Origin of the sequence: Microbacterium sp. 77mftsu3.1, assembly GCF_900100525.1 — a bacterium.
GTDB lineage: Bacteria > Actinomycetota > Actinomycetes > Actinomycetales > Microbacteriaceae > Microbacterium > Microbacterium aquilitoris.
The window spans coordinates 1-55,557 of the sequence record NZ_FNCR01000005.1 but is presented as its reverse complement, the minus strand read 5'-3'; the positions used below and the strand labels follow the sequence as shown (position 1 = coordinate 55,557).

Here is a 55,557-nt window from a genome sequence, read left to right as displayed (position 1 = left end):
GGAGGTCAGCAGCAGCGCGTCGCGATCGCCCGTGCCGTCGTCGGCGGGCGCCGGCTGATCCTCGCCGACGAACCGACGGGCGCGCTCGACTCGGTGACCGGTGAAGCGGTGATGAAGATGATTCGCCACCGCGTCGACCAGGGGGCCGCCGGCATCCTCGTCACGCATGAGCCGCGCCACGCGGCGTGGGCCGACCGCATCGTGTTCCTCCGTGACGGCCGCATCATCGACGAGACCCAGCGTCACGGCGCCGACGCGCTGTTGTCGGACGCGCGATGACGACCTTGCGGGACCGGCCCCGCGCGGATGCCGGGGCGCGGCGTCGAGCCGAGCGGCCGAAGCCCTCGCGCACGGCACGGATGCGGGTGTCCGCGCGCATCGCGCGTCGCCAGGTGCGCCGCGCGTGGGTGTCGTCGCTGCTGATCATGTCGCTCATCGCCCTGCCGATCGCCGGGATGGCGGGGGTGGCAGTGTTCGTGAACAGTTCGATGTCGACGGCCGCCGAGCGTGTGTCGGTCGACCTCGGTCGGATGGAGGCGTGGGTCGCGCCCCTCGGCGCTGCGGATGCCGGGTTCTGGCAGGTCCCGACCGACCCGTACTCGTCCGGATACGGCAGCGGGTGGCCGACCGGGGAGGAACAGATCACCGACGTCGAGCCGCCCTCGTCGCTGCCCGCCGGCACGGAGATCGTGAAAGTCTCGGAAGGGCGCGAACGCGTCACGACGGTCACGGGGCTCGCCGCCGTGCCCGCATGGGCGGGCGACATCGGCGACCCTCGGTTCGCCGGGCGCTTCGAGGTGACCTCCGGCAGGGCGCCGACGACGGCGGACGAGGTCATGGTCACCCCCGCGACACTCGAGCGGGTTGGGGTGTCGCTGGGCGGTCGACTCGAACTCGTCGACTCGGCGACGTCGTTCACCATCGTCGGAACGTTCGACGACGCGACGCGCCCCGACGCCGACAGTGCGGTGGCGTTCGCCGACGCCGACCGTTACGACGAAGCGAAGTGGTATCTCCCCGAGACCCCGATCTCGTGGTCGCAGATCCAGGCGCTCAACACGGACGGTCTGGGCGTCTACTCGCGCGAGGTCGTGCTCGATCCGCCGAGCTTCACCTATCCCGACGGCAGCGAGCCGTGGACCGCTGAGACCAGCGAGACGCAAGGGCTCCTCGCGCTCGCCAGTGCGCTCGCTGCGGGCGGCCTCGCGGCGGGATACATGGTCGTGATGCTGGCGGGCGCGGCATTCGCGGTGAGCGCGCGGCGTCAGCAGCGTGCGCTTGCGATCGCCGCGAGCGTCGGGGCGGAGCCGCGTGATCTGCGCAGCGTCGTCCTGCTCCAAGGCACGGTCCTCGGGCTGGTCGGCGGGCTCGTCGGCATGTTCGCCGGCATCGGACTCGCCGCCGTGGTCATGCGGATCGCCGACAACGGTTCCGCCACGCAGTTCTGGGGGTTCCATGTTCCCTGGGTCCTGCTGGTCGGCATCCTCGTCTTCGCGATGCTGGTCGGCACCGCGTCCGCCTTCGTCCCGGCGCGCTCGGTGGGCCGGTCCGACACGATCAGCGCGCTCCGCGGAGCGCGGCGCCCGCAGCGGGTGGGCGCGTCTCGTCCCCTCTGGGGTTCGCTCCTCATCCTCATCGGCGCGGCCGTCACAGTGCTCTGCGGCCTGGCTGCCGCAGCGGTCGCTACCGACATCAGTCTGGCCTGGGACTCGCCGTTGCGCTGGCTGCCCACGATCGGGATCATCGCAGGCCCCGTGCTCGCGCAGGTCGGCATCCTCATCTCGGGCCGGTGGCTGCTCTGGCTCGCCTCGCGTCTGCTGTCGCGTCTCGGGATCGCGGCGCGCCTCGCCGCGAGGGACGCGGTGGCCAACGGCGCGCGGACCGTGCCGGCCTTCGCGGCGATCGGTGCGACGGTCTTCGTCGGGGTCTTCGCCGTCGGCCTTGGAATGATGGCGGCGGGTCAATCGGAGCGGACCTACTCCTACACCGCCCCGCTCGGGACGGCCTACGCCGACATCTCCTCCTCGACCGAAACGCCGCTCACCCCGGATGAGGTGGCGTCCGCAACCGACGAGATCGAGAGCGCGCTCCGCACATCGGGTGCGACCGAGACCGCCCTGGTCCAACGACAGACGGCGGTGTGGGCGGAGAACGAGAACGACATCCCCGCGGACGCCGAGCGAGCCGTTGCCGTCACGCCGAACTCTTTCCTCATCGGGCAGAACGACCTGCAGGGCGGCTGGACTCACTTCGGCGACCCGAGCAACAACCTTCAGATCATCGCCCCGGATGACCTCCCGATCGTGATGGGGATCAGTCTGTCCGCATCCGATCGGGCGGCGTACCTCGACGGCGCCGCTCTCGTCGCCGACGAACGGCTCATCGTCGACGGTGCGATTGAGGTCGCATCCTGGCCGGAGCGGGCCTGGCAGTCCGGTCGCGCCCCGGACAATGCTTATGTACCGGCCTCGGGGCAGGACCTGGACGAGCCGTCGTGGCGACGGCAGGTCCCCGCGATCGGCGTCGACGCACGTGAGCAGGGAGTCGCCGTCGCGATCGCGCCGGCCACCGCCGGGGAGTTGGGGCTGCGCGTCGCCGTCTCCGGCGTCTACGCCGCGTTCCCCGGTGACGTCGACGTCGCGACCAGCGACCGACTCAACGCGCTCTCGGAGTCGATGAGCACTGAGACGTACAGCGTCTGGATCTATCGCGAGACCGGTCCCGCCGACCCGTCCATCTGGCTCGTCCCCCTCCTAGCCGCCGTCGCCGTCCTCGTCCTCGGCGCGAGCGCCGTCGCCCTCGGACTCGCTCGTTTCGAGCGGCGGCCCGACGACGCGACGCTCGCCGCGGTCGGCGGCACGCCCGGCCTCCGGCGCCGCATCGGACTCTGGCAGGGTCTCGTGATCGCGGGGTTCGGGACCTTCGCGGGCGCCACGGCCGGCATCCTGCCGCCCACCGGCTTCTGGCTGCAGTCGCAGACGTCTCATGAGCCGATGAGCCTCGCCGACATTCCGTGGTGGCTGCTCGCCGTGCTCGCTGTGGCTCTGCCGGTCGGCATCGCCGCCGTGAACTGGCTCGTCCCGCCGCGGGAGCCCGAGCTCACGCGGCGCAACGTCATCGCCTGAGCCGGGGCGACCCGCTCAGCGCATCGTGTTCAGGATGCCGACGAGGTCCTCGAACGTCGTGCGGGGGTTCAGGATCGCGAAACGGGCGTTGGTGCGGCCGGCGTGGCTCGACGGCGTGACGAAGGCGTGCTGGTCGTCGAGCAGACGGTTCGACCAGGCGGTGTAGTCGTCCTTGGTCCACCCGCGCCGCTCGAAGACGACGACGCTCAGCTGCGGATGCCGCACGAGCTCGAACTCGTCGCGCGACTCGATCTCGGCGGCGATCCGTTCGGCCAGCGTGATCGATGACGTGATCGCCTCGCGGTAGACCTCGGCGCCATAGGTCGCGAGCGAGAACCACAGCGGCAGGCCGCGTGCTCGGCGCGTGAGGTGCGCGGCGAAGTCCGACGGGCTCCAGTCGCTCGTCTCGGTGAGGGTGTCGAGGTACTCGGCGTGCTGCGTGTGCGCGCGACGGCCGAGTTCGGGGTCGCGGTAGAGCAGGGCGCACGCGTCGAACGGTGCGAACAGCCACTTGTGCGGGTCGACGATGAGCGAGTCGGCGTGCTCCAAACCGGCGAAGTAATGCCGCGCCTCGGGCGACAGCGCGGCAGCGAGACCGTAGGCGCCGTCGACGTGCAGCCACACGCCGAACTCGCGGGTGACCTCGGCGACCGAGGCGATGTCGTCGACGATGCCGAAGTTCGTGGACCCCGCCGTGGCGACGACCGCGAACACGCTGTCGCCGTGCTCCTCGAGCGCGGCGCGCACCGCATCTCCGCGCAGCACACCCCCGGCATCCGGAGCGACGGGGACGACCTCGACATCCATGACGCGGGCCGCCGACGCGATCGAGGAGTGCGCCTCGGCCGAGCAGACCACGCGCCAGCGGTCGGGACGGATGCCGCGTTCCCGGGCGGTCTCCCGTGCGGCCACGAGCGCCGACAGGTTGCCGAGCGTCCCGCCCTGCACGAACACACCGCCGGCGGTCGCGGGCAGGCCGAACTCGTTCGCGAGCCAGCGGAGCACCTCGTTCTCGGCGTGGACGGCGCCCGCGCCTTCGAGCCAGGACCCGCCGTAGAGCGCGCTCGCCGAGACGACGAGGTCGAACGCCGCGGCTGCCTTCGACGGCGCACTGGGGATGAACGACAGATACCGCGGGTCGTCGGTCGTGATGCAGGCCGGCGCCAGGACATGCTCGAAGACGCCCAGCGCCTTGCGCGCGCCGATGCCCTGCTCGCTGATCGTCACACCCGCGAGGCGGGCGAGCTCGGCCGGGGGCAGCGGCTTGTCGAGCGGGTTGTCGTCGGTGAGCAGCCGCTGCCGGGAGTAGTCGAGGACGAGGTCGACGATCTGACGGGTCTCGTCGGTCACATCGTGCATGCGTGCGGGCTGGGTCATCGGGTCTCCGAGGTGGTGCGGGGGAGCGCGGGTGTGCGCGGCGGCGGCGTCCGGCGGGTACCCAGACGTTCGAAGGCTACGCCGAGGCGGAGCAGGGTGGAATCGTCGTAGGCGCGCCCGGCGAAGGTGAGGCCCACCGGCATCCGGATATCGGTCATCGTGCCCATCGGGACGGTGACGGTGGGGATGCCGAGGTGTCGGATCGCGAGGTTGCCGTTGGCGATCCACACACCGTTGCGCCACCCGAGGTCGGCCGAGGCGGCATTCACGTCCATGTCGGCGGGGCCGACGTCGGCGACGGCGGGGAAGATGACGGCGTCGAGGCCGTCGGCATCCATCCATTCCTCCAGGTCGGTGCGGCGGACATCTTCGAGTGCGCGGAGGCCGTCAGCCAGCTCGGGCATGTCATCGAGCGTCGCGCCGGGGTGCGATCGCACCCAGTTGGGGTACTCGCCGATGTCGTCGTCGAAGCCGGTGTAGCGGTCGGGGAGGGCGCCGGGCGGATGCGGGAAGATCGTCGCGCCGTCGACGTCTGCGAGTGACGAGAGTGCGGGATCGCCGTTCGCGTCGAGGAAGTCCTCCCACGCCCACGCCGACAGGTCGACGATCTCGCGGTCCAGGTATCCCGCCGGGAGGCGGTCCTCGATCGTCCTGGCGCCCACGCGGTCTCCCTCGTAGTCGCTCACGACGGGGAAGTCGACCTCGACGACGGTCGCTCCCGCAGCCTCGAGGTCGGCACGGGCCGCGCGCCACAGCTCGAGCACCGACTCCCGCGGCTCGATCCGCTGACCGGTCGGGCCGCCGATGCCCGTGCCGGTCCCGGCATCCGGGTCCTCACCGATGTACATGCGCGGGATGCCGAGGCGCACCCCGTCGAGCGAGGCGCCCTGCGCGAGCGCCGGGTATGACGAGGGCCGCACGCTCGACGCGGCGGGGAGCTCGACCCAAGGCTGGACGCGCCAGAAGTCGCCTCGCGCCTCGGGATCGTCGGCGACGACGACGTCGAGCACCTCGAGCAGGTCGGCCATCGTGCGCGTGTGCGGCACGACGACATCCATCGTCGGGACGAGCGGCCAGTTGCCGCGCACCGAGATGACCCCGCGCGACGGGGTGTAGGCGCAGAGCGCGTTGTTCGACGCGGGGCCGCGACCCGACGACCAGGTCTCCTCGCCTAGGCCGAACGCGGCGAAGCTCGCGGCCGTCGCGGTGCCCGAGCCGTTCGACGAGCCGCTCGCGAACGGAGCGGTGAGCCAGTCCGCGTTGTAGGGGCTCTCGGCGCGGCCGTAGACCCCACGCTGCATACCGCCGTTCGCCATCGGGGGCATGTTCGTGAGGCCGAGGCAGATCGCCCCGCCGGCGCGGAGCCGTTCGATCGTGAACGCGTCGCGCTGAGCGACGAGCTCCGCGAACGCGGGGGAGCCGGCCGCAGCGGTGAGACCGCGCACGAGGTAGCTGTCCTTCGCGGTGTACGGGATGCCGTCGAGCGGGCCGAGCGTCTCGCCGCGGGCGCGACGGGCATCGGATGCCGCGGCCTCGGCGCGCGCGTCGGGATTGCGGACGACGACGGCGTTCAGCGCCGTCTCGGTGTCGGGTCCGTCGTACGCGTCGATCCGTGCGAGGTAGGCGTCGACGAGCCCGACCGCTGTGGTCTCGCCGGATTCCAGCGCCGCGCGCAGGTCGGCGATCGAGGCTTCGACGACGTCGATCATCGGGTCACCTTCGGCTGCTGCTGCGTGATGCAGTGGATGCCGCCGCCGCGGGCGAACAGGCCGCGGGCATCGACCGTGACGACCCTGCGGCCCGGGTACGCCATCGCGAGGATCTCCCTCGCCTCGGCATCCGCCCGCTCCTCGCCGAACCCGCACGCGATGACGCCGCCGTTCACGACGAGGTGGTTGACGTAGCTCCAGTCGACGGGGCCGTGCGCGTCGGTGAGGGTCTCGGGTGCGGGGAGCGACACGATCTCGAAGCGGCGACCGGCGGCATCCGTCTGCGCCTCCAGTTCTCGGCGCAGCGTTGCGGTCACGGCGTGATCGGGGTGCGCGGGATCGCGCTGATCGTGGAGCAGGATGCGGCCCGGCGAGGGGATCGTCGCGACGATGTCGACGTGCCCGTTGGTGCCGAGGTCGTCGTAGTCGCGGGTGAGCCCCTGAGTCAACCACACGGCGTGGGTCGCGCCGAGGGTGCGTGCCATCTCGGCTTCGATGCGCGCGCGGTCGGCAGTGGGGTTGCGTCGCGGGTCGAGCTGCACGGTCTGCGTGAGCAGGACGGTGCCCTCGCCGTCGACGTGGATGCCGCCACCCTCGTTGACGATGTCGGAGGGGATCAGCTCGGCACCGACCTCGCCGGCGATCCTCCGGGCGTGGGCCGCCGACTTCTGCCACTCCGCCCAGTCGGGGGCGCCCCACCCGTTGAAGATCCAGTCGACGGCGCCGAGGGCGCCGGGCCGCTCGTCGTCGACGACGAAGGTGGGGCCGTGGTCCCGCATCCAGAACTCGTCCACGGGGGCCTCGACGATCGTCACCTCGCCCGGCAGCATGCGCCGCGCGCGGGCCGTCTCGGTCGGATCGACGACCATGGTCACCGGCTCGAAGCCCGCCACCGCGGCGGCGACGGCCGTCCAGGTCGCGTAGCCCTCTTCGCGCTCGGAATCGGTGTCGCCGAGGGTGAAGCCCTCACGCGGGAAGGCCATCCAGGTGCGCTCGTGCGCGGCGGTCTCGCTCGGCATGCGCCAGGCCATGGCGGGCTCCTCGATCCTCGGGTACCTTATTGATCGTTTGATCAACAAGGGGAGGCTACCGAGTCGATGTCTCAGGCGTCAACTGCCCGCCGGGCCCGGAAGAGCCCCGCCGAGCGTCGCGAAGAGATCGCCCTCGCCGCTCGAGAGATCGCGCTCGCGGACGGTCTCGACGCCGTCACCCTGCGCGCGGTCGCCGCCCGGGTCGGCGTCGCGCCCGGCCTCGTCGCGCACCACGCCGACGGGATGGACGCGCTGGTGGCTGAGGCTTTCGGCGCTGTCGTCGCCGAGGAGCTCGCCGCGGTGCTGGCCGCGATGCGGGTGACGGATGCCGCGACGACGCGCCTCGGCATCCTGCTCGACACCGTCTTCGGAGACGAGCCGAACGACGTCACCCTCATCTGGGTACAGGGGTGGGCGCTGGGCACCCGCAACGAGGAGCTCGCCGTGCGGGTGCGCGCCGAGATGGACGCGTGGCAGCGCGCGCTCGCCGCCGAGATCGACCGCGGCCGCGAGCGCGGCGAGTTCGGTGCGATCGACGCCGACGCGATCGCCTGGCACCTGCTCGCGATCATCGACGGCCTCGGCGCGCAGGGTCTCGTGCGCTGGCGCGCCGACCCCGCGCGCACCGACCTCACCCGCCGCGCGCTCGCCGCGCTGCTCGGCGTCGCGCCCGACGCATTGCGCGGCTGAGCCGTCGCCGAGGCGTCGCAGATGGTCGTCCCGCCGCCTTCACCGCGACCATCTGCGACTCCTCGACCGGCCGGTCACTCCTCGGGGCGGGAGACGTCGATGGTGACGAAGGTGGTTCCGGGCACGGGCCGGACCTCCCACGTCGCGCCGTCCAGCGCGCCGGGCGTGAGGCCGAACCGGTCCTCGATGCCGGCCTGATTCAGTCCGCGCAGGTCTGCCGCCTCGCCGCTGGGAGCGAGGAACTCCATGTCACCGCGGCTCTTCTTGCCGTACGCGTCGGGGTTGTCCTGCCCGATGGCATCCTCGTACAGCTCCTCGACGACCTGCCCCGGGATCTTCTTCGGCGTGCCGAGCACGTCGTCCAGCACCTCGCGCGGGGTCTCGCGCACAGCCTTGCCGACCGAGGTTCCGAGGTCGTTCGCGACGTTGTAGTCCGGCGCGGCGTGGCGCCCGGTGCGGCCGAGCTGGTCGACTCCGCGACTGACATCCGTGAGCATGTCGTACTTCGCGGCGTGGGTGGCGACGGGTGCGTCGCGCCGGTGCTGCCCGGCGTCGGCGCTGTTGCGTCGGTCTGTGCCCCGGATGCGTGCGGCGTCCGCGCGGTGCTTGCCGCCGCGCTTGCGGAACGCGCCCCCGAACCCCTTCTTGAACTCGCGACCCGCGCCGTCGACGGCGTCGACGATCTCGCGCATGAGGCTCTTCATGGTCATGTCAGTCTCCCGAGATCTGCAGGTTGGCGAGGTCGGCGAGGAGCCGATCGGTGCGGTCCTCGATGTCGACGGCCTGCGCGTCCATCTCGTCGGCGGCTGCTTCCAGCGCCTCGAGGTCGGCTTCGAATTCGTCCACGTCGCCGATGGCACCCTCCACGACGGGGGCGTCCATGAGGGCCATGACGATCACCGGGACCTGCTCGGCGAGCGGCTCGACCGCCAGCGGCAGCACCTCGTTGATCACCTGCTCGATCGTCGCTTCCATGGCCATGGAGAGGAGCTTCTTGCGTGCGAGCAGCAGCAGCGCCGCGCCGCCGGCGCCGAGCGGGCCTGCGGCGAGCAACGGCACGAGCTGCATGAGGGTCAGGGTCACCTCGGCGATGACCTTGATCTTCATCGCGAGGACGATGCCACCCGCGATGTCGATCCCCGTCGCTGCGGGGCCGAGCACATCGAGGAGCTTCTGCATGTTGTCGGAGCGGTTTCGATTCCACCCCTCGACCTGCGCCGTGCCGGCGTTGCCCTGCAGCGCCGTGGCCAGGTCGCCGTTCACGCGACTGTCGACGGCTTGGATGATCGACTCCATGTCGTCGCGGTACCCGCGCACGAGGTCGGCTGCCTTGTGGACCTCGTCCTCGTCGATGTCGGGCCACTCGAGCCCCATCTTGTCCATGATCCAGATCAACTCATTGGGCAACATCATCCCCACGGCGACCACCTCCGCCATCGACAGTAGCCACGGCACACCCTCGGCCGCGATGGGGAGAACGCCCCATCGACGGCGACCATGAGCGAGGTCTCGACCCGACGGAAACGGCGATCATCCGCGATGAATGGATGCCGCTTGCGTCGGGTCGGGGGTGTCAGGCGCCGCTGAGCTCGCGCAGGGTGTTCTCGGCGGGCACGCGGTCGTCGCGGTAGTAGGCGATGAACAGCTCTGCGGCCTCATCGAGGGTGAGCACCTCGTGCGCATGGACCGTCGTGCTGCGTCGCCCGCTGTCCCAGTGGATCGTCTCGGTGGGTTCTCCCGGCGAGGGCTTACCGGGCTTGCCGACGGTGTACTGGTGCGCCGTGCCGGTGGCGTCGGTCGAACGGACCTCGACCGTCACGCCTACGGCTTCACCGGCGCATTGGATGTAGTTCTCCGAGGGAGGCAGGCTCGCGCGCAGGTTGGCGCCCTCGGGCGCGCGCCACAGGCTGAGCGCCCAGAAGGAGGAGCCGTCCATCTGCGTCAGGGTGAACCGGAGCTGGTCCTCGAATGACCGCAGATTGTCGATCAGGGGGAATCTGCTGGAGCCGTTCTCCTGGAGGATGTGCGTCGGCGTGGTCACGGAGCTCCTTCAGGTCGGCGTGGTCATGGAACTTCCTGCCGAACACTTGCACAATCCTGACCCGGGCGCCTCGCTGCGACGCCTCATAACAACTTTTCAGGATGCCGCTCGTCGCCCGGAATCCTGCGGGACGCGTGGGCTGGTCACCGTCCGGTCGGCGGCTGCTGCGGCATCCGATCCAATCCGATCTGCGGCCCTGACCGGACAACCGATCGTGCGAAAGCCGCACTGAAGGAAGGAAAACACACCATGCGTACCAACCTGAAGCGGACCATCGTCCTCGGCTCGACCGGCCTCGCGGCCGTCGCTCTCACCGCCGGATTCGCCCTCCCGGCGAACGCCGCGCAGAGCGAGGACACCACCACCACAACCACGGCGGCCGAGGGATTCACCGACTTCCTCAACGCCAACAAGGCTCTCGAGAGCTCCATCGGCTCGCTGCTCGACGGTCCCCTCCTGGGCGACGTCTCTACGGGCGACCTGTCCGTCGGTGACATCGGCTCCGGCAACGACGCCCCCATCGGCTCGGGCAACGACGTGAGCGCTCCGCTCGGCTCGGGCAACGACACGAAGGTCGACGCGCCGCTCGGCTCGGGCAACGAGGTCGGCAACGGCAACGACGTGGGCTCGGGCAACACGACCGACGTCTCGCCCAAGACCGACGTCTCGCCCAAGGCCGACGTCGCCCCGAAGACCGATGTCTCCCCGAAGACGGATGTCTCGGGTGAGGTTGGCGACGTCTCGAGCGATGTCTCCTCGAAGACCGGCGACCTCGTCAAGGACATCACCGGTGACGTCGACAGCACGGTCGGCGACGTCTCCTCGAGCGTGAACGACCTCGTCGACGGCGTTCTGGGCAACTGATTGCCTACGCGCGGTAGACCCGCACACCCACGCACATGCCGGGGCCTCGTTCGACGGGGCTCCGGCATCGTCGCGTCGGGCGTCGTAGGGTCGGGGCATGACGCGTGCGCGACTGATCAGCCCTGCAGAGCTCGACAACATGATCCGGGATGCCGCTCCCCTCACGGTCCTCGACGTCCGGTGGCGACTCGACCGCCCCGACGGGCGCGACGACTACGAGGCGGGTCACATCCCGACCGCGGTGTACGTGAGCCTCGACGACGAACTCGCCGCCCATGGCGCGCCCGAGGACGGCCGGCATCCGCTGCCCGAGATCGCCGACCTGCAGACGGCCGCGCGGCGCTGGGGCGTCGACCGCGGCGACACCGTCGTCGTCTACGACGACTGGCAGACGTTCGGAGCCTCGCGTGCCTGGTGGGTGTTGACGGATGCCGGTGTGCCCGACGTCCGCGTCCTCGACGGCGGCCTGCAGGCCTGGCGCGACGCCGGGCTTGCGCTCGAGTCAGGGACGGTCCACGCCGCCCGCGGAGACGTCGCGCTCACCCCGCGGCACCTCACCCGCCTCGACATCGACGAGGCCGCGGAGCTGCCGACCAGCGGCATCCTGTTCGACGTCCGTGCGCCCGAGCGCTACCGGGGCGACGTCGAACCCATCGATCCGCGGGCCGGTCACATCCCGGGCGCGGTGAACGCACCCACCGGCGGCAACGTCGACGAGCACGGTCGGTTCCGTTCGCCGGAGGAACTGCGCGCACGCTACGAGGCGCTCGGCGTCACGGGCGACACGACCGTCGGCGTCAGCTGCGGCTCGGGGGTGTCGGCCGCGCAGGCGGCGTTCGCGCTCAGCCTCGCCGGCATCGACGCCGCGCTGTACGGCGGATCGTGGAGCCAGTGGTCGAACCACCCCGACCGCCCCGTCGCGACCGGCGATCAGCCCTGACCGAGCACCGACGCCGCCGCGCGCTCGCCTGACACGAGGGCGCCTGCGATCGACGGCGTCTCGCGGTGATCGCCCGCGACGACCACCCGCTCCGACAGTCTCACCGGGGATGCATGCCGCATCGGCGGCGCGAACGCGGGCAGCGCGTGCGGGATGTCGTCGCGTCGCAGCAGCTCCCACGTCGCCGCCTCGCCGCCCCACATCCGCGCGAGCTGCGCGCGCACGCTCGTCTCGTCGGCGGCATCCCGCAACAGGCAGCTCGCGGCGACGAGGTGCCTCCCCGCGGGCGCGTACCCGGGAGCGGTGCGTGACATCACGACGCTGTTCACGATCGGACCCGCGCGCTCGCCGTCGACCGCGAGCAGAGCGGATGCCGGTGCCTCCGGTCCCGTTCCGAACCACCACGTCTGCAGACCCCGCATCGGCGGCGCCGGCTCGCCCGTCAGCCGCGACAGGTGCTCACCGCCGACCGCGACGATCACCTCGCGCGCCGCCACGGGCTCCGCGCCGCCGAGGTCGACCCGGTCGCCGTTCACCGTCACGCCGTCGACCGGATGCGACAGTCGGATCTCCGCGCCCGCCGCGCGCGCGAGCTCGTCGAGCCGCCGCGGCAGCGCGGCGACACCCGCCGCCGGAACGCCCGGCCGCCCGAGCGCGAACAGCCGCGCGATCAGCGTCGCGTAGGCCGCCGAGGTCGCGGCGCCGTCGTCGGCGAGCACTCCGGTCAGGAACGGCTCGAGCACCGACCGCCGCAGCGGCCCCGTGAGGCCGACGCGGTCCCACGCCTCGTGCAGCGTCTCATCCGGGCCGTGGGCGACGGATGCCGGTCGCACAAGCCCCGGCAGCAGCCACCGCACGGCGCCCACGACGTCCGCCGGCGTCACGAGGCCCGACAGCGCGCCCGCGATCGTGGCGGGCAGCATCCCGGGGTGGCGCACGGGGTGAGCGAGGACGTTCGACCGGGCGCCACGCACCACGCGGACGCCGACGGGGAACGGCCGCAGATCGAGGTCGGCGGGGTCGACCGCGCGGGCCAGCGCGTCATAACGGGGATTGATCACCTGGAACCCGCGGTCGAGCAGGAACCCGTCGACGCGGTCGGTCCGCTGTCGGCCGCCCACCTCGTCCTGCGCCTCGAGCACGACGACGTCCCGCCCGGCGCGGGCGAGCAGGGTGGCGGCGCGGAGCCCCGCGAGACCCGCGCCGACGACCGCCACATCATGGACCGCGCTCATGCCCACAGCCTGGCACGGCGCGCGGGCGCGGCATCCGTAGTTGAATCGGAGGATGCGAGCTGCTTACATGTACGGCCCCGGTGACGTCCGCGTGGTCGACGCACCCGAGCCCCGGATCGAACAGCCCACCGACGCCGTGCTCCGCACCGTCGTGGCGTGCGTGTGCGGCAGCGACCTGCACCCGTACCACTCCATGCAGCCGAACGACGCGGGCCGCTCGATGGGGCACGAGATGATCGGCGTGGTCGAAGAGGTCGGCGCCGACGTCCGCACCGTCTCGCCGGGTGACGTCGTCATCGTGCCGTTCGTCTTCTCGTGCGGCGAGTGCGAGTTCTGCCGAGCGGGCCTGCAGACCTCGTGCGTGAACGCGGGCACCACGAAGCCCACGGGAGCCGGCGGCGCGCAGGCCGAACGCCGCCGCGCCCCCTTCGCCGACGGCACGCTGTACCGCGTTGACGTCGCCGAGGACGACGAGCGGATGCCGGGGCTCCTCACGCTGAGCGACGTGTACGGCACGGGCTGGCACGCCGCGGTCACCGGTGGTGTGGAACCCGGCAAGGACGTGGTGGTGATCGGCGACGGTGCCGTGGGCCTGCTCGCCGTCCTGTCTGCGCGGCAGCTCGGCGCGGAGCGCATCATCCTCATGGGCCGTCACGAGGCGCGCACCGACCTCGGCCGCCGTTACGGTGCGACCGACGTCGTCGCCGAGCGCGGCGACGAGGGGGTCGCGGCCGTCCGCGAGCTCACGGGCGGGCTCGGCGCGCACGTCGTCATCGACGCCGTCGGCCACCTCCCCGCCCACGAGCAGGCGCTCGGCGCGGTGCGCGCGGGCGGCACGATGTCGCGCGTCGGCGCCCCGCAGTACACCGAGGCGCCGCTGCAGCGCGTGCAGTTCGAGAAGAACGTCACCGTCACCGGCGGCGTCGCGCCGGTCCGCGCCTACATCGACGAACTCCTCCCGGGAGTCCTCGACGGTACAGTCGATCCCGGGGCCGTCTTCGATCGCGAGCTGAGCCTCGGCGAGGCCGCTGACGGCTATCGCCTGATGGATGACCGCGCCGCCCTGAAAGTGATGCTCCGCCCGTGACCACCGCCACCTCGCCCCTCTCCGGCACCCAGCACACGATCCGCTCCGGCGCCTACGAGGCGGTCATCGCCTCGACGGGCGCCTCGCTCCGTGTCCTCCGCCACGGCGACCGCGACCTCATCGTGTCGTTCGACGCCGACGAGGTGCGCCTCGACTACCGCGGCACGACCCTCGCCCCGTGGCCGAACCGCATCGTCGACGGCACCTACACGTTCGACGGTCAGGAGATCGTCGCCGCCCTCACCGAGCCCGAGCGTTCGCACGCCCTGCACGGCCTTGCCTCGTGGGTCGACTTCTCCGAGGTCGCGAGCACTGAGAGCAGCGTCACCCTGGCGACGACGATCGCGCCGCAGTCGGGGTACCCGTGGCGCGTGCGTGTCGAGACGACCTACGCGCTCGCCGACGACGGCCTCACCCAGACGGTGCGCGCCCGCAACCTCAGCGCGACGCCGGCCCCGTTCGGCACCGGCCCGCACCCGTACCTGAAGGCCGGCCCCGCACCGCTCGACGAATGGACGCTCGCGCTGCCCGCGGCATCCGTCCTCGAAGTCACGCCCGACCGGCTCAGCCCCGTCGCCCTTCACCCCGTCATTGACCACGACCCCGACCGGTTCGACCGTCGTGCGCCGCGGCCTCTCGGCGACGTCCAGTTGGACCACGCCTTCACAGACCTCGAGACGGATGCCGCCGGCACCGCTGTCCTGCGCCTCACCGATCCGTCGGGTGTCGGCGTCGAGGTCACGTGGGGTGCGGAGTGCCCGTGGGTGCAGGTCTACACCGGCGACAAGCCCGACGGCGCCGCGAACCCCGCGCACCGTAACGGCGTCGCCGTCGAGCCGATGACCTGCGCGCCCGACGCGTTCAACGCGGCCGCGTACGATTACGACGCGGGACTGCTGGTGCTCGAGCCGGGTGCCGAGTTCGCGGCATCCTGGCGCATCTCGGCCCTCTGAGGGGGAAGCCCTTCGTAGGATGACGGCATGACGTCGCTGTCCTCCTCCCTGCCCCGGTCCACTCCGTCAGCGCAGGGGGTGGATGCCGCCGGTGTCGACCGTCTGATCGATGCGATCGGTCAGACCGATACCGAGATGCACAGCCTCATGGTGCTCCGCCACGGGCATGTCATCGCGGAGGGGTGGTGGGCGCCGTTCGCGCCCGATCTGAAGCACCTCGTCTACTCGCTGTCGAAGACGTTCACCTCGGCCGCGGCGGGCCTGGCGATCTCGGAGGGGCGCTTCGAGCTCGACGACGTGATGGTCGACCACTTCCCCGAACTCGTTCCCGACGACCTCGATGAGAAGTACCGCCGGTATCTCGTGCGGCACGCCCTCTCGATGTCGAGCGGTCACGAGAGCGAAGCCCTCGACCGCGCCGCGATGGCCTCGCGCGACGCGGGCGGCGATCTGCTCGGCGGCTTCTTCCGTGTCGCGCCGGATCGGGAGCCGGGCACGGTCTTCGCCTACAGTCAGCCCACGATCTACGGTGTCGGACGGTTGGTCGCCAAGACGACCGGTGGCACGATCCTCGACTACCTGCGCCCGCGGCTGCTCGAGCCCCTCGGCATCGACGAGGCGCAGTGGATGATGATCGGCGACGTCGAGATGGGCTTCAGCGGCATCCACGTCTTCACCGAGTCGCTCGCCAAGACCGGTCAGCTCATGCTCGACAAGGGGCGTTGGCAGGGCGAGCAGATCCTCGATCCCGAGTGGGTCGCTGCGGCGACCTCCAAGCAGATGGACAACGACACCGCGCACCGCGGTCCCGGAGCCCCCGACCCGATCGACTGGCAGCAGGGCTACGGATTCCAGTACTGGATGAACCGGAACGGCTTCCGCGGTGACGGCGCGTACGGGCAGTTCATCATCGTCTGGCCCGAAGAGGACGCCGTCATCATCACGACGGCCGAGACCATCGACATGCAGACCCTCCTCAGCCTCATCACCGAGCACCTGCGCCCCGCGATGGCCGGTGCCGGCTCCAAGGACGCGGATACCGCCCTCGCCGAGCGGCTGTCGTCGCTGGCCCTGCCGTTGCCGGATGACATCGGCACGGGCTTCTCGGGAACGTTCGACGTGGACGCGGCCGTCTACCCTCCCGGACCCTTCACGAGCAACGGGCCGGTTCCCGGCGCCGAGCGCGTCGAGGTGACCGAGGCCGACGGCGGCTGGAGCATCCGATTCCTGGGCGAAGGGATCGACGTGACGCTGCCGATCGGGCGAGGCGACTGGGAGGCGGGGGAGTGGCCCGCGCCCGCCGCGGGACTCGACGCGGTGCCGTTCCGCTCCGTCGCCGGCGTCGGTGCCGACGGCACGTGGCACGCACGGCTGCGGATGATCCAGACCCCGCACACCCTTCACGTCGACATCGCGCCGAACGGCCCGGCGTCGCTCGCGTGGCGGTTCCCGCCGCTGCGCGGAGACGGGCCCGCAGGCCACGCGCTGCCGTCGCTCAGCTGACCGGCATCCGACACCCCCTGCTCGTTAGACTGGAGGCAAGGGGTGAGCGTTGACGGACAATGAGCGGGTCAGGACCCGGGACGTCGTCGCCGAGGGGCTCTACATCGCGTCCGCGGCGACACGTTTGGCGTTGAAGAACCGCATCCTGGTCGACATCCTCGTCGACGGCGACGACTTCGATTCCGATCGCTTCGTCGGCGATGCCCGCGACATCCTGATATCCCTCGCTGAAGAGGCCGAAGCGGATGCCGCCCGCACCGAGCGCGAGCGCAAGGCCGCCCGCAACCGCTACTCCGACTCGAGCGGCACGCACGACTACCGCAGTCGCGACGTCCGCAACCTGCGCCGCCGCCGCAAGCAGTCCCTGCACGTCGCGAAGGAGCTGCGCGCCCGGTCGGAAGATAAGGAGGAGCTGCGCAAGCTCATCGCCGATGCGCGCGATGCCGCCTGGGCCGAGGTGTCGAAGAACATCGACCGCTCGCTGAGGATCGCCGCGGCACGTCCCGACCTCGACGCCGACTACGAGCGGATGCGGGTCGCCAGGATGCAGGCGCTGCGCCTGGTCGACCTGCCGAAGCTCCGCGCGCACCGTCGGAGCGTCGCGAAGCAGCAGGCGCTCCGCGACGGCGGCGTCGAACCCGAGCCGATCCTCGAGTCCGATCCCGCCGGGATCGACCCGGGGGAGCTGGAGTAGCGGCCCGATTTCGGATTGGGGCCCGACGTGACGTATGCTGTTCCTCGGCCCGGAAACAGGCCATGCGCCCGTAGCTCAATGGATAGAGCATCTGACTACGGATCAGAAGGTTAGGGGTTCGAGTCCCTTCGGGCGCACACTGTGTTGAGACAGTCCAGTAAAGGCCCCGCTTCGGCGGGGCCTTTACTGTTGACGGTCAGATGCCGGGGATGGCGGCCGGCTGACCTGTCTCGTTGTCGATGATGACGATGCGTCCGCCGTCCTGCCGGACGATCGTGAGGTCGGTGCCGACGGGCATGTGCAGGATCGGGAGCACCGCCGGTTCGAGGTGGATGACGGTGTTGAAGCTTACGACCGCCATGTTCGCGGCGTCGTTGATGTAGTCCTCGTCGTCGATCTCCGAGAGGAAGCGCCAGCCGTTGTCGACGGCATCCGCGGCGTCCTCCCGGAAGGCCCAGCGAACGGGCGCACGATGCTCGAGGACGTTCTTCGACACGACCGAGCCGCCGGAGTTCGGGATGTACTCGGGGATCTGCGGGGTCATGGGTCTCCTTCGATTCTCAGGCGAGCAGCCAGCGGGTGAGTCGCCGGATGACCTCCGGCGCGAGCGACGACGCGTAGGCCTCCGCGTCGTGTCCGAGCGCGCTGTAGGCGGCGCGGCATCCGTTGTTCTCGTTCGTCCAGGCGAGCGGGTGCGCGACCCCGTCGTCGTCGTGCACGAGCAGGACGTCGGCCTCGGGGGAGACCCGCAGCGCCGTGTACGCCTCATCCACCGTGTCGAGATCGGCCAGATCCGCCACGGATGCCGAGACGGGCCGCACGTGCAGCGGTCCGCGCTCGGGGTGAAAGGTCACGTCGCGCACCCAGCGTCCGCCGAGCCGTGCCTCCCACGCCGCGTGCTCCGGCAGCAGCGTCGCCGCGACGTGCAGGACGAGAAGCGGACCGCGGTACCCCGCGAGGATCTCGGCCAGGCGCGAGTCGAGCGGATGCGGCGCGGTGCCGCCGCCCGCATTGATCACGAGTAGGTCCGCAGCGTCGATCCGCGCGGCGAGGTCTTCAAGCGTGTCGACGACGGTGGCGTCGCCCTCCTCCCGGAGCACCTCCGCGACGATCGCACTCGTTTCGACGAACGGATGCCACGGGTCGGCGTAATCCGCACCGCCCGAGAAGACGAGTACACGACGCATCCGCTTACTCTACGAACGATCGCGAGGATCGTTCACCCTCAGTTAAGTTGTGCGCAACTCAATTGCGTGCAACCATAAAGACATGAGAGCGATCGAGCAGATGGTGTGCTTCGGGGTGTACTCGGCCAGCCACGCCTTCGGACAGGCGTATCGGCGCGTGCTCGCGCCGTGGAAGCTGACGTACCCGCAGTACCTCGTCATCGTCGCTCTCGGCGATCAGGAGCCCCGGTCGGTCAAGGAGTTGGGCACTGAGCTCTTCCTCGATTCCGGGACCCTCTCGCCGCTCATCCGCCGCCTCGAGGCGCGCGGCATCGTCTCCCGTTCGCGCAGCCCTCACGACGACCGTGTCGTCGAGGTCTCGCTGACGGACGACGGCCGTGCGCTCCGCTCGGAGCTGTCCGTCGTCGGCGCGGAGATCGCGCGCTGCACCGGACTCGACGAGGAGAAGGCGCGGATGCTGCTCGACGTGGTCCACGACCTGAACCGCGTCATGCGTACCACCGACGAGGCAATCGCCTCCTGACCCGAAGGACATCATGGAAGCTCTCTACACCGCAGAAGCACTCGCAACCGGAGGCGGCCGCAACGGACACGTCCGCACCGTCGACGGCCTCGTCGACACCGACGTGCGCGTTCCCAAGGAGATGGGTGGCGCCGGTGGCGCCCCGAACCCCGAGGTGTTCTTCGCCGCGGGCTACGCCGCGTGCTTCCACAGCGCCCTGCAGTCCGTCGCCCGCGCGCAGAAGGTGACCCTGGAGGACACCAGCGTCGGCTCGCGCGTCAGCATCGGCTCCAACGGCGAGGGCGGCTTCGGTCTCGCTGTGCAGCTCGAGGTCGTCATCCCGAACCTCCCGCACGACCGGGCGCAGGCGCTCGCCGACGCCGCACACCAGGTGTGCCCCTACTCGAACGCCACGCGCGGCAACATCGAGGTCACCGTCACGGTCGTCGAGGACTGATCTCGGCCGGACTCAGACGACGGGGCTCACGCGCAGCCAGCGGAATCCGCAGGCGGGCAGCGTGAGCCCTTCGTCGATTCCGATCTCGACACCCTCGACCAGGTCGAGGGCGGCAGCTGCGAAGCCGGACAGCGTCACCGCCGGAACGTGCGCGGGCTCTGAAGCGATGTTCGCGAGCACCAGCACGACCGACCCGTCACCGGGGCGCTGATACGCGACGACCGACGGAGCGGGGACGTCGAAACCGATCAGGCGCGTCCCGTCGAACTCCGGCGTCGTGTGGCGGACGGCGATGAGCTTCGTGAGGTCGCGGTGGATGCGGCCGGCCGAGGTGGCGGCATCCGTCTTCTGCGCGTAGCGGTCACGCGGCTTCTGACCGCGGTGCGTCCAGCGCGGGTCGTCGCGGCGCTCGGGATCGTCGCGGAACGTCGGGTCGTTCAGCTGACCGACCTCGTCGCCCAGCCACAGCACGGGAAGACCCGGCACGCTCAGCGCGAACGCGTGCGCGAGGGCCACGCGGGCTTCGCCGAGCGGGTTGCCCGCCTCGACCCCGGCGAGCGACGCGGTCGTTCCGGCCACGCCGTCCGCGGTCGCCAGGCCGCGCCCGAACGAGGAGCCGCCCGTGTAGCGAGCGGTGAGCTCGGCGGCATCCGCTCGCCACACCACCGCGTCCGCATCCCGCACCGCGGCGACGTCGAGACTGCCGTCGCGTGCCTCGAGCGCGCGCTGCAGGGGTGTCGCGTCGCCCGTGGCGAGCGCGTGCCAGAGGGGAGCGGAACCGGGGGATGCCGGGAGCACATCGACTCCCGGTGCACCGATCGCCAGCACGGGGGCGAGGACGCCCACCGTGTCGCGAGCCGGAAGGAGGAAGACCTCGACCCCGCGCCCGGCGAGGAAGAGGAGATCGTCCACGAGTCCAGCGAGATCGTCGCGCGCGGGGACGTCGACCGCGAGCGAGATGCCGGACAGACGAAGGTGGGCAGCCAGGTCGGAGAGGCGGTCGATCGATCCGAGACCGGGGTCGCCGCGACGGAGGTCGATCGTGCCGTCCTCCCGGCGGGCGAACGGTGACTGGACGTGCAGCACGCTCACGCCGAGGTCGCGGAGCGCGGGGATCTCGTCACGGAGCCCGGCGAGGTTGCCGGCGTACCTGTCGGCGTAGCAGGCGGCGCCGAGGGCGAACCGCGAACTCGTGCGCACGAGGTTCGCGGCGCGCTGCTCGCCGTGCACCTTGAGGTCGAGGGAGCGACCGTTCGCGGCGACGACCGCCGCCGTCACGAGGTCGACGAGATCGGCAGACGATCCGCGTCGGGCCAGCGCCGCGCGCAGCCCGGGGACGTGCTGGCGGATCCGCTCGGCCGCGGCGTCGTCGATGCGGACGCGCTCCGCGACAGCGGACAGCGTCGCCGCGAGGTCATCCTCGACGGCCCCGATGGTGCTCATGCGGTGGACCTCCCGCCCCCAGCGTAGAGGGCGGGCCCCCGCCGCTCAGTCGGCGCGCGCCACCGTGCGGTCGAGGAACGCGTGGATCGTCGCGTGCAGTGCGGCGGTCGAGGCCGCGTCGATCGCTCCGGAGTGACCGCCCTCGATGGGCTCGAGGTAGTGCACCTCGGCATCCGTCTCGTCTGCCAACCGTGCCGCCATCTTGCGCGCCTGCACGGGGCCGACCCGGTCGTCGCTCGCGGCCGCATAGATGAGGGATGCCGGGTACCGCCGCCCGGGCTCGATGAGGTGATACGGCGAGAAGGTCTTCACGAACTCCCACTCGGCCGGGTCGTCGGGGTCGCCGTACTCCGCGATCCAACTGGCACCGGCCGACAGTCGCGTGTACCGCCTCATGTCGAGGAGGGGCACGCCGCAGACGATCGCCCCGAAGTCGTCGGGGTACTGGGTCAGCATGTTGCCGACGAGCAGGCCGCCGTTGCTGCGGCCGTGGCAGGCGATGCGGTCGGGGGTCGAGACGCCGCGTGCGACGAGGTCGCGCGAGACGGCGGCGAAGTCCTCGTATGCGCGGTGGCGGTTCTCGCGCAGGGCGGCCAGGTGCCACTCGGGTCCGAACTCCCCGCCGCCGCGGATGTTCGCGACGACGTACACGCGTCCCTCCTCGAGCCAGGCGGGGCCGACGATCGTCGGATACTCCGGGGTGAGCGCGTGCTCGAACCCGCCGTAGCCGTTCATGAGGACGGGGAGAGTGCCGGAGCGCTCCCGCGGACCGACCTCGAAGTAGGGCACGCGCGTGCCGTCGGCCGACGTCGCCCAGTGCTGCTCCGCGACGAGTCCGGACGCGTCGAAGGTGGGGCGGCTGCGGTCGACGACGCGGGGCTCGGCACCGGGGGCGATCACCAGGAGCGTCGGGGGAGTGAGGAAGCCGCGAGCGACCACCCACAGCTCGTCGTCCTCGTCGTCGTCGGCGGTGGCGACGCTCGCGCTGAAGAGGTCGGCGTCGCCGAGGCCCAGGTCGATGTCGACTCCGGTCAGCGTCTCGGGATCGAGCGACACGAGCCGGCTCTGCACGCGGTCGAGGATCGTCAGGACCAGGCGCGTGCGGGTCCATGTCCACGTTTCGAGCACCGCCGTGTCGCTCGGGGCGAAGGCGACGCGCAGGTTCGACCCGTCGCCCTCCGTGACGGTCTCGAGTGGACCGATGAGGAGGGTGCCCGACGGATGCGTCGTCTCGCCGATGCGCCACGGGGTCGTGGTCCGCACGGTGACGAGGTCGCCGTGAACATCGACGTTCGCGTCCTGCGGCACGGCGATCAGACGCGGCTCGCCGCCGTCCCAGACCCACGATTCGGAGTGGAAGAAGTCGTGCGCGATGACCACGATCGGCGTCGCCGTACCGCCGGTGCGGTCGACGTGCGCGAACACGCCGACGTCCGAGGCGACACCCGTCACGATGGGCGGCGCGTCCGCGAGCGACTCGCCCCGTCGCCAGGCGCGGGCGCTGATCGGATACCCCGAGTCGGTCACGCCGCCGCCGTGCAGTGCGGTGGCGACGAGCAGGGTGTCGCGGTCGACCCACGCGATCATCGTCTTCTCGGCGTCGAGGGCGAACGGGGTGTCGTCGACGAAACGACGTGCGTCGAGGTCGAACTCGCGCACGACGGTGGCGTCGCCGCCGTCGGGGCTCAGCCGCACGAGCGCCCGCCCGCTGCCCGCAGGTCCGTGAGCCGCGCCCGCGAACGCCCACGCCACGCCTTCCTCGCGGCCGAGCGCGTCGACGTCGAGCAGCACCTCCCAGGTCGGTTCGCCCGCGGCGAAGGCGGCGCGGGATGTCCGTCGCCACAGGCCGCGGGGGTTTGCGGCATCCCGCCACAGGTCGTACATGAGATCGCCGTGGCGGCTCGGGACGACGAGTCGATCGGGGTCCTGAAGGATGCCGGTCAGGCGGCGCTCGAGCGCGGTGCGGGTGTCGCCCAAGAAGGCCGCCTCGGTCTCGGCGGTCCGTTCGGCTGCCCAGGCGCGGGCCTCGGGTCCGTCGATCTCCTCCAACCAGAGGAACGGGTCGGCGGGCTCGGGGGCGGTCTCGTGGGCGCTCATGTCGCCAGCCTAAGGCCGTCTCCGACGTGGGCGTTCGCCGTGCGAGAACCGTTGGCACTCGGTGGGTCAGAGTGCTAATCTGAACGTACTTGAGCCGCAGGGGCTCAACTTTAAGACCACATCACCGAAGGAGAGAATCATGGCAACCTACGACCCGTTCCGTGACATCGACCGCCTGGCGTCGACCCTCTTCGACACGCGCCGCGGCCCGCGACGGATGCCGATGGACCTGTTCCGCGACGGCGACCACTACGTCCTGAACGCCGACCTGCCGGGCATCGACCCGGGCTCGGTCGACATCGACGTGGACGGCCAGCTGCTCACCATCCGCGCCGAGCGCACCGTGGGGGCGGCCGACGGGGTGAAGTGGATCACGCGCGAGCGTGAGACCGCGAGCTTCCTGCGCCAGCTGAACCTCGGCCAGGGCATCGACACCGACGCCATCACGGCGACCTACAGCAACGGTGTGCTCACCGTCACCATCCCGGTGAGCGAGAAGGCCAAGCCACGCAAGGTCGAGGTGGTCGCCGACGGTTCGGCCCCGACCATCTCCGCCCGCGAGAGCGATCCGCAGCCGATCGACCAGTGATCACCGCGGCATCCTCGCACTGACGCGAATCGCCCCGCATCCGTCTCGGATGCGGGGCGATTCGCGTGCGTCACACGCCGCGGAGGCGCGCGGTCAGCTTCTCGAGCTGTGCGAGTTCGTCGTCGGTGAGGACCGACATCCGTTCGGCGATCGTCCGGCCGTGGACCGTCGCCAGCCGACGGAACATCGTCGCGCCCTTGTCGGTGGCGCGGAGGATCGCGCCGCGGCCGTCCTGCGGGTCGGGCTGCTTGGAGACGAGCCCGCGTGCCACCATCCGGTCGACCAGCCGCGAGACGCTGGGCTGGCTGATGAGCATGTTGGCGGTCACGTCGCGCAGGCGTGCGGTGTGCTCATCGCAGCGCGTCACCGTCAGCAGGACGTCGTACTCGGCACCGGACAGCTGATCGTCGTCGAAGTCCCGGGAGATCTCGGCCATGACCTCGTGCTGCGCGCGGAAGAGGCTCTCCCACGCGGCGATGGCGAGGCGTCGATCGGTCATGGCGTCAACTGTATCGCCGCGGGCAGACGCGCCGAGCGCCGATGGTCGCCTCGGCTTCACCGCGCCGTCACGTGCCGTTCGCACGCTCAGGAGAGCATTCTCATGAACTGTGTTGTCGCTATGTCCTGACAAACCCGCGTGTCATCGATAGTCTGCGACGACTCCCGCAACCGATGGAAGTGAGGCGCGCCCGTGAGCGTGAAGAAACAGACAAGACGAGCAGGCAGCCGGACTCGCGGCGCGATCGGGGGCCTCGGCATCCTCGTCGCGTGCACTCTGGCAGCCGTCCCCGCCTTCGCGGCGGACGGATTCACCGAGGCGCAGAAGACGGCGACCTACTCGTCGGACGCGACCGCCTCGACGGGCGATTCGAGCGCTCCCAGCGCCGACAACTGGTCGGTCCGGATGATGGATGTCTTCCAGAACCTCCGCACCGACCGCGGCCCAGGCGGCAATGCGGCCGTCATGGACTACAACGACGAGCTGACGAGCGAGATCAACCGGACGGCCTCGAAGGCGCAGGTCCAGCGGGCCATCGTCGACCAGTACCAGGACATGTCCGTCAGCATGGGCGACGCGTTCGGGAAGAAGCTCGGCGCGATCTACGCCGAGGCCATCGCCGACGGCGAACTGCCCAAGGTGACCTGGCTGCTCAACAAGGAGGGCGGCAAGCTCGGCTCGACCTCGTCGACGAACCCGCCCAAGAACTACTTCGACTACGACCGGCCGTACATCCGTCTCGACAAGACGAAGGACCTCGTCTACCGCGACAAGGAAGGCGGCGACGCGTGGGGTTCCACGAGCGGCTCCTTCCCGTCGGGCCACACGTCGCAGGCGTACTGGCAGGGCACGGCGCTCGCCGAGATGCTGCCCCAGCTCGCGCCGCAGATCCTCGCCCGCACGGCCGAGGCCGGCAACAACCGCGTCGTGATGGCTGCGCACTACCCGCTCGACGTCATCAGCGGCCGCATGATGGGCCAGAAGATCATCGCGCTCCGCCTCGCCGACCCGGCCATGCGCGCGCTCGTCGACGAAGCCGCCGACGAACTGCGCGGCGTTCTGGAGCGCGGCTGCGGCGACACCCTCGAGAACTGCATCAAGAAGGACGTCCCGTACCTGCCGACCGACAAGGCGCTCGCGTACTACGAGGAGCACCTCGGGTACGGCTTCCCCGACATCGGCCCCAAGGGTGAGAAGGTCGTGGTGCCCGCGGGAGCCGAGGAGCTGCTCGTCTCGTCCCACCCCGACCTGACGCCGGCGCAGCGTCGACAGGTGCTCGCGCTGACCGCCGAGGACTCCGGTAACCCCCTCGACGTGGGTGAGCAGGAGAGCTGGCAGCGGATGAACCTCGCGGCGGCTATGGCCGCGAAGGTCACCGTGAAGGCGGACGGCTCGGTCGTGATCGGCGACGGAAGCGTCGAGCCCACCCCGCAGCCCCAGCCGAGCCCGGGCCCGCAGCCCGAGCCCACCCCGGCCCCGGAGCCGACGCCGGCTCCCACGGCTGAGCCCACTCCCGCGCCCGCACCGACCGGTTCGCCCGAGCCGACCCCCGCTCCCCAGCCGACGCTCCCGTCGACCGGCGGCACCCCTGGTGCGCCGGTCGCGAACGGTGACGACCTGCCGGCTGCGGCAGAGGGCGGCATCCAGGCGTCCGTCCGCGGCGACCGCGTCGTCGTCTCGGGGCTGACGGCCGGCGAGCGGTACTCCGGGTTCCTGTACTCGACGCCGACGGCGCTCGGACAGGTGACGGCGGATGCCGCCGGTGCCGCGAGCTTCGCGCTGCCGAACGACGTCGAGCCCGGCGCCCATCGGGTCGCCGTCGTCGACGAGTCCGGCGATCTCGTCGGATGGGCCGCGGTGACCGTCTCGAGCGGTGCGGTCGCGGCGGCTGACGGCGACGAGCTGGCGTCGACCGGTGGTCAGGCCGGGCCGCTGTGGGTCGCAGGCAGTGCCGGTGCGGCGCTTCTCGCGCTCGGGACGGTGCTCGTGATGCGCCGCCGCCGGAGCGAGACCGCCTGACGGGTGATGCAGTAAGGGCCGGCTGGAGAGGCATCCAGCCGGCCCTTGTCCCTTTGCACCAAGAGTGTCCTGCAATCACATGTCGGTAGCTGCCACAGCAAAACATCTACCGTGCAATGACTGTATAACGGCGAGATAACGGTGGCAAGGAATTCCTGTTATCAATTTGTGATGAGCAAGCTCGGTGTCCGGTGTGGCCCTCACCGCGCCGCGGCGGCGGTCGTCCGCTGCTGCCCGATCGCCCACACATAGGGGACGGGCGTGCCGTTGATCGCCCAGTCGCCGACGATGCGTTGCTTGAAGATGACGGGGTTGTGCGACGACACAGCGCGGGCGTTGCGCCAGAAGCGGTCGAGGCGCTTCGTCTCGGAGACAGCCGACGCGCCGAGCGCGTTGAGCACGGTGCTCGTCGCCTCGAGGGAGAGGGACGTGAGGACGATCTGTCCCTGGGCGGACTCGATCTCGGCGCGCTGATTGGCGCGTTCCTCGGCCTCGGGATCGCTCGCGAAGCGCGCCACGTAGGCGTCCTGCGCGGATTCGGCCGCCCGCACCGCGACCGCCCGGGCAGCGAACCCCTGCGCCGTCGCCACCCCGACGGTCTGCTGCACGAGCGGATCCTCTGCCCAGGTTCCGGCGGAGCCGTGGCTGAAGACACGCGTGCGGGCGCGGGCGTGTGCCGCGACCTCCCGCGCCGCGCCCGCGACGAGGCCGGCCTGCGTGGCGAGGTGGACGAGCTGGTAGAAGGCCGTCTGGTAGCGGAAGCGATCGGCGAAGACGGTGATGTCGTCGGGATCGACGCGGGCGTCCTCGAGGATCGTCGTGCCGCTGCCGGTCGTGCGCTGCCCGAAGCCGTCCCAGTCGTCGTGGACGGTCACGCCGGGTTGATCGGCGCGCACGATCGCGATCACGGGGACGCCGTCGTGCTCTGCGTACACGTCGAGCCAGTCGGCGAAGATGCTCCCGGTGCTGTAGAACTTGGTGCCGTTGACGACGAGGTCGTCGCCGCGACGGGTGACCTTCGTGTTGACGTCGCCGACCTTCACCTCGCCGATCTCGGTCCAGGCGTTCCCGGCGATCTCGCCCGAGACGAAGCGCGTGAACCAGGCCGACTGGTCGACGGTCGCGTGCTGGTTGAGGCGGTCCTCGACGTAGGCGAAGTGGCCCCGCAGCGCCTGCGGGATGTTGGAGTCGGCGGCAGCGAGCTCGGTGAGCAGCTCGATCAGCTGGGGGAGGGATGCCCCGGACCCGCCGTACGCACGCGGGACACGGACGGCGCCGAACCCGGCATCGGTGAGCAGCCGGATCTCCTCGCGCGGCAGCCGACGGTCGTTCTCGCGGTCCACCGCGCCGTCGGCGATCTGCGCGAACAACGGCCGGAACCGCGCCGCGAGCGTCTCGTAGTCGGTGCCGAGCGAGAGCTCGTCGTGGCGTGCGGGGTCGTGATGCCGGGTCATGTCGTCGCCTCTCAGCAGTGGGGGTCGTGGTCGTCGCACCCTTGCTACTCGCCGAATCCGCGCGGGGCGCGTTTGTGACGTGAATCGCGGCATCCCGTCGTCACGGGCCGACACACACCGTCACGCCCCGACACACGCGTTCACATCGATTGACACTGCCCGGCGCCCGGGCGGAAGGTTCCGGGGAACCCATCCGATCGCGTCGCCCGCCCGCGTCGCCAGCCCACGGAGAACACCATGACCGAGCAGACATCCTCGTTCGACCAGGCCTCGACCCACGAGCCGCTGAAGTTCGCGTACTGGGTGCCCAACGTCAGCGGCGGCCTCGTGGTGTCGAACATCGAGCAGCGGACGTCGTGGGACTACGACTACAACGTGAAGCTCGCTCAGACGGCCGAGCGCGTCGGGTTCGAGTACGCCCTGAGCCAGGTGCGCTACCTGTCGAGCTACGGCGCTGCTCAGCAGCACGAGTCGACGTCGATCAGCCTCGCCCTGCTCCTCGCGACCGAGAAGCTGAAGGTCATCGCCGCCGTCCACCCGGGCCTGTGGGAGCCGGCCGTGCTGGCCAAGTTCATCCTCACGGCCGACCAGTTCTCGAAGGGCCGCGCGGCCGTCAACGTCGTCTCGGGCTGGTTCAAGGACGAGTACACGAAGCTCGGCCTCCCGTGGCTCGAGCACGACGAGCGCTACCGCCGCTCCGCCGAGTTCATCGAGGTGCTGCGAAAGCTCTGGACCGAGGAGAACGTGCAGTTCCACGGCGACTTCTATCGCGTGAACGACTTCACGCTGCGCCCCGGCCCCTACCCGGTGCCCGGCCGCCCGCATCCCGAGATCTTCCAGGGCGGCAACTCGACGGCGGCACGGTTCAACGGCGGCGCCCACTCCGACTGGTACTTCTCCAACGGCAAGGACTTCGACGGATTCACCGAGCAGTACGACGACGTCACCCGGGTCGCCGCTGAGCACGGCCGAACCGTGCGGTTCGGTCTGAACGGGTTCGCGATCGTCCGCGACACCGAGGCGGAAGCGCGCGAGCAGCTGCGCGAGATCATCGCGCAGGCCGATCCGGCGTCCGTCGAAGGCTTCCGCAAGTCGGTGCAGCAGGCCGGGGCATCCACCGCGGACCGCAAGGGGATGTGGGCCGACTCCTCGTTCGAGGACCTCGTGCAGTACAACGACGGCTTCCGCACCCAGCTGTTCGGTCCGCCCGAGCAGGTCGCCGAGCGCATCATCGCCTACAAGAAGCGCGGGGTGGACCTGTTCCTGCTCGGCTTCCTGCACTTCCAGGAGGAGCTCGAGGCGTTCGGCGAGAAGGTCATCCCGATCGTCCGCGAGCTGGAGGCCGACCTCGCCCGCACCGGCGACCCGATCGGCGTCGCCCGCTGATCAGGGGCGGATGAGGACCTTCAGCGCCTCCCTCGAATCCATCAGGCGGTAGCCCTCGGCGATGTCGTCGAGGGGGAGCTCGCGGTCGAAGACCTTGCCCGGCTCGATGGTGCCGTCGAGCACCTGGGGGATGGCGCCCTCGAGGTAGGCGCGGACGGTGGCCGGCCCGCCGGTGAGGGTCGCGTTCTTGCCGAACAGCGAGGTGAACCCGACCGCGGCATCCTCGTACTGGGGGACGCCGACGCGCGAGATGACGCCGCCGGGGCGGACGATGCCGTAAGCCTGCTCGTATGCCGGCATGTGGCCGACCGCCTCGAGGACGACATGGGCGCCCTCGCCGCCGGTGATCTCGAGCACCTTCGCGACGCCGTCCTCGCCGCGCTCGGCGACGACGTGTGTCGCCCCGAACTCGCGGCCGAGGTCGGTGCGGGCGGTGTGCCGGCCCATCAGGATGATGGTCTCGGCGCCGAGCTGCCGCGCAGCCAGCACGGCGGAGAGGCCCACCGCTCCGTCGCCGATCACCGCGACGGTCTTGCCCGCCTCGACGCCGCCGCGGATAGCCGCGTGGTAGCCGGTGAGGTAGACGTCGGACAGCGTCAGCAGCGACGGCATGAGCGCCTCGTCGGTGCCGGCTGGGATGGCGACGGCGGTGCCGTCGGCGTACGGCACCCGCAGCTTCTCGGCTTGGGTGGCGGATGCGGCGCCGTCGAAGAAGCCCCCATGGATGCAGGAGGTCGTGATCCCGTCGCGGCAGAACGTGCAGGTGCCGTCGGACCAGGCGAAGGGGACGATGACGGTGTCGCCGACCCGGAGGGTCGTCACGTCCTCGCCGATCCGCTCCACCACGCCGACGGCCTCGTGCCCCATGCGGCGTCCCTCGGGGGTGTCCTCGAGGTCGTGATACGGGTGCAGGTCGGAGCCGCAGACGCACGCGTAGGTGACGCGGATGATCGCGTCCGTGGGCGCTTCGAGGGTGGGCTCGGGTACGTCGATGACGCGGACGTCGCCCGCGGAGTAAATGAGGGTTGCGCGCATGACTTCTGTTCCTTGTCTCAGTGGTCAGTCGATGATCTCGACGGTGACGGGTCCGCCCACGAGGAGCGCCAGTTGTTCTTCGGTGGCGTCGTAGGTGCCGATGTGGAGCGTGTCGTCGGAGTACTCGATCCCGGAGGCGTCGTAGTAGAACCCGAGGTTCCCCCAGGGTGAGTAGTAGATGAGGTCGCCGTCCTCCGGGTCGGAGCCCGGTGATCCCTGCCAGGCGAGTTCGCGGGGCAGGGAGGCGATCTTCTCCCGGCTGTTCAGGTCCTCGAACGACAGCTCGGCCGGGAGGAGGGATAGGAGATCGCGCACCGCCGGGCTGTCCTCGCCGATCGTGACGTCGATCGTGGTGCGGTCGGACGAGAACCGGATGCGCGTCCCCACGACCTCCGCCGGAACGGATGCCGAGGCCGAGGGCGCGTCCGGGCGGGTCGCCGCGGGCTGCGGAGTGGGTTCGGCGGCGCAGCCGCCCAGCAGGGCCACGCCGAGCAGCCCGAAGCCGACAGCTGCCCTGCGGCGCGGCATCCGTCCGCGGGGGTCGCCGATCACGAGGCGCTCCCGACCTGCGGGGAGCGGACCGCCGATGCGGTGCGTCCGCGGGCGAGGAACAGGAAGGAGGCGCCCGCGAGGAGGACGGAGACCGTTGTGACGATGCCGAGCGGCAGGATGCTGAGGGCACCGGCGACCCCGACCAGCGGAGCCGCGATCCCCCCGAACCCGAACCTCACCATCCCGAGGAGGGATGAGGCCGTGCCCGCCATCCGCGGATAGTCGGCGAGGGCGAGGGTCGTCGCCGGGGGAGACGAGATCGCGACCCCGCCCGCCAGGAGGAACAGCGACACGATGACGACCCACAGGGGAAGGGCGGTGAGGCCGGCGACGAGGAGTCCGATCGCGCCGACACCTGACGTCAGGACGCCGGCGGTCAGGGTGCCGGGAATGCTCCACCGCTCGGCGGAGCGCCCGGCGAGGTGTCCCAGGGTCATGAAGCCCGCCGAGTTCAGCCCGAAAGCGAGCGCGTAGCCGAGCGGGGACAGCCCGTAGACGTCCTGCAGGACGAAGGTCGATCCGGCGAGGTAGGCGAACAGGGCGGCGTAGAGGAACCCCTGGTTCAGGACGGCCCCGACGAATGCCCGGTCCCGCAGGAGCGTCCGGAAGTCGGCGACGGTGTGCGCGAAGCCGCCGGCGGTCCGCTCCTCGGGTGCCAGCGTCTCGGGGAACATCCGCAGCGTGACGACCAGGATGGCCGCCCCGATCGCGGCGAGGAAGACGAACAGGCCGCGCCAGTCCGTGACCGCGTCGAGGAGTCCGCCGAGGAGGGGCCCGATGATCGCGGCGAGGCCGCCGACGACCGTCAGGCGCCCGTAGAACCGGATCAACGCGCCGCCCGTGTAAACATCGCGGCCCGCGGCCTGCGAGATGACGATGCCGACCCCGCCGGCCAGCCCCTGCACGAACCGGGCCGCGATCAGCAGTTCGACCGTTGGGCTCAGCGCGCACACCGCCGACATCAGGATGTACGCGGCGATGCCGACGAGCAGGATGCCGCGGCGTCCGAACCGGTCCGACAGGGGGCCCGCGATCAGCTGGCCGGCGGCGAGCCCGATCAGGCAGGCGGTGACGGTGAGCTGAGCCACGGAGGTGACGGCGTCGAGCTCCGCCGTCAGCGCGGGGAGGGCCGGGAGGTAGAGGTCCATCGAGATCGGGCCGAACACGGTCAGCAGCAGGAGCAGGGTCGGCAGCGCCCTCCGGGAGCCGGTGCGTTGCGTGAGAGCGGATGCGGTCATGTCCTTCAGCGTCGTCGCGCTCGGGCGCGGGCGGGAGTCCCTGCCGGAAGGTGTACCGAGAGGGCATCCCTGATCCGGCTCGGCCGATCTAGCCTGTGGGCATGGACAATCGAGCCGAGGTCCGTGAGTTCCTCATGACGCGTCGGGCACGCGTGACGCCGGATGCGGCGGGGATCCCCGCGGGACCGGGCCGAAGGGTCGAGGGGCTCCGGCGCAGCGAGGTCGCTGCCCTCGCCGGCGTGAGCGTGGAGTACTACGCCAAGCTCGAACGAGGAGCGATCGCGGGCGCGTCCGGTGCGGTGCTGGAGTCCCTGTCCCGCGCCTTGCACCTCTCCGACGCCGAGCACGCGCACCTTCTCGACCTCGCACGCAACGCCGACGGGATTCCCGCCTCGGGGCGCCATCGTCGCCGCGCCTCCAAGTCGGGGCCGATCCGTCCGAGCCTCGAGTGGGCGCTGTCGTCGGTCACGGATGCGGTGGCCGTCGTGCGCGACCAGCGTCAGGACCTGATCGCGTTCAACGATCTCGGCCGAGCCTTCTACTCGCCTCTCATCGGTGACGGCGGACGCGTCCCGAACTTCGCACGCTTCCAGTTCCTCGATCCCGTCGCGCGGGACTTCTATCCGGACTGGGATCTGTTCGCGGACATGTGCGTCGCCGTCATCCGCGCCGAGGCCGGCCGCGACCCGCACGACAAGGGCATCCAGGATCTCGTCGGCGAACTGTCGACCCGCAGCGACGAGTTCCGGGAGCTGTGGGCCGCCCACAACGTCCGTGCCCACGGTTCCGGGAAGAAGCGCTTCCGGCATCCCGCGGTCGGCGAACTCACCCTCGTGTACGAGGAGCTCGCCGTCACCGCCGAGCCCGGTCGTGTCCTGTTGATCTACAGCGCCGAGCCCGGCTCACCCTCGGCGGAGCGGTTGGGGCTGCTCGGGTCGTTGGCGGCGGACGATCGCTCCCGCGTCAGCCCGCCGGCGGGCTGACGCGGGAGCGATCAGCTCCGGTACACCTGCACGACCGACGGTCGAGGCGCGTTGGGGATGTCGCCCCGTCGCGTCGAGCCGTAGTCGGGGAACAGCGAGGTGGGAGCTGCGACGGTGCCGTTCTCGCCGGGATGCTGCACCGCGACGAACACCAGCTGTTCCCGCGCGTGGATCACGGGGCCGCACGTCTCCGCCTCGCGGGGCACGGCGAGGAACTGCTCCACGTGGCCGCGCTCCCGTCCGGTGAGCGGGACCCGGAACAGGCCGTCGTTGAACCCGATCGTGCTCGGGGCGCCGTCGGTCGAGATCCAGAGGTTGCCGTCCTCGTCGAACGCGAGGTTGTCGGGGCAGGAGATCGGCGACACCTTGTCCTTCGGGTAGCCCGCGAAGTAGGTGCTCGGGTCGGACGGGTTGCCGCACTGCAGCAGGATGCTCCAGCCGAACGACGTGCCCGCCTGACCGTGGCGCTCGGTGATCTCGAGCACGTGACCGAAGCGGTTGCCGGTGCGGGGGTTCGCCTCATCCACCATCGACGTCTTGCCGCGGTCGGAGTTGTTCGTCAGGGCCACGTAGATCTTGCCGGTGCGGAGGCTCGGCTGCACGTCCTCGGGGCGGTCCATCTTCGTCGCGCCCATCTTGTCGGCGGCGAGGCGCGTGTAGACGAGGACCTCGTCGATCGTCATGCCGGGCACGACGCTCTTGCCGTGCCGGGTCAGCGCGATCCACTCGCCCGTGCCGTCGAAGGCGCCGTCGGAGGGAAGCTTCCCGGATCCGTCGATCTGGCTCGCGGGGGAGTCGCCGCGGAAGCGCGCGACGTACAGGTCGCCCTCCGAGAGCAGCGACATGTTCTTCTTGCGTGACGAGCTGATGCGGTTCTTCGACACGAACTTGTAGAGGTAGTCGTTGCGCTCGTCGTCGCCCATGTAGGCCACGACGCGGCGGTCCTCCGCGACGATGACGTTCGCGCCCTCGTGCTTGAACCGACCCATCGCGGTGTGCTTCTTGGGCGTCGAGGTGGGGTCGTCCGGGTCGATCTCGACGATGTACCCGAAGCGGTTGGGTTCGTTGACGTAGCCGGGGTCGAACGAGTTGAACCGCGGGTCGTAGGCCTCCCAGCCGGTCGAGGTCGTCCGCGAGGCGCTCGCCTGGTAGCGCTTCTGGCCGGCCGTGTCGGCGGCCCACGCGAAGTAGCCGTTGAAGTTCTCCTCGCCCGAGAGGATCGTGCCCCACGGGGTCGTGCCGCCCGAGCAGTTGCCGAGCGTGCCGTGGACCCAGCGGCCCTCGGGGTCGGCGGCGGTCTTCACCAGGTCGGAACCGGCGGCGGGGCCGGTCAGTTCGAACACTGTCTCGACCGTGATGCGCCGGTTGCGGCGCCCGTCGACGACGTAGCGCCACGGTGTGCCGCGGCGACGACGCGTGATCTCGACCACGGACATGCCCTGGGCCGCCTTGAACACCTCACCGCGACGGCGGAGCTCGGCGGCATCCGTCGACGGCGGGAACATGATGTTCGGGTTCACGTACTCGTGGTTGTTGACGAGGACGCCGGTCCTGCCGGAGCGGTCGGCGAGGATGTCGAGGTAGTCGCTGTTGTAGCCGAACTGGCGCTCCTGCGCTGCGCGGCTCTGCCCCTCGAGCGAGAACGTCGGCGCGTCCGAGAACAGCGGGTCGCCCCAGCGGATGATCGGCGACCACGTGTAGCCCTTCGGGACCGTGAGCGCGTCGACGGATGCCGGGACCGGAGCGATCGGCTGGAACGGCAGGCTGTGGTGATTCCAGCCCCAATGGGACTCGACCGCCCCGCCCGTCGTGGCGGCGGATGCGGCCTGGGGGGTGAGGACGCCGAACGCGTCCGTCGCGACCACGACGGCGCCCGCGGCCGCGGCGCCGATGAGCATGCGGCGCGAGAGGGCGAGCTCGGCGATGCTGCGGAACGTCGGGTTGTCCGACCCGTTGCATTCGGGGCCGAGGCACGCGTTCGCGCACTTGAACTGGCAGGTCACGGCGGAGCGCTTTCCGACGGCGTGGGCGGCGAGCGGCAGGTTCGTGCGGGTGGTGGGGGGTTCCACAGTGGTCACAGGGGGTCCTCTCGTGCAGATCCGTTCCAGGATCCGTCGGCGTTCCTGCGACGGGGTGAATCACCGGTGAACAGCGCGTGACGGTCCTCGGATGCCACGATGAGGGCGTGCCCCGCTCATTCCGAACCCTTTCTAAGCTCCGCCCCGGCGACCGCGTCGCCGTGCTCTCGCCGTCGTTCGCGGCCCCCGGCTTCGCCCCCGCGGTGCACGAGCAGGCGCTCCGCCGCATCCGCGAAGAACTCGGGCTCGAGCCGGTCGAGTATCCGACGACGCGGATGCTGGGGGCCGACCCGCGCGCCCGTGCCACCGACGTCGAGGCGGCGCTCGCGGCATCCGACGTCCGTGCCGTCTTCGCGAGCATCGGCGGGGAGGACCAGATCACGGTCGTGCCACATGTCGACCTCGCGGGTGCGCTCGCCGACCCGAAGCCGTTCGTCGGGTACAGCGACAACACGCACCTGCTGAACGCCCTCTGGCAGGCGGGCGTGCCCGGCTTCTACGGCGGGTCGACGCAGGTGCACATCGGCGCGGGGCCGGGGCTCGACGGCATCCATCTGCAGTCGCTGCGCGCCGCGCTGTTCGACGGCGGCGAGCTCGAGCTGACCGAACCGGGCGAATCCGAGGACACCGGTGTGGACTGGCTCGATCCACGGGCGCTGACCTCGTACGGCGACCGCGTCCCGACCGAGCCGTGGACGTGGTCCGGGCCGGCGCGGGTCGTCGAGGGCCGCACGTGGGGCGGGTGCCTCGACGTGCTCGACGAGATCGGCCTGGCGGGACGGATGCCGGAGCTCGAGGACCTCCGCGGTGGCATCCTCCTGCTGGAGACGAGTGAGGAACTGCCCTCGCCCCGCCTCGTCGCGCGCTGGGTCCGCGCACTGGGCGAGCGCGGCGTGCTCGGCGTCGTCGCGGGCGTCGTCGTCGCGCGGCCGCCGGTCAGCTCATTCGGCGACGAACCGGATGCCGAGACCCGCCGCGCGCGCCGTGAGGCGCAGCGCGAGGTGGTCACCGGGCTCGTCGCCCGCTACAACCCCGATGCCGTCGTCTGCGTCGGCGTGCCCTTCGGGCACACGCGTCCGCAGTGGATCGTGCCGTACGGCGGGACGATGCGTCTCGACGGCGTCGAGCGGCGCGTGTTCGCGTCGTACGACTGACCGGGCGGGCTCAGCCGGAGGCGACCGCGAAAAGGCCCGCGACCCCCACCGCGTAGAGCACGAGGACCGTCAGCGAATCGACGCCCATCCCCAGCACCCGCCGCGAAGGACGGAAGATGAGCCCGACCACGTAGACCAGGGTCAGCAGGGCAGCGAGCGCGGTGAGGTAGATGTCCGTCGCGCCCGCGCGCGGCAGGACGGCCTGGCCCGAGATGACGGTCGCGACGAGGAAGAGCACCGGGAGGAACGCGTTGCCCCCGAAGATGTCGCTCATCGCGAGGTTGTCGTCGCCCTGCCGGATCGCCTGCAGGCCCGTGGAGATCTCGGGGAGCGAGGTCGCGAGGGCGAGGAACGTGGCGCCGAACAGGACGCCCGAGAGCCCGATGTCCTCGGCGATGGCGTCGCCGGCGCGCTCGAGGACCACACCGGCGCCGAGCGTCGCCGCGGCGGCGACCAGGAAGATCGTGACGACCAGCCATGTCGGCCGGCTCTTGTGGGGGTGCTGCGGCTTCGAGCGGCGGTGTCCGGGGGTGTGCGGCGACGCATCGTCGACGGTTCCGCTGTCGCTCCAGGGCAGGTGGCGACCGGCGCGCTGCACGAGCAACAGGCCCGCGATCCAGAGCGCGGTGATGAGGACGACGTCCGGCGTGAGGCGCAGGGCGACGAGTCCTTCCGGCAGCTGGCTGCCGGCCACGACGGCCACGAGCACGGCCACCACGACGAGCCCTTCGAGGACCAGCACGAGGGATGCCGCGCGGTAGGTCAACGGCTTCACCCCGCGGCCCCGGCGGCCGAACGCGTCGAGCACGACGAGGACGACGGTCTGCAGCGCGATGCCACCGAGGATGTTACCGACCGCCACCCCGAGGTTGCCCGCCGCGGCGGCGCTGACCGTGATGGCGATCTCGGGCAGGTTCGTCGCGACGGCGAGGATGATCAGCCCGCCGAAGGCGCTGCCGATGTGCCAGCGCGCGTCGAGCACGTCGGTGGTCTTCGAGAGTTGGATGCCGGCGACCCAGACGACGGCGGCGGCTGCGACGAAGACGACGACGACCTGCCAGAACGGGAGCGAGTTCACCGCACCAGTGCACACCCGGAGGCGGCCGTCCGCATAGCGGTTGACGGCGCCGGCAGAGCGTCTCCTATGAGGACGGGTCGACGACCAGCGCGTACTCGGTACCCGACCGCGTGCGTTCGACGAGGTCGTGGTCGACGAGGTGCCGCCGGAGGGCGGCGACGTCGTCGGTGAGGGCTTCGAGCCGCTCGTTGATCCCACGCTCGTCCAGGACCTCGCCGGGGGCGAGGATGCGGGCGGCGAGGAGGATCAGCAGTTCGCGGCGTTCGTCCGGATTCGACGGATACCCGATCAGACGTCCGTCGGGTGAGAGGTAGCGCGCGATACCCGTCGGCCTCGGCGCGGGAGGCGCGGCGGCCAGGACGCGGGCGAACGCCCCGCCGTCCGCCCGCAGGTCATCCGTGAGCAGCCCGGCGCGCTGCAGCGTCTCGACCACGTGGCGCCGACGCGACGGCGACAGGCCCTCGAGGGCGTCGTCCGCAGTGGCCCCGAGTGTCAGCCGGGCGAACGCCTCGCGAACGCGGTCGTTCGCGAGCGCGGCCACGAGCGGACGCCACTGGTCATCGCCCGATCGGTCCATGCCAGCACGCTATCGCGCGGCGGGCAGCCTCAGCATCGCGACCGGCCGCGCCCCCGGCACGCCCTCGATCGGGCTGAGCTCCTCGAACCCGAGGCGTCGGTAGAGGCGACGGTTGTCGGGAGTGGAGGATTCGAGGTACGCGCTCTGACGTGTGGTGTCGAGCGTGTCGAGCTGCGCCGACAGCAGCGCCCCGCCCACGCCCCTGCCGCGCGCCGCGGCGCTCACCCCGATCTCGGCGAGGTACCAGTGCGGGGCGCGCGGCCGGTGGCGCGCGAGGCGAGAGAGCAGGGACAGGGCCCGCGGCATCCCGAGCCAGCCGAGCGCCCGCGCGAAGCGGGGGAGCTCCGACGCCTGGCGTGCGAGCGCCCCCCGCTCGGCGTGCGGCCCCTCCCACGCGGCGACGCCGAGGATCGTGCCGTCCGCATCGCGCGCGAGGTCGACCGTGCCCGTCGCGTACGGCCCACTGGCGAGCAGGCCGTGGAACAGATCGGTGAGCCGTTCGTGCCGACGCCGCGTGCCCGGCACGACGGCCGCCATGACGGGGTCCTGCGCGAACGCTTCGGCGAGGATCGCGGCGGCGGGAGCGAGGTCGGTGGCGCGGGCGGGGGTCACGCTGATCATGAGATCTCCTCAATTGGTCCGAGTGGATAAAACTAGTATGGATGCCACCACGCGCCGCACGCTCGGAGATCACTGTGAACGACCCGTCACCTCGCCGGACCTATCTCGACGTCGACGATCGCCGACGCCAGCTGCTCGACGCCGCGGTCGAGGTGATGGTGCACGACGGGGTCGCCGCGCTGTCGCTCCGCAGCGTCGCGCAGCGAGCGGGCGTAGCCCACCGCGTCGTGAGCTACGCCTTTGGGTCGAAGGCCGATCTCGTGACCGCCCTGCTCGAGCGGGAGTCCGGGCTGCTGACGCGCCGGCTGTGGGCTGAGCCGCTCGCACCGCTCCCCCTCGGCGATGCCGTCGCTGCGGCGCTCCACACCTTCGTCGCCGAGCTGCGGCGCGAGCGCGTACGTCACGAACGCCTCGCCGAGCTCACCGCGATGGCTCGCTCATCCGAGGCGCTCGCCGGTGCCGCGCGCGCCGAGACCGAGGCTGTCCGCGGGGAGATCGAGCGGCTCGTCGAGGCGTGGATCGCGTCCCGGGGCGGTGTGCTCACCGCGCCGACGGCGACGCTCGTGGCCGTCGTGCATGCGGCGGCCGAGGGACTCGCCGCGTGGTGGCTCGCGACCGGAGACGACGACCACGTCGACGATGTCATCCGGGTGTTCGCCGCGGGGCTCGCCGCATTCGAACGCGCGTAGCGGACGCACAGCAGACGCATCGAAAAACCGCCCTACGCTGGCGGGACACCGAGGAGGACACACGACGATGACTTCGACACCGCCGGCATCCGATCTGCAGGAACGCCCCTGGCTGGCCGCTTACGCGCCCGGCGTCCCCGCAGACATCGACCCCGTCGACGAGACGCTCGTCGACCTGCTCGACCACTCGGTCGCGCGCTACGGGTCGAAGGTCGCGACCGAGTTCTTCGGCGCCGAAACCACCTACGCCGAACTCGGCGAGCAGGTCTCGCGCGCGGCGAACGCCCTGCGCAAGCTCGGCGTCAGCGCCGGCGACCGCGTCGCGCTCGTCCTCCCGAACTGCCCGCAGCACATCGTCGCGTTCTACGCCGCTCTGCGCATCGGCGCGATCGTCGTCGAGCACAACCCGACCTACACGGCCCGTGAGCTGCGGCACCAGTTCGAGGTGCACGAGGCCGTCGTCGCGATCGTCTGGGACAAGATCGCCGACATGGTCGCCGAGTTCCCGAGCGACATCGCGCCCGCCGCGATCGTCGCCGTCGACATGACCGACGCCCTGCCCTGGGCATCGCGCACCGCCCTGCGCCTGCCCGTCCCCGCCCTCCGCGAGCGACGCGAGGCGCTGACCTCGAAGCCGACCGCGCGGGGGATCATCCGGTGGTCGCAGTTCACGAACGCCCGCCGGCTGCCCCGCAAGTACGCGCGGCCCGTCCTCGACGACACCGCGCTCCTGCAGCTCACGAGCGGGACGACCGGGATGCCGAAGGCCGCCGTCCTCTCGCACCGGAACCTCCGCTCGAACGCGGAGCAGGGGCGCGCGTGGGTGCCGGGGCTGACCGAGGGCGAAGAGACGTTCTACGCCGTCCTCCCGATGTTCCACGCCTACGGGCTGACCCTCTGCCTCACCTTCGCGGTGTCGATCGGGGCACGGATCGTGCTGTTCCCCAAGTTCGACGTCGACCTCGTCGTGGGCGCGTTGAAGAAGTCGCCGCCGACGTTCCTGCCGGGCGTTCCGCCGATCTACGACGCGCTGTCGCGGGCCAGCACCCGCAAGGGCGTCGACCTCTCGACGATCCGCTTCGCGATCTCGGGTGCCATGAGCCTCCCGGTCCCCACCGTGACCCGGTGGGAGGAGGTCACGGGCGGCCTGCTCGTCGAGGGCTACGGCATGACCGAGACCTCGCCGGTCGCCCTCGGCAACCCGATCGGCCCGACGCGCCGCCCGGGCACCGTCGGCGTGCCGTTCCCCAGCACGGACATCCGGGTGGTCGACCCCGACGACCCGAACGTCGACCGTCCCGCCGGTGAGGCGGGCGAGCTCCTCATCCGCGGGCCGCAGGTGTTCCAGGGCTACTGGCGCCGCCCCGAGGAGACCGCCGCGGTCCTCCTCGACGGCGGATGGCTGCGCACCGGCGACATCGTCACCGTCTCGGAGGACGGCTTCGTCACCGTCGTCGACCGCGTCAAGGAGCTCATCATCACGGGCGGGTTCAACGTCAGCCCGAGCGAGGTCGAGCAGGTCCTGACCCTGCACCCCGACGTCGAGTCCGCCGCGGTCGTGGGCGTCCCACGGGCCACCGGCGGCGAGGACGTGGTCGCGGCCGTCGTCATGAAGCCGGGGACGGCGTTCGAGGCATCCGCCCTCAAGGACTTCGCCCGCTCGCACCTCGCCGCCTACAAGGTGCCCCGCAAGGTCGTGCAACTCGACGATCTGCCGCGCTCGCAGATCGGCAAGGTGCTGCGCCGACAGGTGCGGGAGCAGCTGACCGCGGGCTGATCTGTCAAGGGTCGTCGCGCCGGGCGGTGTCGACTGGCAGGGTGGATGCCGCACCCCACCCCGTCGAAGGAGACTCATGTCGCAGCGCACACTCGGACCGTTCACCGTCTCGGCCATCGGACTCGGCGCGATGCCGGTGTCGATGAACGGCAACGGCCTGCCCTCGCACGACGACGCCGTCGCGACGGTGCGCGCGGCGCTCGACGCGGGCGTGACGCTCATCGACACAGCCGACATCTACGCCCCCAGCTGGGACGAGATGGGCCACAACGAGCGGATCGTCGCCGACGCGCTCGCCGGCTGGGACGGCGACCGGTCGTCGATCGTCGTCGCCACGAAGGGCGGCATCACCCGGACGGCCGAGAAGGACTTCGGTCGCGACGGATCGCTCGGCTACCTCCGCAGCGCCGTCCAGAAGTCGCTGAAGAACCTGCAGGTCGAGGTGATCGACCTGTACCAGTACCACCGCCCCGACCGTTGGATGGTCTACGGCGAGGTCATGCAGAACCTCAAGACGCTGCAGGACGAGGGACTCGTCCGCACGGTCGGCATCTCGAACGCCAGCGTCGAGGAGATCCAGATCGCACAGGAGGTCCTCGGTGAGGGGAACCTCACGAGCGTGCAGAACGAGTTCTCCCCGCGGCATCCCGGCAGCTACGGCGAACTCCGGTACTGCGTCGAGAACGGCATCGCCTTCCTGCCGTGGAGCCCGCTCGGCGGCATCGGCGGCGCCGGCTCGATCGGGGAGCGGTTCACGGTGATCGCCGAGATCGGCCAGGCGCACGGCGTGAGCCCACAGCAGGTCGTGCTCGCCTGGGAGCTGTCGCTCGGCGAGACCGTCATCCCCATCCCCGGGGCGAGCCGCCCGGCATCCATCACCGACTCGTTCCAGGCGCGCAACCTCGAGCTGTCGGCCGACGAGCTCGCCCGCTGCTCGACCGCCGTCGGCATCGAGGTCTGAGGGGCGTTCGGCCCTGGGGCTCGGTCGCCGTGCCCGATGCAGGTTCAGCGTGCGAAACGGCGGCCGTGGCGGCCCCAAACTACCTCTGGACCTGCACTCGGCCCGTCAGCCGGCCTTGAGTAGGTGCTCTCGCTCGAGGATCTCGAGCGAGAGCACCTTGTAGCCCTCGCTGTCGAAGAACACCCGCATCCGGTCGTCGTCGATCGAGACGACGGTGCCCGGGCCCCATTCGCGGTGCGACACCTTCTCGTCGATCTCGAACCCCGCGTCTGAAGCGGATGCCGGCTCCCGAACGACGTCGGCTGCTCCCGCCGCGCAGGTGTCGCAGTTGCCGCACGGCTCGTCGAGGTCTTGCCCGAAATAGCCGAGCAGCACCTGGCGCCGGCAGCGCCGCGTCTCGGCGTACTCGCGCATCGTCTCGATGCGGGAGCGCTCGATCCGCTCGCGCTCCTCGACTCGCTCGAGTGCCGCCTTCACGGCGGCACGCTCGTCGAGGTTCCGCCGCAGCGACACCCCGGACTTCGACGCGCGGGCCGACCCGGTGTCGATCAGCAGCGTGAGCAATCCCGTGACGCGGCGCGGTGAGAGTCCGGATTCGGTCGCGAGAGCGGACTTCAGGCGCGCCCGCGTCGACATCGCCCGCATGAGGGTGCGAAGCTCGGCGGCATCCGGATTCTTCGTCGCGAAGTAGCGCCGCAGCGCGAGGTCCTCGGCACGGTAGTGCAGCGTGCCGTGGGCCTCCTCGCCGTCGCGGCCGGCGCGCCCGAGCTCCTGGAAGTAGGCGTCGATCGATTCGGGCACGTCGGCGTGGATGACGAAGCGCACGTTCTCCTTGTCGATGCCCATGCCGAACGCGCTCGTCGCGACGACGACGTCGAGCTCGTCGCAGAGGAACTGCCGGTGCACCTCCGCCCGCTCCTTCGACGGGAGACCGGCGTGGTACGCCCGGGCCCGCTTGCCGCGCTCGGTCAGGTCGTCGGCGTACTGCTCCGCCGAGCGCCGCGTCGATGTGTAGAGGAGCCCCGGGACGGGAAGCGAGGCGACCTCGTCGACCACGGCGGCGCGCTTCTCGCGGTCGTCGCCGTGCCGTCGGACGCCGAGGCGGATCGACGGTCGGTCGACGTCGCCGATGTGGATGGAGGGGTCGTCGAGTCCGAGGCGGGCCGCGATCTCCTCGCGGACGGGGGTGGATGCCGTCGCGGTCAGCGCGAGGATCGGTGGCCGCCCGAGGCGCTCGGCGACCTCGCCGAGACCGAGGTAATCGGGACGGAAGTCGTGCCCCCACGAGGCGATGCAGTGCGCCTCGTCGACGGCGAGGAGCGCGATGTCGAGGGTGGCGAGCTCGGCGACGACCTCGTCGCCTGCCAGTTGCTCGGGTGCGAGGAGCACGTAGGTCGCCTCGCCCTCGCGCAGGCGGCGCCACGCCTCGGCGCGGGCCTTCTCGCCCCGCCCGGAGTTGAGGGCCACGGCCTTCGGCGCATCGGGGGCGTGCGCGAGACCGGCGAGCTGGTCCTCCTGCAACGCGATGAGCGGAGACACGACGACGGTGACGCCGGGCCGCAGCGCTGCGGTCACCTGGTAGACGGCGGACTTGCCCGATCCGGTCGCCCAGACGACCAACACGTCGCGCCCGCCGGCAGCCGCTTCGATCGCGTCGAGCTGCGCCGGGCGCAGGTGCGTCAGTCCGAACCGCTCGGCGGCGACGCGCTCGACCTCGGCGCGATCGGGAGCGGACGATGCAGAGGTGGAGCGGCGTGGCATCCCTCCACGGTCGTCGACGCCGCAACGTCCGAGGACACCCTTGACACCGGATGCCTCGAGCACCAAGCCTGGCAGGATCCCGCCGCTCCCTGACCGCCGCACAGGAGAGTCGCGTGCCAGGCTCGGAACGTGCAGATCCCGCCGCGACACCTCACCCTCGACCGCGCTGCGCTCGTCGTCATCGACGTGCAGCGCGGCTTCGACGACTCCGCGCACTGGGGCGAGCGCGACAACCCCGAGTGCGAGGCGAACATCGCCACACTGCTCGAGCGGTGGCGTGAGCGCGGCTGGCCGGTCGTGTTCGTCCGGCACGACTCGACGTCGCCGGTGTCGCCGCTTCGACCCGGCCAGCCGGGCAACGACCTCAAGCCGGAGGTCACCGGCATCCCGGATCTGCTCGTCACGAAGAGCGTGAACTCGTCGTTCCACGGGACGCCCGACCTCGACGCGTGGCTGCGCGCGAACGGGATCGAGCAGATCGTCGTCACGGGCATCTCGACGAACCACTGTTGCGAGACGACGGCCCGCGTGGGTGGCAACCTCGGCTACGACGTGTACTTCGCCCTCGACGCCACCCACTCGTTCGACCGGACGGCGCCCGACGGCACCGTCGTCACCGCAGCGACGCTCGCGGCGATCACGGCGACGAACCTCGACGGGGAGTTCGCCACCGTCTGCTCGAGCGCCGACCTGCTCCGCTGAACCGACCCTGTCGCCGCGACGGGGTCCGCGGTTAGCGTGGAGGGATGCCGCAGAACCCCTTCGCCTCGCTCGAGGACTACATCGCCCTGCCCCGCATCGACGCCGTCGCGCTCTCGCCCGACGGCACCCGCGCCGTCCTCACGGTCGCGACCCTGAACAAGGACAAGACCGGATACGACCGGGCGCTGTGGGAGGTCCCGGCGACCGGTGGCGGCACGCCCCGCCGGCTGACCCGCTCGGCGAAGGGCGAGCAGGGCGCCGCGTTCACCGCGGACGGCGACCTGCTGTTCGTGAGCGCCCGTCCCGATGCGGAGGGCGATGGTGAGGACGAGGCCGCGCAGCTCTGGCTCCTCCCCGCGAACGGCGGCGATGCGCGCGCGATCACGCGCCTGGCCGGGGGAGTGTCGGGCATCGCGGCCGTCGCGGATGCGGCATCCGTCGCTGTCCTCGCCGCCGACCTGCTGCCGTCGGCGGACTCGCTCGAGGCCGACGCGAAGCTGCGGGCCGAGCGGAAGAAGCGCAAGCTCTCCGCGATCCTGCACACGACCTACCCGGTCCGCTACTGGGACCACGACCTCGGACCCGCCGAGCCGCACCTGCTCTCGCTCGACCTCGACGCGCTCGCCGAGACGATCGGATCGCTCGCCGCTTCGGACACGGCGGAGGACGAACCGGATGCCACGACCCCCTACCCCGCGTCGCTTCCGCGCCCGCGTGACCTGACGCCCGCCCCCGGCCGCACGGCGGACACCGCCGGGACGGCGCTCACCCCCGACGGCCGCACGCTCATCGCCGCGATGCGCTTCCCGCAGGGCCGCGCCGAGCGGTTCGCGATCGTCTCGATCGACGTCGCGTCGGGCGCGCACACGACCCTGTTCGAGGAGCGGTCGACGTACTTCGAGTCGCCGGCCGTCAGCCACGACGGACGGTCGATCGCCTACGGGCGGGCGGCGTTCTCGGACCCGACCGGCCCCGCCGATCAGGAGCTCTGGATCGCCGGCATCGACGGCTCGGAGCCGCGCCGGATCGCGGAGGGCTGGGACCGCTGGCCGACGAGCATCGCGTTCGCGCACGACGACACCGCGCTCATCGTGACCGCCGACCAGGACGGGCGCGGCCCCGTCTTCCGCCTGCCGCTCGACGGCGGCGCTCCCGTGCAGCTCACGACCGACGACCACGCGTACTCGAACGTGTCCGTCGACCGCGCGACGGGCGCGCTCGTGGCGCTCCGCTCGTCGTGGATGGTGCCGCCGCATCCGGTCCGCATCGACCCCGACGGCACCGTGACCGCGCTCGTGACGCCGGCTGCGCTGCCGACGCCCGCCGGCACGATGACCGAGGTCGAGACGACCGCCGAGGACGGCGCCCGGGTGCGCGGCTGGCTGCTCCTGCCCGAGGGGGCGGATGCGGCATCCCCCGCACCTCTCCTGCTCTGGATCCACGGCGGGCCGCTGAACAGCTGGAACGCCTGGAGCTGGCGCTGGAGCCCGCAGCTCGCGCTCGCCCGCGGGTACGCCGTGCTGCTGCCCGACCCGGCGCTGTCGACCGGGTACGGCCTCGAGTTCATCGCCCGGGGCTGGAACAGCTGGGGCGAGAAGCCGTACACCGACCTCATGTCGATCACCGACGAGGTCGCCGCCCGCGCGGACATCGACGAGACGAAGACCGCCGCGATGGGCGGCTCGTTCGGCGGGTACATGGCGAACTGGGTCGCCGGTCACACCGACCGCTTCCGCGCCATCGTGACCCACGCGAGCCTGTGGGCCCTCGACCAGTTCGCCGGGACGACCGACGCTTCGTCGTACTGGCAGGAGATCTTCACGCCGGAGGCGATGGCCCTGAACTCACCGCACCGCTACGTGAAGGACATCTCCACACCGCTGCTCGTGATCCACGGCGACCGGGACTACCGCGTGCCGATCGGCGAGAGCCTGCGCCTCTGGTCGGAGCTCAACGAGTACTTCGGCGAAGACGACGGGTCGACCGTGCACCGGTTCCTGTACTTCCCCGATGAGAACCATTGGGTGCTGAAGCCGCAGCACGCCGTCGTCTGGTACGAGACGGTGTTCGGCTTCCTCGGCGAGCACGTGCACGGCACGCCCGCGCCGAAGGTCGCCGGGCTCGGCTGAGGCGAGCCCGGCTGACCTGCGTCAGTGCGCGGCGACCTTCGCGCGTCCGAGCGAGGGCACGAGGACCGGCGTCGCGGTCTTGTACGCCTCGTAGTCGGCGTCGCCTCCCCAGCGCTTGTCGGCCTTCTTCTCGAGAAGCGGGATGCCGCTCACCCGGGTCAGCAGCAGGATCACGAACACGGGCGAGAGCAGGCCGATCCACTGCCAGCCCTCGAAGACCGGTGCGGCGACGGTCGCGACGCCGACCCACGCGAGGATCTCGCCGAAGTAGTTGGGGTGGCGGGAGCGCGACCACAGCCCGGTCCGGATGAAGCGGCCCTTGTTGGCGGGGTCCGCCTTGAACGCGTTCTTCTGCAGGTCGGCGACGACCTCGATGAGCATGCCGACGATCCAGATCACGATGCCGATGCCGGCGAACACGTCGAACGAGACGCGGTCCGCGGGCTCGGTCGCCATCGCGATCCACGCCGCGGCGGCCGTGATGCTGACCCAGAGGCCCTGCATGATCCAGACGCGCAGGAACGACAGCGGGTGGACCTTGATGTCGTCGAAGCGGTCGTCGCTGCCGGAGCGGTGGATGCGGATGAAGAGGAACGAGCCGAGGCGGGCCGCCCAGATGATCACCATCGCCGCCAGGGCGAGCGAGCGGGCGTCGGGCGACGGCGACAGGAGGGTGACGCCGAGCGTGACCAGAATGAACGTCGCGCTGCCGGTGGCGTCGAAGAAGCGCTCGGTGCGAGCGATCGCCGACGGGATGTAGACGAGCACCTGCACGGCGAACGCGGCGGCGACGGCGAGGGCGAAGACCGGGATGCCGCCGACGGTCGCGCCTCCCTGGCTGCCCGCGAGCGCGACGAGCGCGCCGATGACGAGCCCGACGACGACGGTGATGACGGCGGAACGGTTCTGCGAAGACATGGTGGCCTTTCGAGGCGGGGGAAGGTCAGCTGTAGAGGGCGGCGACGACGTCGGAGCCGCGCTCGAGGAGGACGCGGCGCTTGATCTTGAGCGTCGGCGTGATGATGGTGGTGTCGGCGAGGTCGGCGGCGATGACCGTGAAGCGGCGCACCTGCTCGCTGCGTGAGACGAGCGCGTTCGCGGCGTCGATGCTCCGCTGGATCCGCGCCCGCAGGCCTTCGTCGGGGATCTCGCGCAGTTGGCCGGCGGCGGGCGCATCGCCCTGGCGGGCGGCCTCGTCGGGATCGAGGACGATGAGCGCGGTGAGGTACGACCGTCCCTCGCCGACCATGACGGCGTGCGAGACGAGCGGGTCCGCTTCGACGGCGAACTCCCACGGGGCGGGGACGACGGTCTTGCCGGTCGAGGTGACGATGACGTCCTTGACCCGGCCGTCGATGATGAGCCGGCCTTCGGCGTCGAAGCGGCCGAGGTCGCCGGTGCGGAAGAACCCGTCGACGAAGGCGTTGGCGTCGTGCGCAGGGTCGCGGTAGCCGCGGAAGACGCCGATCCCCTTCGCGAGGATCTCGCCGTCGTCGCCGATCCGGACGGTCGAGCCGGGGAGGGGTCGACCGACCGTGCCTGCACGGATGTCGCCGGGCAGGTTGCCGGTGAGCGGCGCGGTCGTCTCGGTGAGGCCGTAGCCCTCGATGACGGGAACCCCGATGCCGCGGAAGAACAGCGACACCTCGGGGTCGAGCCGCGCACCGCCCGAGAGGATGTAGTCGACCCGTCCGCCCATCACGGCGCGCAGGCGTCGGAAGAACAGCGTCTCGAACAGGCGCTGACGAACGGATGCCGGTGCCCGCCCGTCCGTGCGCTGCTCGGCCGCGCGTCCGCCCGAGACGGCGGTCGCGACAGCGGCGCGCCACACGCGGCCGAGGTGCGCGGCATCTGCCTTCTGCGCGGCGGCTGCCTGAATGCGCTCCAGAACGCGGGGGACGACGACGAGGAACGTCGGCCGGAGGACCGACAGCGTCTCGACGACCGTGCTCGGGTCGCTCAGATGCGCGATGCGCATGCCGTTCGCGAGGCAGATGAGCTGCAGTCCGCGCGCGAGGACGTGCGCGAGCGGAAGGAAGATGATCGTGTTGCCCTGCTCGTGGACGACCTCGCCGTAGGCCGCGGCGATGTTGAGCACCTGGCCGAGGAAGTTCCGGTGCGTGAGCACGGCGCCCTTGGGCTCGCCGGTCGTGCCGGAGGTGTAGACGATCGTCGCGGGTGAATCGAGGTCGGCCGCCGTGCGGTGGCGCTCGAGGTCGGCATCCGTCACGTCGTCGGCCCGCGAGCGCAGGTCGTCGAGGGTCCGGATGCCGCCGGCCACCCGGTCGGCCGGGTCCATCGCGTAGGCGCCCAGGCGTCCCGCGCCGGTTTCGGCGAAGGCGTCGGCGAGGCGGCGGGTCTGGGCTTCGGTTCCGCCGACGCCCAGCACGACGCCGGCGTCGGCGACGATGCCGGCGACCTGGACGGGCGACGACGTCTCGTACACGGGCACGACGACGGCACCTGCGAACCAGGCGGCGAGGTCGGTGACGGCCCATTCGTAGCGGGTGGAGGCCATGATCGCGAGAGCGTCGCCGGGGGCGACACCCGCGGCGACGAAGCCCTTCGCGAGCCGGCGGACCTCGCCGAGGAACCGGACGGTGGATACCTGCCGCCACGAGCCGTCGCCGGTGGCGACGTCGAACGCGGCGTGGTGGGGAGCCTTCTCGGCACGCTGGACGAGGAGGTCCGTGACGTTGCGATGCCCGTCCACAGGCGCGAGAAGGGGAGTGTGTATCTGCGGCACACAGATGATTCGGAGCCCGAACCGAATCGGATGCCGCTATCTTCTGCGCGAGCGCGAGAGGGTCAGCGCAGGCGCAGGACCGCGTCCCACAGGGCGTCGGCGACGACGCGCTTGGTCCCCGCAGCCTGCGATGCGACCTCGTCGGTGGCGTCGACGAAGAGCACGCTGTTCTCGGCCGTCTCGAAGCCCTCCTGCCAGCCGACGCGGTTCACGGCGAGCAGATCGACGCCCTTGCGCGCGCGTTTGCGGATGCCCCGTTCGCGCAGCTCCGCCTCGTCGGCAGCCGTCTCGGCCGCGAACCCCACGATCGTCTGACCCGGACGACGCGCCTGGACGAGTCCGATGAGCACGTCGGGGTTCTCGACGAGATCGAGGGTGACGGTGCCGTCCTCCTTGCGGATCTTGACGTCCGAGACCTCGGGGACCGAGAAGTCGGCGACCGCGGCGGCCATGACGACGACGTCGGCCTCGGCGCTCGCGGCGCGCATCGCGGCATCCATCTCGACAGCGGTCAAGGCACGTTCGACGGCGATCCGCGGGTGGTGGATGGCCCTGTCGAGCACGCCCTCGTCGACGTGCGCCGCGACGAGGTGGACGTACGCGCCGCGGTCGGCGGCGGCGAGGGCGACGGCCACCCCCTGCTTTCCGCTGGACCGGTTGCCGAGGAAGCGGACGGGGTCGATGGGCTCGCGCGTGCCGCCGGTCGACACCGCGACGCGCAGATCGGCTAGATCGGATGCCGGGGCTCCGGCGGCAGCGAGGGCCGCCGCGACGATCTCGTCGGGCTCGACCATGCGCCCGGGTCCGCTGTCGCCGCCGGTCAGCGGTCCGTCGGCGGGGCCGACGATGTGCACGCCACGCGAGCGGAGGGTCGCGATGTTGGCCTGCGTCGCGGCGTGGTCCCACATGGCGGTGTGCATGGCGGGTGCGACGACGACGGGCGCGGTCGTGGCGAGGAGGGTGACGCCGAGGAGGTTGTCGGAGATGCCGGCGGCCATCTTGGCGAGCGTGTTCGCGGTCGCCGGCGCGACGATCACGAGATCGGCCTGCGTGCCGAGGGCGACGTGGCGGACCTCGGCGACGTCGTCGTGCACGCTCGTCGTGACAGGATGGCGGCTGATCGCCTCCCACGTGGCGGTCCCGACGAAGCGCAGCGAGTCCTCGGTGGGAACAACGTGCACCTCGTGCCCGTTCGTCACCAGTGCGCGGACCACCTGCACCGTTTTGTACGCGGCGATGCCGCCCGAGACGCCCACGACGACGAACATGGTCCGATCCTCCCACGGGGTCGGACGCGAAAGGCCACCACGATGTGCACCGTGATCGTCCACGTTCCCGAGGACGCCACGGCGGCGATCCGCGTGCTGGCCGTCCGCGACGAGGATCCCGCCCGTGCGTGGGATCCGCTCGGGCCGTGGTGGCCCGACCTTCCCGGGGTGATCGGCGTGCGCGACACCCGCGCGGGCGGCGCGTGGCTGGCGGCGGACCCGTCGGCATCCCGCCTCGCCGTCGTGCTCAACCGGGCCGACCTCATCGACGACTCGCTCGCGACCGGCTCCCGCGGGCACATCGTGCTCGACGCGGCCGCCGGACGCGGGCTGTCCGCGGCGCCGCCGACGCACGGCTTCAACCTGCTGACGGTCACGCCGGGTCGCGCCCGCGTCTCGATGTGGGACGGCGAGTCGGTACGCGCAGTCGATCTCGCACCGGGCGTCCACATGATCGCGCACGACGACGTCGACGACCCGAAGACGGCGCGCATCGTCGCCTGGCACGACGCGTTCGCGGCGCCGTCGGGCGACGACTGGATCGCGGAATGGCTCGGCGCGCTCGAACGCACCACGGCACTGGAACCGACCGACGACCGCGCCATCATCCGCGACAACCGTCCCCACGGCTACCCGACGCTGTCACTCCTCGTCTGCGCGGGATCGGTCTCCGCGAGCGGAGCCGAGGTCGTCTACGGCGAGTTCGACGAGCCCGGGGCGTGGAACAGCCTGCAGCTGCGCTGAGCGCGTCGGATGCCGGTGATACCGTCGCGACCATGGTGGAACCGGCATCCGACCCGATCTTCTTCGCCTCGGCGGCGGAGTTCGGCGACTGGCTCGAAGCCCACCACGAGACGGCTGTCGAGGTGTGGACGGTCTTCTACCGGAAGGGCGATCCGCGGTTGGGTCTGACGTGGGCCGACGCGGTTCCCGAGGCGCTGCGTTTCGGCTGGATCGACTCCGTCAGCCGCGGCATCGGCGACGGCGCCCGCGTCCAGCGCTGGACGCCGCGGAAGTCCCGGTCGATCTGGAGCGCCGTCAACATCGCGCACATCGAGCGGCTGCAGGCCGAGGGGCGGATGCACCCCGCGGGAATCGCCGCCTTCGAGCGACGGACCCCCGACCTGTCGGGCGTCTACTCGCACGAGCAGCGGAACGAGCTCACGCCCGAGCAGGCGGCATCCCTCGCCGCGAGCCCGGCCGCCCAAGCGTTCTGGGATGCCGCCACGCCCTCGTATCGCAGGACCGTGGCGCACTGGGTGCAGAGCGCGAAGCGCGAGCAGACCCGCATCGACCGGCTCGCGACGCTCGTCGAGGACTGCGCGGCGGGCAGGCTCGTGCCGTTCCAGCGGTACGGCGAACCGCCGGCGTGGCTGGCCCGCGCCGCCGCGGCGGCCTCAGCTGCGCAGGGTCGCTGAAGCGGCGTCCTCCATGACGAGCGCCGCGTTGAGACCGGCGCCGGCCATCGAGCCCTGGCCCATCGAGAGCGGCACGTTGCCGAACGGGCTCACGACGTTGCCGGCGGCGAACACGCGCGGATGACTCGTCGCCCCGCGCATGTCGACGCGGAGTCCTTCGCCGGGCTCGGTGGATACGGCGAGGTCGAGGTTCGCCGCATAGTCCAGGTGCAGGCGCGGCGTCGGCGCGGTGAACAGCGCGTCGATCGGGTGCGCCGCGCCGTCCGCCGTGAGAGCTGCGGTCACCACGTCGTCGTCGGTCCGGAGCTCCGTGACCGGGCTGTCGACGAGGCGGATGCCGCGCCCCGCCAGGCGTGCGGCGACCGTGTCGTCGACGTCGCCGAGACCCGCGGTGAACGCGGTCACGTCATCGCTCCACTGCCGGACGAGCTCGATCTGGTGCAGGCTCGCGGGCGAGGTGGCGAGCACGCCGAGGCGGCGCCCGGCGACCTCGTAACCGTGGCAGTACGGGCAGTGGATCACGCCGCGGCCCCACTGCTCCCGCAGGCCCGGGACGTCGGGGAGGTCGTCGACGACGCCGGTGGTGAGGACCGCGCCGCGCGCGGCGAGGATGCCGCCGTCGTGCGCCACGGTGAGGTGGTCGCCGGCGTCGTCGATTGAGGTCACGGTCGTCTCGAGGAACTCGACCCCGTACGCCTCCGCCTCGGCCCTGCCGATGCGCAGGAGCTCGGCGGGGGAGCGCCCGTCGTGTCCGAGTACGCCGTGCATGTGCGCGGCGAAGCGGTTGCGGGGAGCGCCGGCGTCGATCACGAGCACGCGGCGGCGCGCGCGCCCGAGCATCTGCGCGGCACTGAGTCCGGCGGTGCCGCCGCCCACGATGACGGCGTCGTAAAGGGTGTCTGTCATGACGCCACGCTCTCGCGAGGAGGGCCGATGCGGCAACTTCCTTTGCAGAAGTGGCAAACTCGACCCATGACGACGGATCTGACCCGGATGGGGCCGCGCCTGCGTGCGGCGCGGCAGCAGCGCGGCTGGACGCTGGCCGACCTCGCGCAGAAGGCGGGGATGTCGATCAGCACGCTGTCCCGGCTCGAGGCGGGGCGACGACAGGCATCCCTCGAGCTGCTGCTCCCGCTGGTATCGGTCCTCGACCTGCGGCTCGACGACCTCGTGCGCGGGGAGCCCGTCGACCCGCGGGTGCGCCGCGCGACCGAGCGTCGGCACGGCATGGTCGTCGCGCCGCTGACCCTCGAGCATTCGCCGGTGCAGACCTACAAGATCCGGTACGCCGCGGCATCCGCCGCTCCGGCGCCGAAGGTGCACGACGGGGTCGAGTGGTTCTACGTGCTGAGCGGCACGATCCGGCTCCTGCTCGACGGGGAGGAGCATCGGATCGGGGCGGGGGAAGCGGCCGAGTTCGACACGGGCCTGCCGCACAGCATCAGCGCCACCGAGGACGGTTTCGCCGAGGTGGTGAGCATCTTCAGCGCGTCGGGCGAGCGGATCCACGTGCACGGCTCGTGACAGTGTCGGCGGCCGGTCGTACGGTGTCGACATGAGAACCGACGAACTGTTTCTCGAAGCGGATGCCGCGTTGCGCTCCGTCATCGATCGCATCGATCCGGCCGACCTGTCGAAGCCGGCCCCGAAGGAGTGGACGTCCACTCCCGATCCCACCTTCCGAGACATCGTCTTCGCGCACGCGTACGACGAGGCCTGGGTCCCCGACGTGCTCGCCGGGAAGTCTCCCGCCGACGGTGACGAGTTCCGGAACGCCGACCTCCTCGGCGACGATCCGATCGAGTCATACGACCGTCTGAACGACACCGCGACGGCCGCGGTGCGGGAGGGTGTCGCGCCCGGGACGACGTTCCGGTTCCAGTACGGCGACTACTCCGTCGAGGAGGGGTTCGCCCACCTGGCGACGTATCGCGCGTTCCAGGCGTGGCTGATCGCGAAACATCTCGGCATCCCGTTCCGCATGTCTCCCGAGCTCATCGCCGGGCTGAACGAGAACGTCGTCCCGCACGCCGACGAGTGGCGGCAGTTCGGGGTGTTCCCGCCGGCGATCGATCCGCCCGCGGATGCCGACGACGAGACGCGCCTGCTCTGCACCCTGGGCTTCTGGGTGTCGTGACGGTCAGCGCTCGTGGATCGCGAGGACGTTGCCCGCGGGGTCGCGGAACCACGCGATCGTCGGCCCGTTGCCGCGCATGATGCCCTTCGAGTCGGTGGGCATGTCGTCGTAGATCGCGGTCTCCACCCCCTTGGCGTTGAGGTCGTCGACGGCGGCCTCGACGTCGTCGACGGGGAAGTTCAGGATCGTAAACCCTGCAGGCTCGTGGTGCGGTTTCCCGTAGACGAGCACCGTGCCGCCTGACGCGAGGTTCAGGTGGAGGAATCCGCTGTCGAGCGTCGACACGTCGAGGCCGAGGATGTCGGCGTAGAAGGCTTGCGCCGCATCGAGGTCGTCGACCGCGAACCCGCTGTACGCGCCGTCGTTCTGGAACATGGCCGTCTCCTTCATCCGGGGATGCGACCAGGGTGCCGCTCGCGGCGGGGCTTGTCCAGGGGGAGGGTGTCGTGCCTGTGTGTTCGGGCGGGGATCTGCGCTCCCGCGGAGGCTCCGTGCCTCGAACGTCCGCGCGAACGCAGATCTCCGCTCGATGGCAGGGGGGCGCAGGGTCAGGAGCCCGGCGCGGGCTCCGAGGGCGACGAGTAGACCGGGACGGATGCCGGTCGCTCCGACGCGACGGCGAGGAGTGCCACGATCCCGAGTCCCAGTGTGCGGACGAGGAATCCGATCACGCCGAGCGCCGACGAGAGCCCGACGAACTGGACGGCCGTGGCCTGGTCGGCACTCGCGACGACCACCAGGCTGAGCGCGTCGCACGCGACCGAGACGGCGAGGGCGATCGCCGGCGCCCACCGCCAGGCGCGCGGCGCGACGGACGCGCGGCCGATCTGCACGACGGCGGCGAGGCTCAGGGCGAGCGGAACGAAGGTGGATACCTCCCACGGGATGAGCGGGATGGGGTTCATGGGGTCCTGGAACAGGCCGACGATCCGCAACGCCAGGGGCCAGAGGGCGACGAGCGCGAGAGTGATCGTCCCGAGGGGGCGACGAGCGACCACGCTGTCGCGGGGTGACGTGCCGATCGCGAAAATGAGAACCGCAGCCGCCCAGAGCAGGTCGACGGAGAATGCCAGGACGTCGGTCAGCGAAGAGCCCAGCGTGGCACTGAGCAGGATGCCGGCCACCCCGCACGCGATCAGTCCGGCGCCGCCGATGGTCCAGGTGAGTCTGCGTCCGCGCATGCCTGCACGCTATCGGGTGAGGTCGGCGCGCGGTGGTCAGGCCGGGCCGGGGCGGGCTGCGGGCGAAGCTCGCCCGTCGCAACGTGCCGTGGGATGCGGTCGGTTGTGACAGGGGAAGGGGTGGATGCGGGGTCGGGCCGGTGTCGGAACCGATGTCGGAACCCCCTTCTAGTCTCGAATTATGTCCAGTCCTTCCCCGTATGTCGATGGGGTCTCCGAGGGGATTCCGACGACCCTGGACTGGGTTGTGTTGAGCGCGGACATGGCGACCATCCACGCGGCGCAGCGGTATGCGTGCATCGTCGAGTTGTGGGATGACGCGATCCGCGCGGCGACCCGGGATGAGGGTGCGTCGGTGCTGGTGGAACGGTCGGTGCGCCTCGAAGTCGCGTCGGCGTTGCGGATCAGTGAGCACGCCGCGGGACGTCTCATGGGGGTCGGGCGGGCGTTGGTGAAGCGGTACCCGGCGGTGTGGGAGTCGATGAGCCACGCGGATATCACCGACACCCACGCGACGATCATCGTCGACGGGCTCGATGAAGTCGACGTCGTGCGCGACGAGCTGGTGTCCGAAGTGCTCGCACTCGCGG

53 protein-coding genes and 1 tRNA gene (1 of these 54 only partly in view) are annotated in these 55,557 nt (G+C 71.1%); 27 read left to right on the top strand and 27 right to left on the bottom strand.

Translation table 11 applies throughout. The features are described from left to right. Together BLR68_RS13170 and BLR68_RS13165 are read left to right on the top strand one after the other, a co-directional pair. On the top strand, positions 1 to 279 hold the final stretch of the coding sequence (locus BLR68_RS13170) for an ABC transporter ATP-binding protein (protein ID WP_018185530.1). Its footprint begins 441 nt before the window's first position; only the last 279 of its 720 coding nucleotides appear in the window; the start codon falls outside the window, past its left edge; it ends in the stop codon at positions 277 to 279. After that, the gene (locus BLR68_RS13165) at positions 276 to 3,125 is read left to right on the top strand and encodes an FtsX-like permease family protein (protein WP_081626406.1); all 2,850 of its coding nucleotides are present in this window, start codon (positions 276 to 278) and stop codon (positions 3,123 to 3,125) included. The genes BLR68_RS13170 and BLR68_RS13165 overlap by 4 nt, the downstream gene beginning before the upstream one ends. Before the next feature lie 15 nt (positions 3,126 to 3,140). On the opposite strand, the gene BLR68_RS13160 is transcribed toward BLR68_RS13165, so the two are convergent. From BLR68_RS13160 to BLR68_RS13150, 3 genes are read right to left on the bottom strand one after another with little or no spacing between them, the layout of a single operon-like run. Then, entirely contained in the window at positions 3,141 to 4,502 is a 1,362-nt protein-coding gene (locus tag BLR68_RS13160; RefSeq protein WP_018185528.1) for a pyridoxal phosphate-dependent decarboxylase family protein, read from the bottom strand. Continuing rightward, complete coding sequence (locus tag BLR68_RS13155) at positions 4,499 to 6,211, bottom strand: amidase (protein WP_018185527.1); 1,713 nt, start codon at positions 6,209 to 6,211, stop codon at positions 4,499 to 4,501. Before BLR68_RS13155 ends, BLR68_RS13160 begins: the two co-directional genes overlap by 4 nt. Continuing rightward, positions 6,208 to 7,242: an agmatine deiminase family protein gene (locus tag BLR68_RS13150; protein WP_018185526.1), complete on the bottom strand. Its 1,035-nt coding sequence runs from the start codon at positions 7,240 to 7,242 to the stop codon at positions 6,208 to 6,210. Before BLR68_RS13150 ends, BLR68_RS13155 begins: the two co-directional genes overlap by 4 nt. Positions 7,243 to 7,308: 66 nt before the next feature. Between BLR68_RS13150 and BLR68_RS13145 the strand changes: the two genes are divergently transcribed. Then, positions 7,309 to 7,932, top strand: coding sequence for a TetR/AcrR family transcriptional regulator (locus BLR68_RS13145; protein WP_018185525.1), 624 nt, complete (start codon positions 7,309 to 7,311; stop codon positions 7,930 to 7,932). A 74-nt stretch (positions 7,933 to 8,006) separates the two neighbouring features. Here the strand turns inward: BLR68_RS13145 and BLR68_RS13140 are convergent, their stop codons facing one another. From BLR68_RS13140 to BLR68_RS13130, 3 genes are all read right to left on the bottom strand, one after another. Beyond that, positions 8,007 to 8,642 (bottom strand): hypothetical protein, encoded by a 636-nt coding sequence (locus tag BLR68_RS13140; RefSeq protein WP_018185524.1) that lies wholly within the window; start codon positions 8,640 to 8,642, stop codon positions 8,007 to 8,009. Between the two features lies 1 nt (position 8,643). Beyond that, a complete protein-coding gene (locus BLR68_RS13135; protein ID WP_026302753.1) occupies positions 8,644 to 9,345 on the bottom strand; it encodes a WXG100-like domain-containing protein in 702 nt (233 codons plus the stop codon). A 160-nt stretch (positions 9,346 to 9,505) separates the two neighbouring features. Continuing rightward, a complete protein-coding gene (locus tag BLR68_RS13130; protein ID WP_018185522.1) occupies positions 9,506 to 9,973 on the bottom strand; it encodes a hypothetical protein in 468 nt (155 codons plus the stop codon). A gap of 249 nt (positions 9,974 to 10,222) precedes the next feature. Between BLR68_RS13130 and BLR68_RS13125 the strand changes: the two genes are divergently transcribed. Together BLR68_RS13125 and BLR68_RS13120 are read left to right on the top strand one after the other, a co-directional pair. Next, positions 10,223 to 10,837, top strand: coding sequence for a hypothetical protein (locus tag BLR68_RS13125; protein WP_018185521.1), 615 nt, complete (start codon positions 10,223 to 10,225; stop codon positions 10,835 to 10,837). 97 nt (positions 10,838 to 10,934) lie between these two features. Beyond that, the gene (locus BLR68_RS13120; protein ID WP_018185520.1) at positions 10,935 to 11,777 is read left to right on the top strand and encodes a sulfurtransferase; all 843 of its coding nucleotides are present in this window, start codon (positions 10,935 to 10,937) and stop codon (positions 11,775 to 11,777) included. On the opposite strand, the gene BLR68_RS13115 is transcribed toward BLR68_RS13120, so the two are convergent. Next, positions 11,768 to 13,012 (bottom strand): NAD(P)/FAD-dependent oxidoreductase, encoded by a 1,245-nt coding sequence (locus tag BLR68_RS13115; protein ID WP_018185519.1) that lies wholly within the window; start codon positions 13,010 to 13,012, stop codon positions 11,768 to 11,770. The genes BLR68_RS13120 and BLR68_RS13115 overlap by 10 nt on opposite strands. 52 nt (positions 13,013 to 13,064) lie before the next feature. Between BLR68_RS13115 and BLR68_RS13110 the strand changes: the two genes are divergently transcribed. The 5 genes from BLR68_RS13110 (at position 13,065) to BLR68_RS13090 (ending at position 17,386) form a co-directional block, all read left to right on the top strand. Further along, positions 13,065 to 14,099 carry a zinc-binding dehydrogenase gene (locus BLR68_RS13110; protein WP_026302752.1) on the top strand — a complete coding sequence of 345 codons (1,035 nt, stop codon included), beginning with the start codon at positions 13,065 to 13,067 and terminating at the stop codon, positions 14,097 to 14,099. Further along, positions 14,096 to 15,052, top strand: coding sequence for an aldose 1-epimerase family protein (locus tag BLR68_RS13105; protein ID WP_018185517.1), 957 nt, complete (start codon positions 14,096 to 14,098; stop codon positions 15,050 to 15,052). Before BLR68_RS13110 ends, BLR68_RS13105 begins: the two co-directional genes overlap by 4 nt. A 27-nt stretch (positions 15,053 to 15,079) precedes the next feature. Continuing rightward, complete coding sequence (locus tag BLR68_RS13100) at positions 15,080 to 16,555, top strand: serine hydrolase domain-containing protein (protein WP_018185516.1); 1,476 nt, start codon at positions 15,080 to 15,082, stop codon at positions 16,553 to 16,555. Between the two features lie 49 nt (positions 16,556 to 16,604). Beyond that, on the top strand, positions 16,605 to 17,249 hold the full coding sequence (locus BLR68_RS13095; protein ID WP_018185515.1) for a hypothetical protein: 645 nt from the start codon (positions 16,605 to 16,607) through the stop codon (positions 17,247 to 17,249). Positions 17,250 to 17,313: 64 nt separating this feature from the next. Continuing rightward, positions 17,314 to 17,386 (top strand) — tRNA-Arg (locus tag BLR68_RS13090). A gap of 59 nt (positions 17,387 to 17,445) precedes the next feature. Here the strand turns inward: BLR68_RS13090 and BLR68_RS13085 are convergent. Further along, complete coding sequence (locus BLR68_RS13085) at positions 17,446 to 17,793, bottom strand: DUF2185 domain-containing protein (RefSeq protein WP_018185514.1); 348 nt, start codon at positions 17,791 to 17,793, stop codon at positions 17,446 to 17,448. 16 nt (positions 17,794 to 17,809) lie between these two features. Then, on the bottom strand, positions 17,810 to 18,436 hold the full coding sequence (locus BLR68_RS13080; RefSeq protein ID WP_018185513.1) for a ThuA domain-containing protein: 627 nt from the start codon (positions 18,434 to 18,436) through the stop codon (positions 17,810 to 17,812). 100 nt (positions 18,437 to 18,536) lie between these two features. Here BLR68_RS13080 and BLR68_RS13075 point away from each other — a divergent pair, with 100 nt between their 5' ends. Both BLR68_RS13075 and BLR68_RS13070 read left to right on the top strand, forming a co-directional pair. After that, positions 18,537 to 18,959: a MarR family winged helix-turn-helix transcriptional regulator gene (locus BLR68_RS13075; RefSeq protein ID WP_018185512.1), complete on the top strand. Its 423-nt coding sequence runs from the start codon at positions 18,537 to 18,539 to the stop codon at positions 18,957 to 18,959. Positions 18,960 to 18,972: 13 nt separating this feature from the next. Beyond that, a complete protein-coding gene (locus tag BLR68_RS13070) occupies positions 18,973 to 19,395 on the top strand; it encodes an organic hydroperoxide resistance protein (protein WP_018185511.1) in 423 nt (140 codons plus the stop codon). Positions 19,396 to 19,407: 12 nt separating this feature from the next. Here the strand turns inward: BLR68_RS13070 and BLR68_RS13065 are convergent, their stop codons facing one another. Then, positions 19,408 to 20,838 carry an alpha-amylase family glycosyl hydrolase gene (locus tag BLR68_RS13065; protein ID WP_018185510.1) on the bottom strand — a complete coding sequence of 477 codons (1,431 nt, stop codon included), beginning with the start codon at positions 20,836 to 20,838 and terminating at the stop codon, positions 19,408 to 19,410. Between the two features lie 45 nt (positions 20,839 to 20,883). Beyond that, positions 20,884 to 22,935, bottom strand: a complete 2,052-nt coding sequence (locus tag BLR68_RS13060) for a prolyl oligopeptidase family serine peptidase (RefSeq protein ID WP_018185509.1) — start codon at positions 22,933 to 22,935, stop codon at positions 20,884 to 20,886. 139 nt (positions 22,936 to 23,074) lie between these two features. Here BLR68_RS13060 and BLR68_RS13055 point away from each other — a divergent pair, with 139 nt between their 5' ends. Next, positions 23,075 to 23,524 (top strand): Hsp20/alpha crystallin family protein, encoded by a 450-nt coding sequence (locus tag BLR68_RS13055; protein WP_018185508.1) that lies wholly within the window; start codon positions 23,075 to 23,077, stop codon positions 23,522 to 23,524. Between the two features lie 70 nt (positions 23,525 to 23,594). Here the strand turns inward: BLR68_RS13055 and BLR68_RS13050 are convergent, their stop codons facing one another. Beyond that, positions 23,595 to 24,023 carry a MarR family winged helix-turn-helix transcriptional regulator gene (locus tag BLR68_RS13050; protein WP_018185507.1) on the bottom strand — a complete coding sequence of 143 codons (429 nt, stop codon included), beginning with the start codon at positions 24,021 to 24,023 and terminating at the stop codon, positions 23,595 to 23,597. A gap of 192 nt (positions 24,024 to 24,215) precedes the next feature. Here BLR68_RS13050 and BLR68_RS13045 point away from each other — a divergent pair, with 192 nt between their 5' ends. Then, a complete protein-coding gene (locus tag BLR68_RS13045) occupies positions 24,216 to 26,042 on the top strand; it encodes an acid phosphatase (protein ID WP_018185506.1) in 1,827 nt (608 codons plus the stop codon). 200 nt (positions 26,043 to 26,242) lie between these two features. Here the strand turns inward: BLR68_RS13045 and BLR68_RS13040 are convergent, their stop codons facing one another. Continuing rightward, complete coding sequence (locus tag BLR68_RS13040) at positions 26,243 to 27,496, bottom strand: acyl-CoA dehydrogenase family protein (RefSeq protein WP_018185505.1); 1,254 nt, start codon at positions 27,494 to 27,496, stop codon at positions 26,243 to 26,245. A 237-nt stretch (positions 27,497 to 27,733) separates the two neighbouring features. On the opposite strand from BLR68_RS13040, the gene sfnG reads away from it, so the two are divergent. Continuing rightward, positions 27,734 to 28,882: a dimethylsulfone monooxygenase SfnG gene (gene sfnG, locus BLR68_RS13035; protein ID WP_018185504.1), complete on the top strand. Its 1,149-nt coding sequence runs from the start codon at positions 27,734 to 27,736 to the stop codon at positions 28,880 to 28,882. On the opposite strand, the gene BLR68_RS13030 is transcribed toward sfnG, so the two are convergent. From BLR68_RS13030 to BLR68_RS13020, 3 genes are read right to left on the bottom strand one after another with little or no spacing between them, the layout of a single operon-like run. Beyond that, on the bottom strand, positions 28,883 to 29,917 hold the full coding sequence (locus BLR68_RS13030) for a zinc-binding dehydrogenase (RefSeq protein ID WP_018185503.1): 1,035 nt from the start codon (positions 29,915 to 29,917) through the stop codon (positions 28,883 to 28,885). A gap of 24 nt (positions 29,918 to 29,941) precedes the next feature. Further along, positions 29,942 to 30,469, bottom strand: a complete 528-nt coding sequence (locus tag BLR68_RS13025; RefSeq protein ID WP_018185502.1) for a cyclophilin-like fold protein — start codon at positions 30,467 to 30,469, stop codon at positions 29,942 to 29,944. Then, positions 30,466 to 31,707, bottom strand: a complete 1,242-nt coding sequence (locus BLR68_RS13020) for a multidrug effflux MFS transporter (protein ID WP_018185501.1) — start codon at positions 31,705 to 31,707, stop codon at positions 30,466 to 30,468. The genes BLR68_RS13025 and BLR68_RS13020 overlap by 4 nt, the downstream gene beginning before the upstream one ends. 101 nt (positions 31,708 to 31,808) lie before the next feature. Between BLR68_RS13020 and BLR68_RS13015 the strand changes: the two genes are divergently transcribed. Then, complete coding sequence (locus BLR68_RS13015; RefSeq protein WP_018185500.1) at positions 31,809 to 32,690, top strand: helix-turn-helix transcriptional regulator; 882 nt, start codon at positions 31,809 to 31,811, stop codon at positions 32,688 to 32,690. Between the two features lie 11 nt (positions 32,691 to 32,701). On the opposite strand, the gene BLR68_RS13010 is transcribed toward BLR68_RS13015, so the two are convergent. Next, positions 32,702 to 34,768, bottom strand: coding sequence for a PhoX family protein (locus BLR68_RS13010; RefSeq protein ID WP_018185499.1), 2,067 nt, complete (start codon positions 34,766 to 34,768; stop codon positions 32,702 to 32,704). 107 nt (positions 34,769 to 34,875) lie between these two features. Between BLR68_RS13010 and BLR68_RS13005 the strand changes: the two genes are divergently transcribed. After that, positions 34,876 to 35,922 carry an LD-carboxypeptidase gene (locus BLR68_RS13005; protein ID WP_018185498.1) on the top strand — a complete coding sequence of 349 codons (1,047 nt, stop codon included), beginning with the start codon at positions 34,876 to 34,878 and terminating at the stop codon, positions 35,920 to 35,922. A 10-nt stretch (positions 35,923 to 35,932) separates the two neighbouring features. On the opposite strand, the gene BLR68_RS13000 is transcribed toward BLR68_RS13005, so the two are convergent. The 3 genes from BLR68_RS13000 to BLR68_RS12990 form a co-directional block, all read right to left on the bottom strand. Continuing rightward, complete coding sequence (locus BLR68_RS13000) at positions 35,933 to 37,000, bottom strand: sodium:calcium antiporter (RefSeq protein ID WP_018185497.1); 1,068 nt, start codon at positions 36,998 to 37,000, stop codon at positions 35,933 to 35,935. A gap of 64 nt (positions 37,001 to 37,064) precedes the next feature. Beyond that, positions 37,065 to 37,577: a DUF2087 domain-containing protein gene (locus BLR68_RS12995; protein ID WP_018185496.1), complete on the bottom strand. Its 513-nt coding sequence runs from the start codon at positions 37,575 to 37,577 to the stop codon at positions 37,065 to 37,067. 9 nt (positions 37,578 to 37,586) lie between these two features. Beyond that, positions 37,587 to 38,198 (bottom strand): GNAT family N-acetyltransferase, encoded by a 612-nt coding sequence (locus BLR68_RS12990; RefSeq protein WP_018185495.1) that lies wholly within the window; start codon positions 38,196 to 38,198, stop codon positions 37,587 to 37,589. A gap of 41 nt (positions 38,199 to 38,239) precedes the next feature. Here BLR68_RS12990 and BLR68_RS12985 point away from each other — a divergent pair, with 41 nt between their 5' ends. The 3 genes from BLR68_RS12985 to BLR68_RS12975 all read left to right on the top strand — a co-directional run bounded on the left by BLR68_RS12985 (position 38,240) and on the right by BLR68_RS12975 (position 41,625). Continuing rightward, positions 38,240 to 38,887 (top strand): TetR/AcrR family transcriptional regulator, encoded by a 648-nt coding sequence (locus tag BLR68_RS12985; RefSeq protein WP_256335396.1) that lies wholly within the window; start codon positions 38,240 to 38,242, stop codon positions 38,885 to 38,887. A 67-nt stretch (positions 38,888 to 38,954) separates the two neighbouring features. After that, positions 38,955 to 40,664 (top strand): long-chain-fatty-acid--CoA ligase, encoded by a 1,710-nt coding sequence (locus BLR68_RS12980; RefSeq protein ID WP_018185493.1) that lies wholly within the window; start codon positions 38,955 to 38,957, stop codon positions 40,662 to 40,664. Between the two features lie 76 nt (positions 40,665 to 40,740). Next, entirely contained in the window at positions 40,741 to 41,625 is an 885-nt protein-coding gene (locus tag BLR68_RS12975) for an aldo/keto reductase (RefSeq protein ID WP_018185492.1), read from the top strand. 105 nt (positions 41,626 to 41,730) lie between these two features. Here BLR68_RS12975 and BLR68_RS12970 read toward each other — a convergent pair whose 3' ends face one another. Continuing rightward, positions 41,731 to 43,449 carry a RecQ family ATP-dependent DNA helicase gene (locus BLR68_RS12970; protein ID WP_018185491.1) on the bottom strand — a complete coding sequence of 573 codons (1,719 nt, stop codon included), beginning with the start codon at positions 43,447 to 43,449 and terminating at the stop codon, positions 41,731 to 41,733. Positions 43,450 to 43,515: 66 nt separating this feature from the next. Between BLR68_RS12970 and BLR68_RS12965 the strand changes: the two genes are divergently transcribed. Further along, complete coding sequence (locus BLR68_RS12965) at positions 43,516 to 44,088, top strand: cysteine hydrolase family protein (RefSeq protein WP_018185490.1); 573 nt, start codon at positions 43,516 to 43,518, stop codon at positions 44,086 to 44,088. Between the two features lie 44 nt (positions 44,089 to 44,132). Continuing rightward, positions 44,133 to 46,217 carry a S9 family peptidase gene (locus tag BLR68_RS12960; RefSeq protein ID WP_018185489.1) on the top strand — a complete coding sequence of 695 codons (2,085 nt, stop codon included), beginning with the start codon at positions 44,133 to 44,135 and terminating at the stop codon, positions 46,215 to 46,217. Between the two features lie 21 nt (positions 46,218 to 46,238). Here BLR68_RS12960 and BLR68_RS12955 read toward each other — a convergent pair whose 3' ends face one another. From BLR68_RS12955 to coaBC, 3 genes are all read right to left on the bottom strand, one after another. Continuing rightward, the gene (locus BLR68_RS12955; RefSeq protein ID WP_018185488.1) at positions 46,239 to 47,135 is read right to left on the bottom strand and encodes a DUF1295 domain-containing protein; all 897 of its coding nucleotides are present in this window, start codon (positions 47,133 to 47,135) and stop codon (positions 46,239 to 46,241) included. Positions 47,136 to 47,160: 25 nt separating this feature from the next. Further along, positions 47,161 to 48,963, bottom strand: coding sequence for an AMP-dependent synthetase/ligase (locus BLR68_RS12950; protein ID WP_026302748.1), 1,803 nt, complete (start codon positions 48,961 to 48,963; stop codon positions 47,161 to 47,163). A 62-nt stretch (positions 48,964 to 49,025) separates the two neighbouring features. Then, complete coding sequence (coaBC, locus tag BLR68_RS12945) at positions 49,026 to 50,231, bottom strand: bifunctional phosphopantothenoylcysteine decarboxylase/phosphopantothenate--cysteine ligase CoaBC (RefSeq protein WP_018185486.1); 1,206 nt, start codon at positions 50,229 to 50,231, stop codon at positions 49,026 to 49,028. A 42-nt stretch (positions 50,232 to 50,273) separates the two neighbouring features. Between coaBC and BLR68_RS12940 the strand changes: the two genes are divergently transcribed. Next, positions 50,274 to 50,975 (top strand): NRDE family protein, encoded by a 702-nt coding sequence (locus BLR68_RS12940; RefSeq protein ID WP_026302747.1) that lies wholly within the window; start codon positions 50,274 to 50,276, stop codon positions 50,973 to 50,975. Beyond that, positions 50,951 to 51,649, top strand: a complete 699-nt coding sequence (locus tag BLR68_RS12935; protein ID WP_256335394.1) for a YdeI/OmpD-associated family protein — start codon at positions 50,951 to 50,953, stop codon at positions 51,647 to 51,649. Before BLR68_RS12940 ends, BLR68_RS12935 begins: the two co-directional genes overlap by 25 nt. Here the strand turns inward: BLR68_RS12935 and BLR68_RS12930 are convergent. Next, positions 51,629 to 52,555, bottom strand: a complete 927-nt coding sequence (locus BLR68_RS12930; RefSeq protein WP_018185483.1) for an NAD(P)/FAD-dependent oxidoreductase — start codon at positions 52,553 to 52,555, stop codon at positions 51,629 to 51,631. The genes BLR68_RS12935 and BLR68_RS12930 overlap by 21 nt on opposite strands. 66 nt (positions 52,556 to 52,621) lie before the next feature. Here BLR68_RS12930 and BLR68_RS12925 point away from each other — a divergent pair, with 66 nt between their 5' ends. After that, positions 52,622 to 53,173, top strand: a complete 552-nt coding sequence (locus BLR68_RS12925; RefSeq protein ID WP_018185482.1) for a helix-turn-helix domain-containing protein — start codon at positions 52,622 to 52,624, stop codon at positions 53,171 to 53,173. Positions 53,174 to 53,204: 31 nt separating this feature from the next. Continuing rightward, a complete protein-coding gene (locus tag BLR68_RS12920) occupies positions 53,205 to 53,786 on the top strand; it encodes a DinB family protein (protein WP_018185481.1) in 582 nt (193 codons plus the stop codon). A gap of 3 nt (positions 53,787 to 53,789) precedes the next feature. Here BLR68_RS12920 and BLR68_RS12915 read toward each other — a convergent pair whose 3' ends face one another. After that, positions 53,790 to 54,161 (bottom strand): VOC family protein, encoded by a 372-nt coding sequence (locus BLR68_RS12915; protein ID WP_018185480.1) that lies wholly within the window; start codon positions 54,159 to 54,161, stop codon positions 53,790 to 53,792. A 173-nt stretch (positions 54,162 to 54,334) separates the two neighbouring features. Beyond that, a complete protein-coding gene (locus BLR68_RS12910; protein ID WP_018185479.1) occupies positions 54,335 to 54,967 on the bottom strand; it encodes a hypothetical protein in 633 nt (210 codons plus the stop codon). Positions 54,968 to 55,229: 262 nt separating this feature from the next. Between BLR68_RS12910 and BLR68_RS12905 the strand changes: the two genes are divergently transcribed. Beyond that, the coding region (locus BLR68_RS12905) for a DUF222 domain-containing protein (RefSeq protein ID WP_143015762.1) at positions 55,230 to 55,557 on the top strand (328 nt) is incomplete at its 3' end.

Excerpts from the sequence above, each read along its gene's own strand:
- BLR68_RS13110 (WP_026302752.1), top strand. The coding sequence starts at position 13,065 with ATGCGAGCTGCTTACATGTACGGCCCCGGTGACGTCCGCGTGGTCGAC.
- coaBC (WP_018185486.1), bottom strand. The coding sequence starts at position 50,231 with ATGTTCGTCGTCGTGGGCGTCTCGGGCGGCATCGCCGCGTACAAAACG.
- BLR68_RS13125 (WP_018185521.1), top strand. The coding sequence starts at position 10,223 with ATGCGTACCAACCTGAAGCGGACCATCGTCCTCGGCTCGACCGGCCTC.
- BLR68_RS13050 (WP_018185507.1), bottom strand. The coding sequence starts at position 24,023 with ATGACCGATCGACGCCTCGCCATCGCCGCGTGGGAGAGCCTCTTCCGC.
- BLR68_RS12925 (WP_018185482.1), top strand. The coding sequence starts at position 52,622 with ATGACGACGGATCTGACCCGGATGGGGCCGCGCCTGCGTGCGGCGCGG.
- BLR68_RS13055 (WP_018185508.1), top strand. The coding sequence starts at position 23,075 with ATGGCAACCTACGACCCGTTCCGTGACATCGACCGCCTGGCGTCGACC.
- BLR68_RS13065 (WP_018185510.1), bottom strand. The coding sequence starts at position 20,838 with ATGAGCACCATCGGGGCCGTCGAGGATGACCTCGCGGCGACGCTGTCC.
- BLR68_RS13060 (WP_018185509.1), bottom strand. The coding sequence starts at position 22,935 with ATGAGCGCCCACGAGACCGCCCCCGAGCCCGCCGACCCGTTCCTCTGG.
- BLR68_RS13020 (WP_018185501.1), bottom strand. The coding sequence starts at position 31,707 with ATGACCGCATCCGCTCTCACGCAACGCACCGGCTCCCGGAGGGCGCTG.
- BLR68_RS13115 (WP_018185519.1), bottom strand. The coding sequence starts at position 13,012 with ATGAGCGCGGTCCATGATGTGGCGGTCGTCGGCGCGGGTCTCGCGGGG.
- BLR68_RS12985 (WP_256335396.1), top strand. The coding sequence starts at position 38,240 with ATGCCACCACGCGCCGCACGCTCGGAGATCACTGTGAACGACCCGTCA.
- BLR68_RS13160 (WP_018185528.1), bottom strand. The coding sequence starts at position 4,502 with ATGACCCAGCCCGCACGCATGCACGATGTGACCGACGAGACCCGTCAG.
- BLR68_RS13085 (WP_018185514.1), bottom strand. The coding sequence starts at position 17,793 with ATGACCCCGCAGATCCCCGAGTACATCCCGAACTCCGGCGGCTCGGTC.
- BLR68_RS13140 (WP_018185524.1), bottom strand. The coding sequence starts at position 8,642 with ATGACCATGAAGAGCCTCATGCGCGAGATCGTCGACGCCGTCGACGGC.
- BLR68_RS13100 (WP_018185516.1), top strand. The coding sequence starts at position 15,080 with ATGACGTCGCTGTCCTCCTCCCTGCCCCGGTCCACTCCGTCAGCGCAG.
- BLR68_RS12975 (WP_018185492.1), top strand. The coding sequence starts at position 40,741 with ATGTCGCAGCGCACACTCGGACCGTTCACCGTCTCGGCCATCGGACTC.
- BLR68_RS12960 (WP_018185489.1), top strand. The coding sequence starts at position 44,133 with ATGCCGCAGAACCCCTTCGCCTCGCTCGAGGACTACATCGCCCTGCCC.
- BLR68_RS13155 (WP_018185527.1), bottom strand. The coding sequence starts at position 6,211 with ATGATCGACGTCGTCGAAGCCTCGATCGCCGACCTGCGCGCGGCGCTG.
- BLR68_RS12955 (WP_018185488.1), bottom strand. The coding sequence starts at position 47,135 with ATGTCTTCGCAGAACCGTTCCGCCGTCATCACCGTCGTCGTCGGGCTC.
- BLR68_RS13040 (WP_018185505.1), bottom strand. The coding sequence starts at position 27,496 with ATGACCCGGCATCACGACCCCGCACGCCACGACGAGCTCTCGCTCGGC.
- BLR68_RS13165 (WP_081626406.1), top strand. The coding sequence starts at position 276 with ATGACGACCTTGCGGGACCGGCCCCGCGCGGATGCCGGGGCGCGGCGT.
- BLR68_RS12990 (WP_018185495.1), bottom strand. The coding sequence starts at position 38,198 with ATGATCAGCGTGACCCCCGCCCGCGCCACCGACCTCGCTCCCGCCGCC.
- sfnG (WP_018185504.1), top strand. The coding sequence starts at position 27,734 with ATGACCGAGCAGACATCCTCGTTCGACCAGGCCTCGACCCACGAGCCG.
- BLR68_RS13145 (WP_018185525.1), top strand. The coding sequence starts at position 7,309 with ATGTCTCAGGCGTCAACTGCCCGCCGGGCCCGGAAGAGCCCCGCCGAG.
- BLR68_RS13150 (WP_018185526.1), bottom strand. The coding sequence starts at position 7,242 with ATGGCCTGGCGCATGCCGAGCGAGACCGCCGCGCACGAGCGCACCTGG.
- BLR68_RS13015 (WP_018185500.1), top strand. The coding sequence starts at position 31,809 with ATGGACAATCGAGCCGAGGTCCGTGAGTTCCTCATGACGCGTCGGGCA.
- BLR68_RS12915 (WP_018185480.1), bottom strand. The coding sequence starts at position 54,161 with ATGTTCCAGAACGACGGCGCGTACAGCGGGTTCGCGGTCGACGACCTC.
- BLR68_RS13075 (WP_018185512.1), top strand. The coding sequence starts at position 18,537 with ATGGTGTGCTTCGGGGTGTACTCGGCCAGCCACGCCTTCGGACAGGCG.
- BLR68_RS13070 (WP_018185511.1), top strand. The coding sequence starts at position 18,973 with ATGGAAGCTCTCTACACCGCAGAAGCACTCGCAACCGGAGGCGGCCGC.
- BLR68_RS12930 (WP_018185483.1), bottom strand. The coding sequence starts at position 52,555 with ATGACAGACACCCTTTACGACGCCGTCATCGTGGGCGGCGGCACCGCC.
- BLR68_RS13030 (WP_018185503.1), bottom strand. The coding sequence starts at position 29,917 with ATGCGCGCAACCCTCATTTACTCCGCGGGCGACGTCCGCGTCATCGAC.
- BLR68_RS13080 (WP_018185513.1), bottom strand. The coding sequence starts at position 18,436 with ATGCGTCGTGTACTCGTCTTCTCGGGCGGTGCGGATTACGCCGACCCG.
- BLR68_RS13120 (WP_018185520.1), top strand. The coding sequence starts at position 10,935 with ATGACGCGTGCGCGACTGATCAGCCCTGCAGAGCTCGACAACATGATC.
- BLR68_RS12980 (WP_018185493.1), top strand. The coding sequence starts at position 38,955 with ATGACTTCGACACCGCCGGCATCCGATCTGCAGGAACGCCCCTGGCTG.
- BLR68_RS12910 (WP_018185479.1), bottom strand. The coding sequence starts at position 54,967 with ATGCGCGGACGCAGACTCACCTGGACCATCGGCGGCGCCGGACTGATC.
- BLR68_RS12995 (WP_018185496.1), bottom strand. The coding sequence starts at position 37,577 with ATGGACCGATCGGGCGATGACCAGTGGCGTCCGCTCGTGGCCGCGCTC.
- BLR68_RS13135 (WP_026302753.1), bottom strand. The coding sequence starts at position 9,345 with ATGATGTTGCCCAATGAGTTGATCTGGATCATGGACAAGATGGGGCTC.
- BLR68_RS12920 (WP_018185481.1), top strand. The coding sequence starts at position 53,205 with ATGAGAACCGACGAACTGTTTCTCGAAGCGGATGCCGCGTTGCGCTCC.
- BLR68_RS12940 (WP_026302747.1), top strand. The coding sequence starts at position 50,274 with ATGTGCACCGTGATCGTCCACGTTCCCGAGGACGCCACGGCGGCGATC.